This is a genomic window from Endozoicomonas sp. ISHI1 (assembly GCF_024606225.1).
Lineage (GTDB): Bacteria > Pseudomonadota > Gammaproteobacteria > Pseudomonadales > Endozoicomonadaceae > Endozoicomonas_A.
In genome coordinates this window covers 172434-230104 of record NZ_JAGRPU010000002.1, presented here as the reverse complement: position 1 = coordinate 230104, position 57671 = coordinate 172434, and the positions used below count along the sequence as shown (strand labels likewise).

47 protein-coding genes and 1 pseudogene (2 of these 48 cut by a window edge) are annotated in these 57671 nt (G+C 48.5%); 34 read left to right on the top strand and 14 right to left on the bottom strand.

Features of this window, described 5'->3' with window-relative positions; genetic code table 11:
- The 12 genes and pseudogenes from KBW69_RS03090 to KBW69_RS03035 form a co-directional block, all read left to right on the top strand.
- Window positions 1-360: the final stretch of a beta-ketoacyl-ACP synthase III gene (locus KBW69_RS03090; protein ID WP_257279872.1), read on the top strand. Its footprint begins 765 nt before the window's first position; the window shows 360 of its 1125 coding nt (coding positions 766-1125); its start codon lies beyond the left edge, outside the window; its stop codon occupies window positions 358-360.
- Window positions 361-541: 181 nt separating this feature from the next.
- Complete coding sequence (gene ubiE / locus KBW69_RS03085) at window positions 542-1303, top strand: bifunctional demethylmenaquinone methyltransferase/2-methoxy-6-polyprenyl-1,4-benzoquinol methylase UbiE (RefSeq protein WP_257279871.1); 762 nt, start codon at window positions 542-544, stop codon at window positions 1301-1303.
- A gap of 5 nt (window positions 1304-1308) precedes the next feature.
- Window positions 1309-1896: an SCP2 domain-containing protein gene (locus KBW69_RS03080; protein ID WP_257279870.1), complete on the top strand. Its 588-nt coding sequence runs from the start codon at window positions 1309-1311 to the stop codon at window positions 1894-1896.
- A gap of 96 nt (window positions 1897-1992) precedes the next feature.
- Complete coding sequence (ubiB, locus tag KBW69_RS03075) at window positions 1993-3594, top strand: ubiquinone biosynthesis regulatory protein kinase UbiB (protein ID WP_257279869.1); 1602 nt, start codon at window positions 1993-1995, stop codon at window positions 3592-3594.
- Window positions 3595-3611: 17 nt separating this feature from the next.
- Entirely contained in the window at window positions 3612-4025 is a 414-nt protein-coding gene (gene hisI, locus KBW69_RS03070; RefSeq protein ID WP_306671209.1) for a phosphoribosyl-AMP cyclohydrolase, read from the top strand.
- Entirely contained in the window at window positions 4018-4347 is a 330-nt protein-coding gene (locus KBW69_RS03065) for a phosphoribosyl-ATP diphosphatase (protein ID WP_257279868.1), read from the top strand. The genes hisI and KBW69_RS03065 overlap by 8 nt, the downstream gene beginning before the upstream one ends.
- A 137-nt stretch (window positions 4348-4484) precedes the next feature.
- Window positions 4485-4703, top strand: a complete 219-nt coding sequence (gene tatA, locus KBW69_RS03060) for a twin-arginine translocase TatA/TatE family subunit (RefSeq protein ID WP_257279867.1) — start codon at window positions 4485-4487, stop codon at window positions 4701-4703.
- Between the two features lie 146 nt (window positions 4704-4849).
- The gene (gene tatB, locus KBW69_RS03055) at window positions 4850-5233 is read left to right on the top strand and encodes a Sec-independent protein translocase protein TatB (protein ID WP_257279866.1); all 384 of its coding nucleotides are present in this window, start codon (window positions 4850-4852) and stop codon (window positions 5231-5233) included.
- Window positions 5234-5324: 91 nt separating this feature from the next.
- A pseudogene (locus KBW69_RS03050) lies at window positions 5325-5645 on the top strand (twin-arginine translocase subunit TatC); the annotation flags it as partial.
- Between the two features lie 410 nt (window positions 5646-6055).
- Entirely contained in the window at window positions 6056-8521 is a 2466-nt protein-coding gene (locus KBW69_RS03045; protein ID WP_257279865.1) for a hypothetical protein, read from the top strand.
- Between the two features lie 149 nt (window positions 8522-8670).
- Window positions 8671-9381 carry a 16S rRNA (uracil(1498)-N(3))-methyltransferase gene (locus KBW69_RS03040; protein WP_257279864.1) on the top strand — a complete coding sequence of 237 codons (711 nt, stop codon included), beginning with the start codon at window positions 8671-8673 and terminating at the stop codon, window positions 9379-9381.
- A gap of 70 nt (window positions 9382-9451) precedes the next feature.
- The gene (locus tag KBW69_RS03035; protein WP_257279863.1) at window positions 9452-10246 is read left to right on the top strand and encodes a DUF2059 domain-containing protein; all 795 of its coding nucleotides are present in this window, start codon (window positions 9452-9454) and stop codon (window positions 10244-10246) included.
- On the opposite strand, the gene KBW69_RS03030 is transcribed toward KBW69_RS03035, so the two are convergent.
- The gene (locus tag KBW69_RS03030) at window positions 10243-12462 is read right to left on the bottom strand and encodes a primosomal protein N' (RefSeq protein WP_257279862.1); all 2220 of its coding nucleotides are present in this window, start codon (window positions 12460-12462) and stop codon (window positions 10243-10245) included. The two genes, KBW69_RS03035 and KBW69_RS03030, sit on opposite strands and share 4 nt — an antisense overlap.
- Before the next feature lie 320 nt (window positions 12463-12782).
- Here KBW69_RS03030 and rpmE point away from each other — a divergent pair, with 320 nt between their 5' ends.
- The 3 genes from rpmE to KBW69_RS03015 all read left to right on the top strand — a co-directional run bounded on the left by rpmE (window position 12783) and on the right by KBW69_RS03015 (window position 15440).
- Entirely contained in the window at window positions 12783-12998 is a 216-nt protein-coding gene (gene rpmE, locus KBW69_RS03025) for a 50S ribosomal protein L31 (RefSeq protein ID WP_257279891.1), read from the top strand.
- 128 nt (window positions 12999-13126) lie between these two features.
- Complete coding sequence (locus KBW69_RS03020; protein ID WP_257279861.1) at window positions 13127-13945, top strand: thermonuclease family protein; 819 nt, start codon at window positions 13127-13129, stop codon at window positions 13943-13945.
- A gap of 244 nt (window positions 13946-14189) precedes the next feature.
- Complete coding sequence (locus KBW69_RS03015) at window positions 14190-15440, top strand: malic enzyme-like NAD(P)-binding protein (protein ID WP_257279860.1); 1251 nt, start codon at window positions 14190-14192, stop codon at window positions 15438-15440.
- Between the two features lie 122 nt (window positions 15441-15562).
- Here the strand turns inward: KBW69_RS03015 and KBW69_RS03010 are convergent, their stop codons facing one another.
- Window positions 15563-18043, bottom strand: coding sequence for a penicillin-binding protein 1A (locus tag KBW69_RS03010; protein ID WP_257279859.1), 2481 nt, complete (start codon window positions 18041-18043; stop codon window positions 15563-15565).
- Window positions 18044-18674: 631 nt separating this feature from the next.
- Between KBW69_RS03010 and KBW69_RS03005 the strand changes: the two genes are divergently transcribed.
- The 12 genes from KBW69_RS03005 to hemE all read left to right on the top strand — a co-directional run bounded on the left by KBW69_RS03005 (window position 18675) and on the right by hemE (window position 34451).
- Window positions 18675-19787 (top strand): pilus assembly protein PilM, encoded by a 1113-nt coding sequence (locus KBW69_RS03005; protein WP_257279858.1) that lies wholly within the window; start codon window positions 18675-18677, stop codon window positions 19785-19787.
- Window positions 19787-20353: a PilN domain-containing protein gene (locus KBW69_RS03000; RefSeq protein ID WP_257279857.1), complete on the top strand. Its 567-nt coding sequence runs from the start codon at window positions 19787-19789 to the stop codon at window positions 20351-20353. Before KBW69_RS03005 ends, KBW69_RS03000 begins: the two co-directional genes overlap by 1 nt.
- Complete coding sequence (locus tag KBW69_RS02995; protein ID WP_257279856.1) at window positions 20350-20964, top strand: type 4a pilus biogenesis protein PilO; 615 nt, start codon at window positions 20350-20352, stop codon at window positions 20962-20964. Before KBW69_RS03000 ends, KBW69_RS02995 begins: the two co-directional genes overlap by 4 nt.
- Window positions 20964-21491 (top strand): pilus assembly protein PilP, encoded by a 528-nt coding sequence (locus tag KBW69_RS02990; protein WP_257275715.1) that lies wholly within the window; start codon window positions 20964-20966, stop codon window positions 21489-21491. Before KBW69_RS02995 ends, KBW69_RS02990 begins: the two co-directional genes overlap by 1 nt.
- 267 nt (window positions 21492-21758) lie before the next feature.
- Window positions 21759-23840, top strand: a complete 2082-nt coding sequence (locus KBW69_RS02985) for a type IV pilus secretin PilQ (protein WP_257275716.1) — start codon at window positions 21759-21761, stop codon at window positions 23838-23840.
- 89 nt (window positions 23841-23929) lie between these two features.
- Window positions 23930-24427, top strand: coding sequence for a DUF29 domain-containing protein (locus KBW69_RS02980; protein WP_257275717.1), 498 nt, complete (start codon window positions 23930-23932; stop codon window positions 24425-24427).
- Window positions 24428-24451: 24 nt separating this feature from the next.
- A complete protein-coding gene (locus tag KBW69_RS02975; protein ID WP_257279855.1) occupies window positions 24452-24943 on the top strand; it encodes a DUF29 domain-containing protein in 492 nt (163 codons plus the stop codon).
- A gap of 135 nt (window positions 24944-25078) precedes the next feature.
- Window positions 25079-25597, top strand: a complete 519-nt coding sequence (gene aroK, locus KBW69_RS02970; protein WP_257275719.1) for a shikimate kinase AroK — start codon at window positions 25079-25081, stop codon at window positions 25595-25597.
- Between the two features lie 77 nt (window positions 25598-25674).
- Entirely contained in the window at window positions 25675-26766 is a 1092-nt protein-coding gene (gene aroB, locus KBW69_RS02965; protein WP_257279890.1) for a 3-dehydroquinate synthase, read from the top strand.
- A gap of 417 nt (window positions 26767-27183) precedes the next feature.
- Window positions 27184-31641, top strand: coding sequence for a glutamate synthase large subunit (gene gltB, locus KBW69_RS02960; RefSeq protein ID WP_257279854.1), 4458 nt, complete (start codon window positions 27184-27186; stop codon window positions 31639-31641).
- A 131-nt stretch (window positions 31642-31772) separates the two neighbouring features.
- Window positions 31773-33200: an FAD-dependent oxidoreductase gene (locus KBW69_RS02955; protein WP_257275722.1), complete on the top strand. Its 1428-nt coding sequence runs from the start codon at window positions 31773-31775 to the stop codon at window positions 33198-33200.
- A 183-nt stretch (window positions 33201-33383) separates the two neighbouring features.
- Complete coding sequence (gene hemE / locus KBW69_RS02950) at window positions 33384-34451, top strand: uroporphyrinogen decarboxylase (protein WP_257279853.1); 1068 nt, start codon at window positions 33384-33386, stop codon at window positions 34449-34451.
- Between the two features lie 34 nt (window positions 34452-34485).
- On the opposite strand, the gene KBW69_RS02945 is transcribed toward hemE, so the two are convergent.
- The 12 genes from KBW69_RS02945 to ppa form a co-directional block, all read right to left on the bottom strand.
- Complete coding sequence (locus KBW69_RS02945; RefSeq protein ID WP_257279852.1) at window positions 34486-36870, bottom strand: response regulator; 2385 nt, start codon at window positions 36868-36870, stop codon at window positions 34486-34488.
- Window positions 36871-37172: 302 nt separating this feature from the next.
- Complete coding sequence (purD, locus tag KBW69_RS02940) at window positions 37173-38456, bottom strand: phosphoribosylamine--glycine ligase (protein ID WP_257279851.1); 1284 nt, start codon at window positions 38454-38456, stop codon at window positions 37173-37175.
- 106 nt (window positions 38457-38562) lie between these two features.
- The gene (gene purH, locus KBW69_RS02935) at window positions 38563-40152 is read right to left on the bottom strand and encodes a bifunctional phosphoribosylaminoimidazolecarboxamide formyltransferase/IMP cyclohydrolase (RefSeq protein WP_257279850.1); all 1590 of its coding nucleotides are present in this window, start codon (window positions 40150-40152) and stop codon (window positions 38563-38565) included.
- 259 nt (window positions 40153-40411) lie between these two features.
- On the bottom strand, window positions 40412-40714 hold the full coding sequence (fis, locus tag KBW69_RS02930) for a DNA-binding transcriptional regulator Fis (protein WP_257275726.1): 303 nt from the start codon (window positions 40712-40714) through the stop codon (window positions 40412-40414).
- The gene (gene dusB, locus KBW69_RS02925; protein WP_373690665.1) at window positions 40711-41652 is read right to left on the bottom strand and encodes a tRNA dihydrouridine synthase DusB; all 942 of its coding nucleotides are present in this window, start codon (window positions 41650-41652) and stop codon (window positions 40711-40713) included. Before dusB ends, fis begins: the two co-directional genes overlap by 4 nt.
- Window positions 41653-42202: 550 nt before the next feature.
- Window positions 42203-43054, bottom strand: coding sequence for a DUF3426 domain-containing protein (locus KBW69_RS02920; RefSeq protein WP_257275728.1), 852 nt, complete (start codon window positions 43052-43054; stop codon window positions 42203-42205).
- Window positions 43055-43202: 148 nt separating this feature from the next.
- Window positions 43203-44087 (bottom strand): 50S ribosomal protein L11 methyltransferase, encoded by an 885-nt coding sequence (prmA, locus tag KBW69_RS02915; RefSeq protein ID WP_257275729.1) that lies wholly within the window; start codon window positions 44085-44087, stop codon window positions 43203-43205.
- A 154-nt stretch (window positions 44088-44241) separates the two neighbouring features.
- Window positions 44242-45585 (bottom strand): acetyl-CoA carboxylase biotin carboxylase subunit, encoded by a 1344-nt coding sequence (gene accC, locus KBW69_RS02910; RefSeq protein WP_257275730.1) that lies wholly within the window; start codon window positions 45583-45585, stop codon window positions 44242-44244.
- Between the two features lie 10 nt (window positions 45586-45595).
- On the bottom strand, window positions 45596-46063 hold the full coding sequence (gene accB, locus KBW69_RS02905) for an acetyl-CoA carboxylase biotin carboxyl carrier protein (protein ID WP_257275731.1): 468 nt from the start codon (window positions 46061-46063) through the stop codon (window positions 45596-45598).
- Between the two features lie 218 nt (window positions 46064-46281).
- Window positions 46282-46728, bottom strand: coding sequence for a type II 3-dehydroquinate dehydratase (gene aroQ / locus KBW69_RS02900; RefSeq protein WP_257279849.1), 447 nt, complete (start codon window positions 46726-46728; stop codon window positions 46282-46284).
- Between the two features lie 120 nt (window positions 46729-46848).
- Window positions 46849-48672, bottom strand: coding sequence for a protein-disulfide reductase DsbD (gene dsbD, locus KBW69_RS02895; protein WP_257279848.1), 1824 nt, complete (start codon window positions 48670-48672; stop codon window positions 46849-46851).
- A gap of 158 nt (window positions 48673-48830) precedes the next feature.
- Entirely contained in the window at window positions 48831-49358 is a 528-nt protein-coding gene (gene ppa, locus KBW69_RS02890; RefSeq protein ID WP_257279847.1) for an inorganic diphosphatase, read from the bottom strand.
- Window positions 49359-49562: 204 nt separating this feature from the next.
- On the opposite strand from ppa, the gene KBW69_RS02885 reads away from it, so the two are divergent.
- The 7 genes from KBW69_RS02885 to KBW69_RS02855 all read left to right on the top strand — a co-directional run.
- The gene (locus KBW69_RS02885; protein WP_257279846.1) at window positions 49563-49982 is read left to right on the top strand and encodes a CBS domain-containing protein; all 420 of its coding nucleotides are present in this window, start codon (window positions 49563-49565) and stop codon (window positions 49980-49982) included.
- Between the two features lie 197 nt (window positions 49983-50179).
- On the top strand, window positions 50180-51961 hold the full coding sequence (locus KBW69_RS02880) for a hypothetical protein (protein WP_257276062.1): 1782 nt from the start codon (window positions 50180-50182) through the stop codon (window positions 51959-51961).
- A gap of 94 nt (window positions 51962-52055) precedes the next feature.
- Window positions 52056-52892, top strand: coding sequence for a hypothetical protein (locus KBW69_RS02875; RefSeq protein ID WP_257276063.1), 837 nt, complete (start codon window positions 52056-52058; stop codon window positions 52890-52892).
- Between the two features lie 3 nt (window positions 52893-52895).
- Entirely contained in the window at window positions 52896-53387 is a 492-nt protein-coding gene (locus tag KBW69_RS02870) for a SycD/LcrH family type III secretion system chaperone (protein WP_257279845.1), read from the top strand.
- 16 nt (window positions 53388-53403) lie between these two features.
- Window positions 53404-54957: a type III secretion system translocon subunit SctE gene (gene sctE / locus KBW69_RS02865; RefSeq protein WP_257279844.1), complete on the top strand. Its 1554-nt coding sequence runs from the start codon at window positions 53404-53406 to the stop codon at window positions 54955-54957.
- 18 nt (window positions 54958-54975) lie between these two features.
- Window positions 54976-56469: a hypothetical protein gene (locus KBW69_RS02860; protein ID WP_257279843.1), complete on the top strand. Its 1494-nt coding sequence runs from the start codon at window positions 54976-54978 to the stop codon at window positions 56467-56469.
- A gap of 61 nt (window positions 56470-56530) precedes the next feature.
- On the top strand, window positions 56531-57671 hold the 5' portion of the coding sequence (locus tag KBW69_RS02855) for a TyeA family type III secretion system gatekeeper subunit (RefSeq protein WP_257279842.1). It continues 134 nt past the right edge of the window; 1141 of the gene's 1275 nt are visible here — the first part of the coding sequence; its start codon is at window positions 56531-56533; its stop codon lies off the right edge, out of view.

Here is a 57671-nt window from a genome sequence, read left to right as displayed (position 1 = left end):
CCCGATAAGCTTTTTGTGCAGAATGGCCGCAAGGTTTTCAAGGAAGTCTGTCCCAAAGTGGCAGAGATCATTTCAAGTCATCTGGATGAGCTAAGGCTAGCGTCTGAAGAACTCTCTCGCCTCTGGCTGCATCAGGCGAACCTGAGCATGAACCAGCTGATTTCACGAAAAATACTGGGTCGTGAAGCGACTTCTGAAGAGGCGCCGGTTATTCTGGATGAGTACGCCAATACCAGTTCTGCCGGATCAATCATTGCTTTCCATAAACACTCAGCAGATCTGGAAACTGGCAGCTTTGGTGTTATCTGTTCTTTTGGAGCGGGCTACTCGATTGGCAGTGTTGTCGTCAGAAAACGCTGAAAGTCTTGTGATGAAAATGCAACTGGTTGAGATCGCTGCGGAACAGTGCGGTATGCGGGCAAATTTACCTATTTGTCATTACCCATTACAATAGCCTGCAATTTTTCCCGAATACTTGCCAGTGCCCGGAAATCGAAACACAGGGTTCCAACTCTTTTCTGGTGCTGGGGTGGAGATCTGGATGACTGAGAAGGTAAGAGATCAGGACAAGACGCACTTTGGTTACAAAGATGTCAATCCTGACGATAAAGAGAAGCTGGTGGCGGGTGTTTTTCACTCAGTGGCTGACAGCTATGACATGATGAATGACCTGATGTCGATGGGTGTTCACCGGATCTGGAAGCGTTTTACGGTAGAGCTTTCTGCGGTCCGTAAAGGTCATCATGTTCTGGATATTGCTGGTGGTACCGGCGACCTCACAAAACAGTTTTCCCGTCTGGTGGGTGATACGGGGAGAGTGGTTCTTGCTGATATCAATGAGTCCATGCTCAGAGTTGGGCGTGATCGCCTGATTGATCAGGGCATTGTTGGGAATGTTGAGTATGTTCAGGCCAATGCTGAATGCCTGCCCTTCCCGGAAAACACGTTCGACTGCATAACCATCGCCTTTGGCCTGCGAAATGTGACCGATAAGGACGAAGCACTGCGTTCTATGTGCCGGGTCCTGAAGCCAGGCGGGCGTCTCCTGGTTCTGGAGTTCTCAAAGACCAACAACCCTCTGCTGACCAAAGCCTATGACGCCTATTCTTTCTCCCTGTTGCCGTTCATGGGCAAGCTGGTGGCGGGCGACTCAGAGAGTTATCGTTATCTGGCCGAGAGTATTCGCAAGCACCCGGATCAGGAAACGCTGAAAGCGATGATGAAAGAAGCCGGTTTTGTGAATAACACCTACCACAACATGACCGGAGGCATTGTTGCCCTGCATAAAGGCATCAAACCCTGATTATCATGAAGACGGCATTTTTGGCGCTTCTGGAGACCCGGATTAATCAGCTGTTGAAGCTGGATCCAGTCACAGCCGAGGCCCTGAAGTCTCTGGATGGCAGAGTTGTTCGTTTCATTTGTCTTCAGCCTGATTTTAACTGCTATGTTTTTCTGGACGCCTTTGGAGTTCGGTGTGCTGGCTGGCATGAGGGATCTGTAGATGCCACTCTGCAGGGGCCGTTGAGCAGTTTTATAACGCTTGCAGTTGATCGAGGCTCTTCATGGCAAGGGGTCAGGGAGCTAAACGTCTCTGGTGAGCAGAATGTTTTGGAAAAATTGGAATCCACTCATCGAAAGATGGAGCTCGACTGGGAAAGCCTGATATGTGAGCGACTGGGCCCGGTAGCAGGACATTCACTGGCTGAGGGACTGCGTTTCATCACCTCGACGTTTGCGGGTTTTGGCGAAAGGCTTCCTGATCATGGGGCAACTTATCTTCAGGATGAGCTGGAGCTGGTGCCCTCAGAGCCCGAAATCAGCGCTTTCAGTCATGAGGTGACTGTTCTCAGTGAAGCCGTTGAAGACTTGGGCAGGCGTTTGAACAAATCTTGATGGGTAAGCTGGTAAGCAGCCATGAGTGAAAGACAGCCCTGAGCAAGTTGAGCAAACAAGCGGGTTGAGCAAACAAAAGTATCGCGGGAGAATAGGGTGCTGCAGTTAACCCGTTTAATAAAAATTGTTGGGGCTATTGCCCGTTACAGGCTGGATGATCTGATCGAGATCGACCGTCTGCCTTTTCCCGCCAGAGTGCTGATGCGCCTCTTTCCCTGGCGGTATTTCATCAAAAATAATGAACCCAGAGCCATCCGATTGAGAAAAGGGCTTGAATCCCTCGGGCCTATCTTCATCAAGTTCGGCCAGATTTTATCCACCCGCCGCGATCTTTTGCCAGACGATATCAGTGATGAATTGGCCCGATTGCAGGATCAAGTGGCGCCTTTTCCTGCGACAGATGCCGTTGCCATCATTAAGAAAAGCCTAAATGCCCCGGTTTCAAAACAGTTTAACCGCTTTGATCATGAACCCATGGCGTCTGCTTCCATAGCCCAGGTGCACACTGCACGACTGCACACTGGAGAAGAGGTGGTAGTAAAAGTGATACGGCCCGGCATAGAGAAGGTGATCCGCAAGGATATCCGGCTTATGTACGGCTTTAGTCGTCTGTTGGTCATTCTTGTAAGAGAGGCCAGAAGGCTCAGGCCAATAGAAGTGGTCAGGGATTACGAGAAAACCATTCTTGATGAGCTGGACCTGTTGCGGGAAGCAGCCAACAGCTCCCTTTTGCGCAGAAATTTTATTGATTCACCGTTGCTGTTTATTCCTCAGGTTTACTGGGATTATTGCAAGCCTTCGGTTATGGTAATGGAGAGAATTTATGGTGTGCCCGTTGCTGATACGGAAACCCTGAAGGCCAGTGGCACCGATATGAAAAAACTGGCGGAAAGAGGCGTCGAGATCTTCTTTACTCAGGTTTTCCGCGACCGGTTTTTCCATGCCGACATGCATCCGGGTAATATTTTTGTCGATATATCTAACCCATCTGAGCCCAAATACATCGGCATTGACTGTGGTATCGTCGGTACCCTGGAACCGGAAGATCAGTATTATCTGGCCTGTAACCTGCTGGCTTTTTTCAAACGGGATTATCGTAAGGTCGCCCAACTGCACGTGGATTCAGGCTGGGTTCCTTCCCATACCGTAGTCGGCGAACTTGAAGCCTCTATTCGTACGGTCTGTGAGCCTATATTTGAACGACCCTTGAAAGATATTTCTTTTGGGCATCTCTTGGTCAGATTGTTTCAGGTGGCACGAAGGTTTGAAATGGAAGTTCAGCCCCAGCTGGTTCTGTTGGAAAAAACGCTGCTCAACGTCGAAGGGCTGGGACGGCAACTATATCCGGAGCTTGATCTGTGGAATACCGCACAGCCTTTCCTTGAGAAGTGGATGAAAGATCAGGTCAGTCCATGCGAAATCGGCCGTTCAGTGCGTGATAATGCTCCCGACTGGCTGCTGAGTGCGCCTAATATGGCCAGAAATGCTTTGCACAGTGTCAAACAAATTTCAGAGCATCAGCAAAAGCTGATGGACATGCATAGCCGGGCAGGTCAGCAATCCAGCAAAATGAAGTGGCTGGGTAGGGTATTGGTTGCAGGAGCTGCTGCTGTTCTGGTGTTCCCTGAATGGTCTGCGCAGATCCCCTGGCAGGGAGTGTTAATGGGAGGAGTCGGAGTATGGCTCCTGACTCGATAGGAGTGGAGATGAGTAGCATGAGTTGGTTGGATGACGTTCGCTGGAACAGTGATGGTCTGGTGGCAGCGACAGCCCAGGATCATCAAACTGGCAGGGTACTGATGCAGGCCTGGATGAATCGGGAAGCACTGGCTCTGACCGCTGAAGAGCAGCAGGCGATATACTGGTCACGTTCCCGTGGCAAACTCTGGCGTAAAGGTGAGTCATCCGGCCATGTGCAGAAACTGCATGAATTAAGGCTGGATTGTGATGGCGACTCTGTTCTGCTAGTGGTAGAGCAGCTTGGCGGAATAGCCTGCCACACAGGTCGGGAATCCTGCTTTTATCGTAGGTTGAGCGAAGGCGGTCAATGGTTAACTACGGATGAAGTCCTGAAAAGCCCTGGTGCCATCTACGGTGAAGACAAGAGTGGAAACAGCGATAATGGATAGCATCTTGGAGAAGCTGGAAGCTGTGCTGGAAGAACGCCGTCGGGCCAGCCCGGACAGCTCCTATGTAGCCAGTTTGCATGATGCGGGTATGGACAAGATCCTGAAAAAAGTCGGTGAAGAGTCGGCAGAAACCCTGATCGCAGCGAAAGCAGCAGAGTTGGGTGGCAGTCTTGATGATGTGGTTTATGAAACAGCAGACCTCTGGTTTCATACTATGGTCATGCTGTCTCATCTGGGGCTGAGCCACAAAGAAGTTCTCAAAGAGCTGGAGCGACGCTTTGGTTTGTCAGGCATCGAAGAAAAGGCCTCTCGAGACGCTTGAGTGAAGGGAAGCGGGATATCCGGTAGAATATATCAATCGTACAGCCGCATTCATGAGAGTGCAGCGGTTAATGCTTCCGGGGTAGCGTTGGCATTGGGGGCTGACTTTCCCTGGTTAGTCTGAAAGGAAGGTGGATTATGGGATTTGGTGGAATCAGTATCTGGCAGTTGCTCATCATCCTGCTGATTGTGGTGATGCTGTTTGGTACTAAGAAACTGAAAGGCCTGGGTGGTGATCTGGGCAGTGCTGTCAAGGGATTCAAAAAAGCTATCTCTTCTGATGAAGAGCAGAAGTCCCAACCGTCCGGGAGCCATCATCAGAACAAAGAGCCCGAAGAGAGTCAGCGTAAATCCTGAGGCAGGTTGCAGTACAGTTTTCTTCTCCCGTGTATCGGGAGTCAGGGTAAACAGCTTTACGTTCAGGCAGTCGTGAGCTGAAAAAACAGCCGTGAGCTGAAAACAGCCGTGAGCTGAAAATGTTTTGAGATATCTCTGGAGATAAAGTGTTCGACATCGGTTTCACAGAGCTGCTTCTTATTGCTGTGATCGCTCTGGTCGTATTGGGGCCTGAGAGGCTGCCCGGTGCCATTCGAACCACGGCCTACTGGATCAGCAAGATAAAACGCAGCTTTCAGTCTGCCAAGGACGAACTGGAGAGAGAGCTGGATGTCGATGGCATCAAAAGGCAAATTCATAACGAACAGGTTATGAAAGAGTTGGAAAAGACACGCTCTCAAATGACTGAGTCGATCAAGGAGCCATTAGAGACATTAAACAAGTCCTTTGATCTTGGTGAGAAAGATAAAGATCCTGGTGAAAAAAATCCTGATGGCACTACAGACAAAGCAAAAGAAGAAACTGAAGAGAAAACAAACAAGGGTGCATGAGCAAAAATGGAGTCTTCAAGGAACAGCCTCTGGTTCAGTATCTTGTTGAGCTAAGGTGTCGTTTGCTTCGCAGTTTCGTAGCTGTGCTAGTGTTTCAGGGACTCTTCTATTTTTCAAGGATATTTATCCGGGGCTGGCCTTTGCTTATTATGTAGTCTTCCCGATTAGCTTCTCTTTCTTAAGTACCGTCGGACTCGAATCGGTGACGGTGATGACGGATATCAATCGATACCTCCAATTTATAGTGAAATTGTTCTTTGCCTTCGGCGTGGCTTTTGAAGTTCCATTAGCGATTGTAGTGTTGGTGTGGAGTGGTATTTCAACGGTAGAAAGCCTCTCGAAAAAACGTCCCAATGTCATTGCTGGCTGTCTTGTTATAGTCATGTTGCTGACTCCCGCTGACGTTGTTTCCTAGCAGCCTGTCGGACTTAAGGCTGTCCTACTGCGGTTGCAATAAATTGGTCTAAAAATTCCTGCTTCTTCGTCAAATAGCTCGCTATTCTCCTCAGAAGCAGAAATTTTTATCCTCAATTTCTTGCAATCCTCGCTACGGACGCTTAAGGCCGACAGGCTGCTAGTCTCTTCTGGCTATTCCGGTGCGGTTGCTGTTTGAGCCGGTATATTCATCTCCAGATTTATCAGGCGTTCAGTGCCAGATTAAAGTTGAGATTTCTCTTGCTGTCAGGTTATGAGTGAACCCTGTCACTTAAATGACTCGCCCAGCTTTGACTAAGTTGAATAGAGGAATGAAATTATTGCAGGACGCACATGGCTAATGTTAACAAGACTTCGCAGGACGACAGTATCCTGTATCACCTCAGGATGGCTGCCATCAGTATTAGAAAGGCAACCTCTCTGGTTTTTGGTAAAGCCAGAGCTTTCTGCCGAAGTGTCGGTGCTGTCCTGATTCCTACCCGTCTTAAAAAAAGCCAGGATTCCTTTAAACCGCCTGCGTCATCTCTGAACCAACGTTCCATAACACCTATGGGACCCCAAAGGCTATCAGCAGTACTAAAAGGCTATTCGTTTGCTGAAATAGATGCATTCAAGGGCGATTTCAAACTCCGGATTAAAGAAGTTATGGATGATATCGTCGCTATTGAAGGCGAGAAAGAACCGGAGCTATACAAGAAAATACAGATCAGCCTTCTTCACAGAATTGATGATTGCCCCTCCCTAAATGAGATGCTGGTGTTGTTGAATGATGTGGTGCCAGAGCCCTATCAGAAGAGGCTCTGTATGAGCTTCCTAAAGATCGGGCGGGACACCGGGGCCAATTTGGGGTTGTCAGAACAGGGCCGTTTATGGCTGGAATCCACAATTCGAAATGAATCGTTTGAAGAGTTAAAGGAAAATCTGTTTCAGCGATTCAAATCCGAACTGGGTCAATCCACTGAATGGCTGGCTGAAGGTTTTAAAGAATACACAGCGAAAGAACGCAGTTTTTTGCATTCGCTTCAGATGGCTGAAGATATACCCGCAATGGTTTCATGTTTCGATAACCACTTTGAGCATTGCGAACAATATGGCTACCTTCTGAAAATGAAAAAACTTGTGGAGCAGGCTGGATATCGCCTGAAAGCTCTTAAGGTAAAGGTTCCGCTGCTGGCTTATGCCGATGAATTGAGTGCGTTCAAAGAGAAAATTTTCCCTCTCCTGGAACTGATTCATAAGAATGAAGAGGAGCAGATAGACAGTCGATCCGGCCTCAGAAAAGATCAAATCAGTGCACTGGCCCTGAGTTTGATGAAGGCCAGCGATATCAATGACGCCTTTGCTGTGATCAAACAGGAAGCACCTTCAAAATACGCGAAAAACCTGCTGACTGCCTTCAAAGAAATCTGTGTGGAAACCGGCGATGAGGCGCGGTTGGATCCATCCATAAGGCAGTATCTGGAAGATCGTGAAAACTGGGCTGAAGACACCTCCTTAGACTTACCCTGGAGTCATGTGTCTGAAGACATGGAGATGGTAGTCCGTCTGCAGAAAGAGCTGCTGGTTGATATTGACAATGTGATCCAGGGAATTTCGGAAGCATGTCATGCGAAGGCTGATGTAGAAGAAAGGGTTGAGGAGGAAGAGTCTGATCCGCCTGGAATAAAATACGTCGTCGTTCCTTATGCCGAGGTCAGACCGGAAGAGCTGCCAGAAGTTAAAGCGCTGAAAGCCCTTGAGACAAGGGTAGAACGCTGTGTTTCTTATGAAGACATGGTCAAAGAGGTGATCGAGCGTGCGCCCGAAAAATACACCAGACATCTGTTGGGTGGATTGAAAGAAAATTATCAAAACCTGAAAGACGCTAATAAGGAACCCTCTGGTTCGCGGGAGGTTTTACAAGTTTCCGATGTTGCGTCGGTTGATATTGACGAATTAAGAGATTTCGAGGTGTCTTTAGATGAGGCTCTAGCCTTAAATAACGCTCGTGATCCTGAAAAAAAATATAATCTGAATCGAATGTATGTGGGGGATGAATTAAAAATAACAATGCTAAAGACATCTGATGATTCTCAAGGAGAAAAAACATCAGATGATCAGCAAGATTTTTTGTGTGACCTTGTATCTCAAGGCGGTACAAAAAAAGTTTTTAAAATTAATATAAAAGGTAAAGGTTTTGCCATTGCAGTGCCGGCGGAAAGTTATCAAGTGGAGCGCTGGGATACCGCGTTAAAGGAAACACAGTCAACAGAACAACTCAGGCAGCTAGGTTTTAACACGCTCTCTTATCATAAAAACGTTCTTGTCGAGATAGACGGTGTGACTGTTCCCGCAATCGTTATGCCTTTATTTGACGATCTTGATGGACACATTGCTGATGATAAAAGCGCATATAATCTCGATTCGTTTATAGATGACATGGTTGTTAAAGATCAGATTACTGGAAAGGAGTTACAGGTTAAAGAAATTCCTGATGAAGAGGTATTTTTTGGCGTACTCCAGCATGCTATTCGAGAAGTGGCTGCATTGGTAAAAAATAAGATATATCTGGAACCTGACTCAATTAACTATCAGATATCGGAGTCTGGTGATGTTGAGTTGTTTTTGTTTGATTTACCAAAAGAGATAATCAAAACAGACTTCACACAAGATGCTCTATGCAGAGCTTATGCTTCTAGCTTGATAGATTGTTTTGTTGACTGTATGAAGGATAGGTATTGCATAGGATTTGATACAAGTCATAAAAACTTAAAATTCAGGAAAAAATTAGCTGACATGATTAATCAAGCTGCAATACCTGATGGATTCCGTAGATCTCGCAGGGGAAAAAAGCAAAAGAACAAACACTCCTGATTATTTTCTACGGTTGATGCTCAGGCTCATCGATTACAGGAGCCAAGTTCTCCCCACTGTATCAGGTCTTCGATAAAATTAGCCTTTCGTTAAGGAGGCTTTATCTGGAAAATGCATGTTTTGTTTTCTGACTGTTGATGCGTCCCGATATGAACTTGCTGTTATTGACTCCTACCGATTTTATTTCTGAAAGCCGCGTCAGGCTGATAGGCAGACCCCTTCAGCACGTCCTGAACGTTCATCGCTCTCAAGCCGGTGACAGGATCAGAGTAGGGCTGCTGAATGGAGAAATGGGTGAAGGCGTCATTGTTTCTCTGACGGATCAGGCAATGGAGTTGGATGTATGTCTGAACAAAAAGCCTCCTGAGCCTCTACCTATGACCATTCTGCTGGCGTTACCCCGTCCGAAAATGCTGAAAAGGATTTTGCAGCATTTGTCGTCTATTGGAGTTAAAAAAATCATCCTTATGAACAGCTACCGGGTTGAGAAAAGCTTTTGGCAGTCGCCCTGGTTGTCAGAAGAAAAAGTGCGTGAGCAGCTTATTCTCGGGCTGGAGCAGGCAAGGGATACGCTGTTGCCAGAAATTATTCTTGAGAAACGCTTCAAGCCTTTTGTTGAGGATCGCTTGCCAGCCATTATGGAAGGCAAACGTTGTTTTGTAGCCCATCCTGTCGGCGGAGTCCCTTGCCCTCATCAGGTAGACGATGAGGTGGTTCTGGCGATTGGGCCTGAAGGTGGGTTTATCCCCTATGAAGTGGAAAAGCTGGAGGAGGCAGGGTTTGATCGGGTTCATCTGGGCTCAAGAATTCTTCGGGTTGAAACCGCTGTCACCGCGCTGACCAGTAAATTGTATGACTGAATCCCATTTTACACGCTCTTGCGGTTTAGGTATGTTGTAAGCACAGCCTTCCTGTTCGCAGGGTGAGTGTATGGATACACAATGCAACTTTACGTTGCCCACATTGAGCCATTTTTCAAAAACTCTGGCGTTCATTCTTCTGTTTCTCTTGAACGGAAAACTTATAGCCGCTGACAAAGGTGTGTTGCTGGATGAACTCTATGATAACGCTCAGCTGGAACAACAGCTTGGTTGGGTATTGTCCAGCATGACCATTGACCAGAAGCAATACACACTGCCACCAGAAGTGGTGAATACGGTTAATCAGGTCGTCAAGGTTCGCTACAGTCCGGGTCTTTTTAAATCTTCCATGGAAGCCACTCTAGATGAAGCGTTGAGTGTCGGTGAATTACTGAAACTTCTGGACTGGTATAACTCATCACTAGGGCAAAAAATTCTGCGTTTGGAAATGGAGGCTAACGATCCTCGCAATGCACTTCGTATGCAGGCTTACATTGAAGACAAATTATCCCGAGAGTTACCTCGAACCAGTCGCATACGTCTGATTGAAGAATTGATGGAAACGCTGGATGCGGTTGAACTCGGTACGGAACTAGCTGCCAGTGCGTCGGTGGGAGCCAAGCGCATACTTCATGAAGTGATGCCGATCAATGATGGGCGTCCTTTAAGGCCGCCTGAGGTGCTTAAAGCCAGGGAAAAACCGGTCATTCGTAAAGGGATGAATGACCATATGAGGTACGTTTATCTCTATACCTATCGAAGCTTGCCTGACAATGAGATTCGCGCTTACCTGAATTTTGCCAGAAGCACCGCCATGCAGAATTTCCAGCGTGGTCAGATTCAGGCTATAGCCCGAATTCTTTAGCTCATCTCCTGGGGGTCAACGTCCAATGTCCAGCGCAGGTTTTTTGGCAGTTTCATGGAATCCAAATGTTTGACGGCAATATCCAGTAGGCGATGCACAGAAACACGTTGGTCTCCCTGCAAAAACAGCTGGTAACGATAGCGCCCCTGCCTTTTTTCCATAGGAGCCGGGATGGGGCCCAATATCCTGGCAGGGCTTTCCTGGTGGTGGTTTAGTAAAACATTCCTGAGACTTTTTAGTAGATTCTCACCCGCTCCCGCCATAGACGACTCCGTTCTGAACAAAGCCAGATAGCCTTCAGGCGGCAGTTTGAGCTGTTTTCGTTCACTCATCAAACTGTCTGCAAAGCGACTATACGGTTGGCTGACCAGCATCTGCAAAGCAGGATGCTGAGGGTTATGAGTTTGAATGATGACATGTCCCGGTTTTTTTTCTCTACCAGCCCTGCCAGCAACCTGAAGGATCAACTGTCCGGTTTTTTCCAGTCCTCTGAAATCAGAACTGAACAGACCGGAATCGGCATTGACTATCGCTACCAGCGTGACATCGGGGAAATGATGGCCTTTGGCCAGCATTTGAGTACCCAATAGTATGCAGGGTTTGCCGGTGTGGATCGTATCCAGAATCTCTGAAAGCGCATTTTTTCGACGAGTCGAATCTCTGTCCACTCTGATCAGAGGGGTATTCGGGAACATTTGCTCCAAAATTTGTTCACACCGTTCGGTACCCTGACCCACAGGCTGGAGGTTTTTGCTGTGGCATTTTGGACATGACCAGGGGATAGCAGTTTGATAATCACAGTGGTGGCAATGCATATGAGGTGGCAGGCGATGCAGTGTCAGGTGGGCATCGCAGTGCGGACAATCGGTCACTTCACCGCAATCGTGACAGATCAGGGAGGGGGCGTAGCCTCTGCGGTTTAAAAAGACCATGACCTGTTCGCCCTTATCAAGGGTAGTCTGCATTCTTGTTATAAGGCTCTGGGCAAACCCTTCATGGAGTAACTGCTGACGGATATCGAGTAGTTCCAGAGTCGGTGGACGGGAATGCCCGGCCCGACTGCTGATCTCCATGTGACTGTAACGACCTTTTCTGGCGTTTATAAGGGTTTCCAGAGAGGGCGTGGCAGATCCCAGGACGACGGGGCAGTCTGCTATTTTTGCCCGGTATATAGCCATATCCCGGGCATTGTATCTGAGGGTATCCTGCTGTTTGTATGAGTTGTCATGCTCTTCATCAACAATAATTAATCCCAGCTTGGGTAAAGGCGTAAAAATGCCTGAGCGGGTAGCAATCAATACCCCGGCTATGGAGCGACTGGCAGCAAGCCAGCCCTGAAGACGTTCGCCATCACTCAATCCAGAATGAAGACAGACCACAGGGACAGAAAAACGGCTGCGAAATCGTCTGACGGTTTGAGGCGTCAGACCAATTTCAGGAACCAGAACAAGAACCTGTTTACCGGCTTTGAGCGTCGCTTCGATGGCCTGGAGGTAGACTTCTGTCTTACCGCTTCCGGTGACGCCATCCAGTAAAACAGGGTGAAAAGAGGGGGATGCCAGAATGCCTTTAAGAGCAAAAGCTTGTTCAGAGTTCAGTGTCAGGGGCTCTTGTTTTAATGGGTTTGTATGTTCAGTGAAATATCGGTCAACCCGCTCAACTTCTCGAACAACTACCCGTTGTTTCTTTTGCAATTGGGTGAGAATAGTTTTGCTAAAACCGACTTCCCGGAGCTCAGTCTCTGATAGACCTTCAGGGTATTTTTCCAGCCATTGCAGGGCCTTGAGCTGTTTGTGAGCTCTTTTCAGGGATTGGGTGATGGCTTCATCAAGCGGAGCAGCAAGGCTCCAGAGTGCTATTGTTTCCCGGGTTACAGGCTTTCCCTGTCGAAGAGCCTTGGGTAATGCCTGAAGCAAGGTTTCTCCAAGGCTGTAGTGATAGTAACTGGATGCCCAGCGGCAAAGTTGCATGATGTCTTCAGGAATCAAAGGGACCCGGTCAGGAACGGCAGAGACTTTTCTGAGCTTTTCCCTGGGGTGGTCAGATTCCTGTTTAATGGCTTCGATTATGCCAACCAGCTTTCGGGGTCCAAAAGGAACCTGAACTCTCATACCCGGTTGAAGGTTCGCCTTATTATCTGGCGGAAGATAGTCGAACATCTGCCTCAATGGGGTGGGTACGGCGACGCTGAGATAATTATCGTCACATGAGGTCATGAGGCTGCTGTTCAGTGGCTAATGGCGTTTCAATGATTAATGCTGTCAGAAGTCTTCCGACAGAAGTCCTCACCAGTTTAACCTGAGTTGCGGTTCGGTTGAAATGAACAGCCAGTGAAATACCGGTATTTGATTGACGGGGATACTTTGGTATGATTCCGCCTCAATTTTCCAGGGTCACTGACTGGCAGTCTCCGAGCAGTACTTTCGAGTCACTGCTCGGGTATGCCTGTATGTGACCATTTCGCGTGCGGTGCCTTGGCCGGGTTGCTATTAGCCAGAGACCGGGTGGCGGCACGCATTGTTTTGAGGTAGATCCCATGAAGCCGGAAATCCATCCGAATTACGAAGAAATCGAAGTTACCTGCTCCTGTGGTAACAAGATTAAGACTCGCTCTACTCTGTGCAAAGACCTGCACATTGAAGTTTGCTCCAAGTGCCATCCATTCTACACCGGCACTCAGAAAGTGATGGACACTGGCGGTCGTATCGAGCGCTTCACCAAGCGTTTCGGCAAGGTTGGTGCTCGCAAGTAAGGATTTCTGATGCTTGCATTTTAGGTGGCTCTCAAACAGCCATGAGTCAGAAGCGGTCATGAACTATAGACAGCATGGGTTGAAAATACCGCTATGCTTGTTCGAAGAATGATTCGAAAGGTAGCATAATGATTTCTTTTGACCTTCCTGGCTGTGCAAAAAAGGCGATTCACACTTTTGTGGGCGCCTTTTTTTATGTCTGGATATTTTTCTCGATCTCTCCTCTATACGCTACTACGTCCTGTACCCTGAAAGGCCCTTCAGAGACTGTAAAGTGGGACTACATCGCTGACGGCGATTCACTAACGCTGAAGGATGGCCGTAAAATTCGTTTCCCCTCTATCAACACGCCTGAAATAGCCCATGAAAATAAGTCGGCAGACCCCTTCGGTGATTTAGCCTCTCTGACCCTGAAACAGCTGTTATCAGGCACGCAGAAAATCAGGATTCAGGCTGTTGGAAAAGATCATCATGGTCGGGTGCTGGCCCATCCCTTTCTAATGGACGGTCGATCCATCGAGTCGCTGCTTATCGAGAAAGGTCTGGCTTACCAACTGTTTTCTGAAGAGCCTGATGCTTATCGACAATGTCTGAAGCGGCAGGAAGCAGAAGCCAGAAGAGAGAAAATAGGTGTTTGGTCAAAAAGTCCTGCTCTGGATATCAGGGCCGACAGGTTGAAGCCGGGTTTTGCAATACTCAGGGGCAAGGTCGTTGAGGTTGCTAATCCCAAAAAGAGTGATTTTCTTTGGGTGGAAATGGATGGCCCGGTGGTTATTCGTGTGCCCAAATCCTCTTTAGATGCAGCGTGGCTGAAAGGTCTGATAGGTCAGCGTATTGAGTTCAGAGGTTGGCTGGTTGATCGCAAGGAGAAAAATAAGGGAGAAGGTCGTTATAAGCGTTGGATGGTAGGTATTTACAGCCGCGATGGTATTCAAAGGTTAGAATAATGCCCTTGTAAGCCCGGTGGGTGGTCTGTCTTTTTGTATGGAAGACATTTGATTGCATTCGCGTAGTAAAGGTTGGCACAAAATGTTTTGCTTATGCTATAGGCATCTCGTTTTCGGCATTAATCCGGATGCCCGGTCTGTAGATATACTTTTCCGGCCGACTGAATCCTTGTTCGATAAACGGTGATCCTATATTCTCCACTCTTACGATCTCATATTTTCATCAGGATTAAAGTACAAGGATATGAAGCAAGCCGCTCTGGATTACCATGCCCAGCCAAAACCCGGAAAGATCTCGATTGAACTGACCAAGCCAGCCGAGACTGCCAAAGATCTGTCTCTGGCCTACAGTCCGGGTGTCGCAGAGCCAGTGCGTGAAATCGCTGCTGACCCTGAAAATGCCTACAAATACACCATGAAAGGTAACCTGGTCGCGGTGATCAGTAATGGTACAGCGATTCTTGGCCTGGGTAACCTTGGCGCACTTGCCAGTAAGCCTGTTATGGAAGGTAAGGCTCTGCTGTTCAAACGCTTCGCCGGAGTCGATTCCATTGATCTGGAAGTGGACTGCGAAAGCCCTCAGGATTTTATTGACACAGTTAAGCGGGTTGCCGGCAGCTTTGGTGGTATTAACCTTGAAGATATCAAGGCGCCAGAGTGCTTTGAAATCGAACGTCGTCTGATTGAAGAGTGTGATATTCCTGTATTCCACGATGATCAGCATGGTACGGCCATTGTCACTGCCGCAGGTATGTTGAACGCTCTTGAGATTGCCGGCAAGAAGATCGAAGAAGCTCGTCTGGTTTGTCTCGGTGCCGGTTCCGCAGCCATCTCTTGCGTCAAGTTGCTGATCAGCTGTGGCATGAATCCGGCCAATATTTTTATGCTGGACAGCAAAGGCGTTATTCACACAGAGCGTGATGACCTTAACCAGTACAAGGCCTTGTTTGCGGTTGAGACAGATTGCCGTAACCTGGACGACGCTATTAATGGGGCTGATGCTTTCCTGGGGTTGTCTGGCCCTGACCTGCTGTCTTCGGATCAGCTGGCAAGGATGGCTGAGAATCCTATTGTATTTGCCTGTGCCAACCCTGATCCTGAAATTCGTCCGGAGCTGGCCAAAAAAGTACGCTCTGATGTCATCATGGCAACAGGTCGGTCTGACTATCCAAATCAGGTGAATAACGTACTTGGCTTTCCGTTCATCTTCCGTGGTGCTCTGGATGTTCGTGCCAGTCGTATCAATGAAGAGATGAAGGTGGCTGCTGTTCACGCTATTCGTGAACTGGCTAAGGAAGCAGTCGTTCAGGAGGTCATTGATGCCTATGAGGGAGCCGAGCTGAGCTTTGGCCCGGAATACATCATTCCCAAACCGACTGATCCTCGTCTGCTGGGTTCTGTTGCTGCCGCAGTGGCAAAGGCTGCTGTAGATTCTGGGGTAGCCCGTCAGCCTTATCCTGCCCATTATCCTCTGCAGTCTCTGGACGATATATAAGCCTGAGATTCAGTTGTTAAAAAAGCCCGGCCTGGTTTTCAGGTGCGGGCTTTTTTGGGTTCCTGAAGCCTGGCCCGATCAGAACTGGCAAAAAAGTCAGAACCTCCGGGCGCGACGGAATCTTAGAACAAATCTTCCGGTTTGAGTGAGCCGCTATCTTCCGGGGAGGGACTCCTTCCCTCGCTCAGCCTCTTGGGTGTATTTTCTTTCCTGAACACTTCGAAAATGGCTTCAGGATCGCCTTGCTTTGCCAGCTGTCCTGTTCTTGGATCAATTCGAACCGTTTCTATGCCTGCTGGCTGAGGCAGGCGTCTTATCGGTTGATCTGCCAGAGCGGTTTTCATGTAACTGATCCAGATGGGAAGAGCGGCATTGGCTCCAAACTCCCAGCGACCCAGGGAGGAGAAGTTATCCATGCCGACCCAGACACTGGTAAGCACATCAGGGTTAAATCCGACAAACCAGGCGTCCTTACTGTCATTTGTGGTACCTGTCTTACCACCAATATCGTGACGTTCAAGGACTCTTGCTCTTTTACCGGTGCCTTTCCAGATAACATCGCGCATGATGTCGTTGAGGATATAATTGACCCGTCTGTCCATAACGGACTCAGCTTCATTGACAGCTTCAACAGAAGCCAGAGGTTTGTCCTCCGGCAGAGGTGCGGTTGAGGTTTCAGTCACCTGTTCTGAGACTAATCCTTCTTCAGCAGTCGGTTCCTTCCCGCAGTCCCGACAGACAGTCACCGGATTGGCCTCGAATACGGTGTCATCCAGAACATCGACTCTCTGAATCAAGTAGGGCATCACTTTGTATCCGCCGTTGGCAATCGTAGCGTAACCTGTGGTCAATTCCAGCGGTGTCATGGAAACGTTACCCAGAGCCAGAGAGAGGTTTCGGGTTAGAGTGTCCTCAGGCAATCCAAGCTTAGTCAGGAAGTTTACGGTGCGCCTGACACCAATTTGCCTGAGGATGCGAATCGAGATCAGGTTCCTTGAGCGATAGAGGCCTACCCTGAGTCGCGTTGGGCCGTTGAACTTCATATTGTCATTATTCGGGCGCCAGATGCCTTCAAGTCCCTGGTCAGTGAAAACAACAGGAGCATCGTTGATGATGGTAGCGGCGGTCAGCCCCTTGTTCAGAGCAGCCATGTAGATGAAAGGTTTGAAAGCCGAACCCGCTTGTCGGATAGCCTGTGTGGCACGATTATACATGCTGTCGTAGAAATTGAAGCCGCCTACCAGGGCAAGAATAGCTCCATTTTCCGGACTCATGGAAATCAGCGAAGATTGCGCCTGGGGTTCCTGGGTTAAACGAAAGCGACCGTCAGGCATCTTTCTCACCCAAATCAGGTCACCGGGCTTCAGGATGTCTGACGCCTGTCTGGGGTTGTAGCCATAAGCATTAACATTGATAAAAGGCTTTGCCCATTTGAGGTTGTCCCAGTCAATGTGATCGGTTTTGTCCTCTTTCATCAGGATTGTCACCGATTGATCTTCTACCGCGGTGACCACAGCAGGAATCAGGACAGCGGTAGAATGGGTCTCTTTCAGAGTCTGTTTCCAGATAGTCGCTGCATCTTTTTGCTGTTGAATGAAGGACTTACCTTCTTCGTCCTCATTCAGGTTGCTAACGGGTCCCCGATATCCATGCCTTTCTGTATAAGCGAAAAGACCATTGGCAACGGCTTCGTTAGCGGATGTTTGTAAGACACTGTCAACGGTAGTGTAAACCTTGAAGCCTTCCGTGTAGGTTTCCGGGCCAAACCTCTCAATCATTTCCTGACGAACCATCTCGGCAATGTAAGGGGCCTGCAGTTCAATTTTGGGGCCGTGGTAACTCGCTGTCACCGGAGCCTGAACAGCCTCTTCATAATCCGCATGGCTGATGTAACCCAAATCATACATTCTGCCAAGAATCCAGTTTCTGCGAACCTGTGAACGTTCGGGGTCATTGATTGGGTTATAACGGGAAGGGGCCTTGGGCAGTCCCGCGATCATGGCCCATTGAGCCAGATTGAGTTCATCGATGGATTTGCCGTAATAAACCTGTGCCGCAGCCTCGACTCCGTAGGCGCGGTTACCCAGATAAATTTTATTGAGATAGAGCTCAAAGATTTCGTCTTTGGTCAGTCCCTGTTCAATCTGTAGAGCCAGCAGAATCTCGTTGAACTTTCTGGAGAATACCCGTTCGTGACTCAGGAAGAAGTTTTTCGCCACTTGCATGGTGATCGTACTGCCCCCTGACTGGATGCGACCGGTTGAAGCAAGCTGAAGTGCAGCCCGCATCAGACCCATAATATCGACGCCATGGTGGTGGTAGAAGCGATCATCTTCGGCAGCCATGAACGCTTTTATCAAGGGTTTGGGGGCATCTGCGAAGTGGATTGGTGTTCGGCGCATTTCGCCAAACTCTGCGATCAGTTTTTCGTCCTTTGAAAAGACGCGCAGAGGCGTCTGCAGGTGAGTATCTCGCAGGGTATCAACTGAGGGTAGCGAAGGGCTCAGATAGAGATAGGCACTGGCTGCTATCAGGGTAATGCCACTGACGGCTGCCAGGCCACTCCAGAGTAGAAATTTTAAAATTTTTACCGATCGATTCATGCTTGGCTGATGTCCAGTTCTGGCTTGAGGAGGCTGACCGGGAATAGACAGTTTCCTGGCAGTTACAGGAGGGGCATTATAAAGGGAAATGTTCAATTTCCCTAGCAGCCTGTCGGACTTAAGCGTCCGTAGCGAGGATTGCAAGAAATTGAGGATAAAAATTTCTGCTTCTGAGGAGAATAGCGAGCTATTTGACGAAGAAGCAGGAATTTTTAGACCAATTTATTGCAACAGCAGTAGGACAGCCTTAAGTCCGACAGGCTGCTAGGATATGGATCGTTAGTTAATGTAATGTTCGGTTTTGCGTTGCGTTACTGTGAGAATGATTCTCTAACCCGGATGGGGTGAAGGGGTTTTGAGCTCAGGGCTGTGCCGGCTGGACGATGTATTTCTGTCATTGCTGATAAACATTTATCGAAACGATCATGGCGAAGTGGTTAAACCGTCAGGCTCTGTTTTTGGGTGTGTTGAGCGAAAAGTAGCCGCGGGAAGGCGCTTAGCGTGATCTGCTCAAAATAAAGTGAATTCGAAAGGTTGCTTTCGTTGCGCAATTGAACGGACTGTTATTAAATAAAAAAATAGGGAATTTTTATAACTAAAGCCGCCATGAGCGACAAGCGCCGAGGTGTTGATGTTGATCGAACCGGCGCTCCATGGTGAAAAAGCAGGAATCGCATCTGTGTTTGGGCTGTTTAATAATAAAACAAGTGCTGTCCTTGGAGTGGACATCAGTTCAACCTCAGTGAAGGTTCTCGAACTGGGTCGTGGCAGCAAGGGATACCGAATCGAAGCCTACGGTGAAGAGCCTTTGCCGCCTGGAACTGTGATAGAAAATGTTATTCAGGAGCCAGAGGCTGTTGGGGAGGCTATCAGGCGCGCTGTTTCTCGCAGTCGCAGCAGTGTGAGAAACGCCGCAGTGGCTGTTTCCGGTTCGGCTGTCATCACCAAGACCATCGAGATGGATTCTTCCCTGAGTGATGACGAGATGGAAACACAAATTACCGTAGAAGCCGATCAGTACATTCCGTACGCATTAGACGAAGTGGCTATTGATTTTGAAGTCCTTGGTTTGAAGGAAAATAATCCTGAGCGGGCTGAGGTGCTCCTTGCCGCCTGCCGTCGTGATAATGTCGAAATGCGTGAAGAAGCTCTTGGGCTTGGTGGTCTGAAAGCCAAAGTGGTGGATGTCGAGGCATTCGCCATGGAAAGAGTCTTCGAGCTGGTCAGTGATATGCTGGAGCTGCCGGAGGAAGATCCGGTGGTTGCCATTGTTGACATTGGTGCCAGCAGTACTTCCATCAGTGTCTTGAGCAATGGGCAGACTATTTACACCAGAGAACAATTGTTTGGCGGTCGACAGCTCACTGATGAGATTCAGCGACGCTATGGTCTCAGCCCTGAAGAAGCAGAGAAATCCAAACGTGAAGGGGGGCTTCCGGACGATTTTGAACCTGAAGTGCTGGAGCCTTTCAAAGAGGCAGTTGTGCAACAGGTTTCCCGGTCCCTGCAGTTTTTCTATTCCTCCAGTCAATACAATGATGTTGATGCCATTCTGATGGCCGGTGGAACATCTTCTATTCCGGGTCTTGCTGCTCTGATTCAGGACAAGCTTGGAACGCAGGCGTTATTGGCCAATCCGTTTGCCAAAATGGCGCTATCTTCAAAAGTGGATGTCAGTAAATTAACTGGCAGTGCTCCGGCTTTGATGATCGCCTGTGGGTTAGCCATGAGGAGTTTTGACTGATGGCAAGGATTAACCTTCTCCCCTGGCGTGAGCAACTTCGTGAAGAGCGCAAAAAACGCTTTGTGGTAGCCTGGATGATGACTATTCTGGCAGGTGGTGCCATGATCTTCATGGCTGATCTCTATACCGCTAATGCCATCGGCCATCAGCAAAGCAGGAATCAGTTCCTTCAGAATAAAATTGTTGAACTCGACAAGAGTATTGCTGAGATCAAAGGCCTCAGAGAGAAGCGAGTCCAGCTTCTGGAGCGAATGGAGGTCATACAGAATCTGCAGGGTAACCGACCCATCATTGTTCAGGTATTTGATCAGCTGGCTCGATTGATTCCTGATGGGGTTCACTTCAAGAGCCTTCAGTTTCAGGGAGATACTCTGAAGCTGGTGGGCGTCGCCGAGTCGAATAATCGTATTTCCAGCCTGATGCGTAATTTTGATGCCTCCGAATGGTTTGCTGACCCTAATCTGACCGCCGTACGAAAAGTGACACTCGGCGGAGACCGGATGAATGAATTTGATCTGACCGTGATTCGAACATCACCCGGGAAAGAAGGGGGTGACGAATCATGAGCTTCGCAGACTCTCTTAAAAAACTGAATGAACTGGATCTGGCTGAACTGGATTTTGAAAATGTAGGTGCCTGGCCATTGCCGGTCAGGATTGTTGCCTGTGTGTTGACTTTGGGACTGGTATTTTTTCTGGGTTATCAATTGCACTTGAGTGATCTCCAGAAAACTTACGACACTGTTATTGCAAAAGAGAAAGAGCTGAAGGATCAATTCAGGGTTAAGGCTTTTCAGGCTGCGAATCTGGATGCTTACCGGGCCCAGATGAGAGAGATGGAGGCTTCATTTGGTGCGCTGGTAAAACAGTTACCGAGTGATACCGAGGTGCCCGGTTTACTGGAAGATATTACTTTTACCGGACGTGGTGCGGGTCTGACCTTTGATACCATCAAGTTGCAGCCGGAAAAAGCTACGGAGTTTTATATTGAGCTTCCTATCAGTATTTCGGTGAGTGGTAACTATCACGATATTGGCAATTTTGTCAGTGGTGTGGCTAGTTTGTCACGAATTGTGACGCTTCATGACTTTTCTATCACACCGGAAAAAAATGGGCAGATTCTTAAAATGGAGATTCTGGCCAGAACTTATCGCTACAACGACAAGGAGTCTGAGTAATGAAGTATTTACAAAGACTTATGATTGCTTCTGTCGGTGTTGCGTTGGTGGGTTGTTCCGGTAACAGTGGCTTCAATGATCTTGACCAGTTCATGGCCGAGATGAAGTCCAAGCCTACCGGAAGAATTGATCCGCTGCCCACTTTTACTCCCTACGAAGCATTTACTTATAGTGCTTCTGGTTTAAGAAGTCCCTTTGAGCCGCCAATTAAGTTGAAGGCCTCTGACCTGGCGCTCAGCAGTAATGTCAAACCGGACAATAGTCGGACCAGACAATATCTGGAACAGTTCGATATCGAAACCTTTGCCCTGGTGGGCTCTATCAGTAACGACGCTGGCCTTTGGGGGCTGATTCGTGGTGACGATGGTATTCACCGGGTCAGGGTGGGTGATTATCTGGGTAAAAACCACGGTCGAATCACTTACATTGATGACAGTGAACTGAGAATTGTCGAGATTGTGCCTGCGGGCTCTGACGTCTGGATTGAAAGACCCAGAAGCCTGAGGCTGGATCTTGGTCAACCCTGATCGTTAGACATGTATTTGCAAGGATAGTCCGATCAGTTTCGAAATGGATTTCCCGCTTTGCCATACATACCTCACAAGTTACGTCTCTTTTTGATGGCGGGCATACAAGGTATGGCTCTCATTATGGTGTTCGTTGAAATGCTCACTCTAATAAAGAGTTTCTATGGCTGTTATAACAAGGTAGGCGACATCGCCGCAGAAAACTGGATTTTTCTGATGTCATGCCGATTAGAACAACAATTCTAAAATGCTAAGTGGGTCAAGTAGATGAATAATAAGCCCGTTTTGAAAGCGAGCGCAGTACGAATGTTACTGTATGTGGTGTTGGCGTGGTTGCCGCTTTCTGTCTGGGGTGTAACACTCAAGAAAATGGACGCAGGTACCCTGCCAGGGGATATCGTAGAGCTGCGTCTGATGTTTGATGGTCCAGCACCTGAGGCCAAGGGCTACACAATAGAGCAGCCCCCCAGAATTTCTTTGGATCTGCCATTCACTCGCAGTGATCTGCCCAAGTATAACGAAGTTGGATTTCAGAACACAGAGAGTGTCACAGTGCTTGAAGCCGGGGGCAGAACCCGGCTCGTTGTTAATTTGAAAACAGCTGCTGGCTTTTCCACTAAAGCAGACGGCAACGTGCTTTATGTTTATGTAGGAGCAGAAGATTCCAATACCCGTTCTGCTCTTCCAACGGTGGCCAGTTCTGGTGCACCTCTGGCTGACCCTGCCAGTCATGGCATTACCCATATTGATTTCCAGAGGGGTGAAGAAGGTGAGGGTAATGTTGTCATTACGCTCGCAGATCCTAACATTCCTATGGATATGAATGAGCTGGGTGGTCGCATTCGTCTGGAGTTTCAGGGGAATGTACTGCCAGGCCGCTTACGCAACCGTCTGGACGTCATTGATTTCGCTACTCCCGTTAAATTCATTGATGCCAAGGTCGAAGACGGGAATGCGGTGATTGTGATTGAGCCCAAGGGGGATTACAGCTACCTTGCTTATCAGGCTGATAACACACTGACAGTGAGTGTTAAGCCGGTATCCAGTAAAGATTATGGTCGTGACCGTAAAGGTCTGGCCTATAAGGGTGACAAGTTGTCCCTGAATTTTCAGGATATCGAAGTGCGTGCTGTTCTTCAGTTGATTGCTGATTTTACTGATCTGAACCTGGTGGCTTCAGATACGGTCAGTGGTAATGTGACACTGCGTCTTCAGAATGTGCCCTGGGATCAGGCTCTGGACATCGTTCTTAAATCAAAAGGTCTGGACAAACGGCTTGAAGGTAATGTTCTGACCGTCGCTCCGGCCGAAGAGATTGCAGCCAGAGAGCGTCAGCAACTGGAGAATGACAAACAGATTCGCGAGCTGGCGCCTGTCTACACCGATCTTATTCAGATCAATTACGCTGATGCTTCAGAGATAGCAGAGGTTCTGGCGGGTGAAGGGGAAGAGACCAGTCTACTGACTGAGCGTGGCTCGGTTCAGGTAGTGGCCCGCACCAACAGTCTTCTGGTTAAAGATACTCAGGAAAAGCTGGATGAGCTGCGTGCCCTGATTCAGCGTCTTGATATTCCCGTCAGACAGGTGATGATTGAGGCTCGTATTGTCAATATGAACTCTGATTTTACCCGCGATCTGGGTGTAAAGTGGAGTGGAGCAACAGATCTGACATCGAATGACTCGAATCGGGCTATTGGTATTGGTGGCAGTGGCACTAACGCAGGAAATGACGGGGGCACACCTTCAGCCGGTGTGGGTAGCAACCCATTTATGGACTTTGGTGTAGGCGGAGCTAATGCCGCTACTCTGGCCATTGGCTTTGCAACCAATAGCACTATTTTGAACCTTGAGTTATCTGCCATCTTGTCTGATGGTGGAGGAGAAACGGTTTCTCAGCCAAAAGTGATAACCGCAGACAAGACTAAAGCAGTGATCAAATCGGGTAAGGAAATTCCTTACGAAGAGAAAACATCCAGCGGTGCAACTTCTGTAGCCTTCAAGGATGCGGTGCTTTCCCTTGAGGTCACACCGCAGATCACTCCTGAGGGCAGTATTATTATGGATGTGACGGTCACCAATGACTCTCAGGGTACTGATGCGCCAAATGGAGTACCTACCATCAATAAAAATGAAGTGAGTACTCAGGTGCTGGTCAGAGATGGTGAAACGGTTGTTCTGGGTGGGGTCTTCACTCAGGAGAAGAAAAATGGGACGGTTAAAGTACCTGTGTTGGGTGATATTCCTTATGTAGGACGACTATTCAGAAAAGATACCAGCTCAGATGAAAAAGCCGAGCTGATGATTTTTATCACGCCTCGAGTGATCAGCGACAATTTTACCCTCCGTTAATTCTCCCATCCCGGAAGGCTAAGACCTTCCGGGATCACTTCCAAAAAAATGCCCTATAATGGACTCCGCACTGATAGAGGAATCTTGTTATGGATGGCCGCTCCAATCAACTGTTCGACTCTGATTATTACCAGTGGGTGCAGCAACAGAAAAAACTTCTGGAAAACCGTCAGTTTGATCAGCTTGACCTGGATAATCTCATTGAGGAAGTTGGGGAAATGGGTAAAAGTGAGCGAAACAGCTTTGAGTCCCATCTGATTATCCTGTTGCTCCATCTGCTCAAATACGATTATCAGCTCAGGGTTCTGCAAGACCCCTGGGTGCAGGACAAAGTCATTCATACCTGGCTGCCCAGCATCACTAACCCAAGGATTGAGATTAAGACGTTGCTCAGAAAAAGTCCTTATTTGAACAAGATCAAGGATGAAGCACTGGCTGAAGCGTATTTCTATGCAAGAAAAGATGCTGTGCAAGAGCTGAACAAGTACATTCGCTCAGAAGGCAAAAGGTTGGACAAGAACAGCTTTCCAAAAGAGTGTCCCTGGTCTTTTGATCAGGTGATGGAGATAAACTGGTTGCCAGAATAAACGGCGCATTTGGAGGAAAAGGATATGGTTAACGCTTCCGGTAATCAGTACGACACAGATTACTTTGGCTGGGTTCAGCAACAGAAAAAACTTCTGGAAAACCGTCAGTTTGATGAGCTTGACCTGGATAATCTCATTGAGGAAGTTGAGGGTATGGGTAAGAGTGAGCCAAGGTCGCTGGAGTCTCATCTGGTGGTTTTGTTGCAACACTTACTGAAGTATCAGTATCAGACCTATATCCTGAACCCTCATATGCCCGAGCCCAAAGTGTTCCGATCCTGGTTTGGGCGTATTCGCAATGCCAGGGACGATGCTGGCAAAGTATTGCTTGCTAATCCATCACTAAAGTCTCGATTGGATGAGCTGTATGTCTCGGCCTACAGAGAAGGCAAGAAGCGTGCAATAAGAGAGATGAATGACTATCTGCCAAAACAAAACTGGCTGACTGATGATAGTTATCCGGAGAGTTGCCCTTGGTCATTTGAAGAGATCATGACAGAAAAGTGGCTGCCTTGAATTGTCTATGAATTGAGCCATGCGTTCATTTGACAAAAAACGGGGGTGAAAGCTCCCGTTTTTTGTTGTCAGCATGACTCAGGATGCGCTAGGCTCAGCCTCACACGCAGGCAGGAAGTCGGGCTAACAAAGACAATGCCATTGAGAAATATATATCTGGTAGGCCCTATGGGGGCCGGTAAAAGTACGATCGGGCGAATGTTGGCCAAAGAGCTGGGGCTGCCTTTTTTTGATTCAGATCATGAGGTTGAGGCGCGCAGTGGTGCTGAAATTCCCTGGATTTTTGATGTCGAGGGCGAAGAGGGCTTTCGGCAGCGTGAAATACAGGTAATACAGGATCTTTGTTCCAGGCAGGGTATTGTTCTTGCGACGGGGGGTGGAGCTGTGACCCGACTGGAAAATCGCCAGCAGTTGGGTACCAATGGGGTGGTTGTTTTTCTCAAGGCATCAGTAGCAGCACAATTGGTCAGAACTGAGAAAGACAAGAAAAGACCCTTGTTGCAGAGATCTGATCGTGAGGAAGTGCTGACGCAGCTGTTGAATGAGAGAGCGCCACTCTATTCCAGTATTGCCGATGTCGAGCTGGATACAGAGTTACTATCACCTAAAGCACTGATCAACGAAATCATCCGAACCGTTGGCAAATTGCCGTAAGCAAAGAAAAAGCCTTTGGATTAGTTAATCAATAAAGGTTTTCAGAAAGAGAGAGACGTTTGATGCAGGAGTCGGACATCCTTGAACTGAATGTGGATCTGGGTGAGAGAAGCTACCCCATCTATATTGGTTCAGGCCTTTATGCGGGTGCAGCCAGACCCGGGTTGCTCAAGCCCTATATCAAGGGGCAGCAAGTGGCTATTGTCACTAACGAAACCATTGCTCCTCTCTATTTGGACAAGGTGCGTAGCCTGCTGGAGGGCTTTGACCTGTTGGAAGTCACGCTACCTGATGGAGAAGCGTTTAAGAATCTGAGCACACTTGAAAAAGTGTTTGACGGCTTGCTTAAAGCTCGTCATACCCGTAAAACCACATTGATCGCTCTGGGTGGTGGTGTGGTGGGTGATATGACAGGCTTTGCAGCAGCAGCCTATCAGCGTGGCGTTGATTTTATTCAGATTCCAACCACTCTGCTGTCCCAGGTAGATTCTTCTGTTGGCGGGAAAACCGGCGTTAATCATCCGTTGGGCAAAAATATGATTGGTGCTTTCCATCAACCCAATGTTGTCCTCATCGATACAGACTCTTTGAATACACTCCCTGACCGGGAGTTTTCCGCTGGCGTTGCCGAAGTGATCAAATACGGCCTGATATGTGATGAATCGTTCTATCAGTGGCTGCAAGCAAATATTGAGCGAATCATGGCGAGGGATCAGAAGGCGCTGACTTATGCGATTCATCGTTCGTGCTCTGACAAAGCCTGGGTGGTGGCAGAAGATGAAAAAGAGTCTGGGCTCAGAGCGATTTTAAATCTGGGCCACACCTTCGGACATGCTATTGAAACGCACACGGGTTATGGCGAATGGCTGCATGGTGAGGCGGTTGCTGTCGGTATGGTGATGGCTGCTGAACTCTCCTGCCGACTGGGTCAGATTACCAGAGAAGAACTACAGGGGGTCGTGGCTATGCTCAAAGCCGCACATCTGCCGGTAGAGCCTCCTGAGGGCATGTCACCCGGTCGCTTTATTGAACTGATGTCCGTCGACAAAAAAGTGCTGGATGGAAAATTGAGGCTAGTGCTTTTAGAGCAGATCGGTAAAGCGGTTGTGACAGACCAGTTTGACCGGGTTGTGCTTAATAAGATGCTGAATGAGGTGTGCAGAATATAGAGCTTATTGCTTATTGTTCTTTTTGTGTATTTGTGATCGAGGGGTTGGCCGTGTAAAATGGTCAGCCCCTCGTCTTTTGTGGCGAGATTGAATGTCTGCAACTTCGACCTGTTTTTCATGAAGTAGTAGTAGGGAGTACACTCTTTTTTTGTACTCTTTTTTGAATTAAAATCCATAAAAACGAATAAATATTCTTTGGTTGTGGTTGTCCTGCAAGACAACCGCTACAACCTGAGCCATAAATGCAGCCAGCATCACAGTGTCAAGACAGCAGCGGGATGTGGGAGAGCTGCATTTTTACAGAATAAAGTGCCTTGGACAAAATGAGAACAACGATCGTCCGGGAGTCTGAGCGAGCAGGTTTCCAGAGTGACAGAAGTTTCAAGGTTTATAATAACTGACGATGAGAGAGTGCTTATGAAACCAGGTCTGTATAATCCTGAGGAGTTCAGGGATAACTGTGGTTTCGGGCTGATTGCCCACATGGAAGGAGAGAAGAGTCATAATCTCCTGACAACCGCGATTGAAGCACTTACCTGCATGACGCACCGTGGTGGTATTGCTGCAGATGGTAAAACAGGCGACGGTTGTGGCTTGTTGATTCAGACACCTGATACCTTCTTCCGCACTGTCGTTAAAGAGCAACTGGGTAAAGATCTTCCAGCCCGTTACGCTGTGGGGATGCTATTCCTGAGTCAGGATGAATCCGTCGCCGATCATGCCAGAAAAAAACTCGAAGCTGAACTGGAAAAGAAAAACCTGGTAGTGCTTGGCTGGCGAAAGGTGCCGGTCAATAGTGAGTGTCTTGGCCCTATTGCTTTGGATCAGCTACCCGTTATTGAACAGGTGTTTGTAGGTCATCAGGGCGAGTTGGAGGAAGCCGAGTTTTCAGCCCGTCTTTATATGGCCCGTCGCTTCACCAATATGGCGCTTGAGCAGGATCAGGACTTTTATATCTGTTCCCTGTCTACTCAGGTCGTGACCTACAAAGGTCTGATGATGCCTGTAGATCTGGCTAACTTTTATCAAGATCTGGGTGACCCCCGGTTTGAAACCGCAATCTGTGTATTCCATCAGCGTTTCTCTACAAACACCATGCCACGCTGGAAGTTGGCTCAGCCTTTCCGTCTCTTGGCTCATAATGGTGAAATTAACACCATCACCGGTAACAGAAACTGGTCACAGGCTCGTCGAAACAAATTCAAATCTGAGCTTCTGCCCGATCTGGATCAGATCTCTCCTCTGGTCAACCGAACCGGGTCCGATTCATCCAGCCTCGACAACATGCTTGAAATTCTGGTAACCGGTGGTGTTGATCTGTACCGGGCTATCCGAATGCTGGTTCCGCCTGCCTGGCAGAATGTTGATACCATGGATCCCGGTCTCAGGGCATTTTATGAATTCAACTCCATGCACATGGAGCCCTGGGATGGTCCTGCTGGTCTGGTGCTTACCGACGGTCGTCGTGCTGTTTGTGCACTGGATCGCAATGGTCTGCGCCCTTCCCGCTGGGTTATTACTAAAAACGGCTATCTGACCGTTGCTTCTGAAGTGGGTGTTTATGATTATCAGCCTGAAGATGTGGTGGCCAAAGGTCGTGTTGGTCCGGGTGAAGTTCTGGCCATTGATGTTGAGTCAGGCGAATTGCTTCAGGCCCATGATATTGATGAGCAGCTGAAGACTCGACAGCCTTATAAGAAGTGGTTGAAACAGAATGCTTATCGTATCCGTTCCCGATTCAGGGATGAAGATCACAAAATTGAGCATCTGGATTCAGAACTACTGAAGGTTCATCAGAAGATGTTCTCAGTGACTTTTGAAGAGCGTGATCAGGTGATCCGTCCTCTGGCTGAGAGCGGACAGGAAGCGGTAGGCTCAATGGGCGACGATACGCCAATGGCGGTATTGTCAGGTCGTGTGCGTTCCGTGTATGACTACTTCAGGCAGCAGTTTGCCCAAGTCACGAATCCACCTATCGATCCTCTGCGTGAAGCGATCGTTATGTCCCTGGAAACCTGTCTGGGACGTGAGAAAAATATATTTGAAGAGACCCCTGAACATGCTGGTCGTGTGGTACTCAAATCGCCAGTGCTGTCGACGACCAAATTCCTGAATCTGATCAATGCTCATCATCAGCATGATGACCTTGATGTGGCTTACATCGACATCAATTACAAGCCTGAAGAAGGTTTAAGGTCGGCTATAGAGCGCATTTGTGCTCAGGCAGAGCAGGCTGTAAGAGACGGCAAGGCACTGATTCATCTGAGTGATCGGGATATCAATGATGAAAAGCTGCCTGTGCATGCGGCTATGGCTACAGGCGCAGTTCATCACAGACTGATTGATACGGGCCTGCGATCCGATGCCAATATACTGGTAGAAACAGCCACCGCCAGAGATTCTCATCAGTTCGCGGTATTGCTGGGCTTCGGTGCTACGGCTATTTATCCCTACCTGTCTTACGAAATTATTCATGACCAGATTCGCTCCGGAGAGGTTCTGGCGGATCCTCTGGATGCCTACAAAGCTTATCGCAAGGGCATCGATAAAGGGCTGTTGAAGATTCTCTCCAAGATGGGGATCTCTACCATTGCTTCCTATCGTGCTGCGCAGCTGTTCGAAGCCATTGGTCTCTCTTCTGAAGTCGTTGACCTGTGTTTCAAGGGTGTTCAGAGTCGTATTGAAGGAGCTGGTTTTGATGCGATTCAGCAAGATCAGCAGTTACTCTCTGAAACCGCCTGGAAGAAGAGGAAGCCCATTCAGCAGGGTGGCCTTCTTAAATATGTGCACGACAGTGAGTATCACGCATTCAATCCTGACGTCGTTCAGCAGCTTCAGAAAGCAGTGTCCACAGGTGATTATGAAGAGTTTCGTCGTTACTCCAAACTGGTAAACGAAAGGCCGGTTGCTACCTTGCGTGATCTGATGGGCCTCAAAAAGGCCGATAAAGCTCTGGCTATCGATGAAGTTGAACCTGCTACCCATATTCTCAAACGATTCGACTCTGCAGCTATGAGTCTTGGCGCCCTGTCTCCGGAAGCCCATGAAGCTCTGGCTGAAGCGATGAACCGTCTGGGCGGTCGTTCCAACTCAGGTGAAGGGGGTGAGGACGAAGCACGCTTTGGCACTAACCGGGTTTCTAAAATAAAGCAGATTGCCTCTGGTCGTTTTGGTGTGACGCCCCACTACCTGGTCAATGCGGATGTTCTGCAAATTAAAGTGGCACAGGGTGCCAAGCCAGGTGAAGGGGGGCAGCTGCCGGGTGGCAAGGTGAACAAGCTGATTGCCCGATTGCGTTATTCGGTACCTGGTGTGACACTGATTTCACCGCCACCGCACCATGATATCTATTCGATTGAAGATCTGGCTCAGCTGATTTTCGACTTAAAACAGGTGAACCCTGATGCGCTGGTCTCCGTAAAACTGGTATCAGAGCCCGGTGTCGGCACCATCGCTGCGGGTGTTGCCAAGGCATATGCTGATCTCATTACCATCTCTGGTTACGACGGAGGCACTGCTGCCAGTCCCTTGACGTCTATCAGATATGCAGGTTCTCCTTGGGAGCTGGGTCTGACAGAGGCTCATCAGGCACTGAGAGCGAACGATTTGCGCGGAAAGGTTCGTCTTCAGACCGATGGTGGCATCAAAACAGGCCTTGATGTCGTAAAAGCCGCCATTCTGGGTGCTGAAAGTTATGGTTTTGGTACCACACCGATGGTTGCTATGGGATGTAAGTACCTCAGAATCTGCCACCTGAACAACTGTGCAACCGGCGTCGCAACTCAGGACCAGCATCTGAGAGAAAATCACTTCATCGGCACGGTTGAGATGATCATGAACTTCTTCACTTTTGTGGCTGAAGAGGTTCGTGAGTGGTTGTCCGTGTTGGGAGCTAAAAGTCTTGGAGACGTCATTGGCCGAACAGAGTTGCTGGAGCTGCTTCCTGGTGATACAGACAAGCAAAAAGGCCTCGATTTGACACCCATTGTCCACAACGATCTGATTCCCGAAGACAAGCCTCATACCTGTCAGGTTGAGCGTAACCCTTCCTATGACAAGGGTGAGTTAGCAGAGGTAATGGTTGAAGCCTGTCTACCCGCTATCGAAAGTGGCGAGGGAGGCGAGTTTGAGTTCACGGTGGGCAACTGTGACCGTTCAATTGGTGCCAGATTGTCGGGTGAGATTGCCAAACGTCATGGTAATCAGGGGATGGCAGAGAGTCCGGTTAAGCTCAACCTGAAAGGTACTGCCGGACAGAGCTTTGGTGTCTGGAATGCGGGCGGTCTGGATATGCGTCTGGAAGGGGATGCTAATGACTACGTGGGTAAAGGCATGACAGGCGGCAACCTGATTATCCGTCCGCCCCGGGGGAGTGCTTTCAATTCTAACGAAACCTCTATCATCGGTAACACCTCTCTTTATGGCGCTACCGGTGGACGCCTTCTGGCCGCTGGCCGTGCCGGTGAGCGTCTTGGTGTTCGGAACTCCGGGGCTACTGCCATTGTCGAAGGTGCAGGGGACCACTGTTGTGAGTACATGACAGGTGGTCTGGTGGTGGTACTGGGCGAAACAGGACACAACTTTGGTGCCGGTATGACCGGTGGCTTTGCCTACGTGCTAGATCTGAAACGTAACTTTGTTGATCGTTATAATCACGAACTGGTAGATATTCACCGAATTGATACCGAATCCATGGAGGACTATCAGTCTCACCTGATGGGTCTTCTGGATGAGTATGTAAAAGAGACAGGCAGTGAATGGGGGCGTGAACTTCAGGAGGAGTTTTACGACTATCGGGGTCGTTTCTGGCTGGTGAAGCCAAAGGCGGCCAGTTTGGACTCATTGCTGGCGAGTACACGTGGGCGTCCCGAGTAGGGTGCTTGCAACCGCTTGCAAGAAAAGTCTTTAGAACAGCCATGTGCGCTGCAGCCAAGAGATGGTAATAAGCAGCATATGCAGCAGCGGCATGAGCGTTATAAAAACAATCAGCGAATGAGGTCAAATTCATGTCACAGTTTAACAACCGACTTAACAATCATTTTCAATTTGTCGAAGTAGGAAGAGAAGATCCGGAAAAAAAGGCCCTACAGGTTCGCAAGAATGATTTTGTAGAGATCTATGAGTCCTACAGTGAAAAACAGGCTAAGCAGCAATCTCATCGCTGCCTTGCCTGCGGTAACCCTTATTGTGAATGGAAGTGCCCTGTGCACAACTACATTCCGGACTGGTTGAAGCTGGTTTCAGAGGGTAATTTATTTGAGGCCGCTGAGCTTTCTCATCAGACCAATAGTCTGCCAGAGGTCTGTGGTCGTGTATGTCCACAGGACCGACTCTGTGAGGGTGCCTGCACCCTGAATGACGGGTTTGGTGCTGTAACCATTGGCGCTACTGAAAAATATATTACCGATACGGCGCTGGCCCTGGGTTGGCGACCGGATATGTCCAAGGTGGTGTGGACAGATAAAAAAGTAGCCGTGATCGGTGCTGGTCCTGCGGGTCTGGGCTGTGCAGACGTGCTGGTCAGAAACGGTGTAAAACCTGTTGTATTTGATAAAAACCCGGAAATTGGTGGTCTGCTGACGTTTGGTATCCCTGAGTTCAAGCTTGAGAAATCAGTGATGTCCCGTCGTCGTGAAGTGTTCACGGAAATGGGTGTTGAATTCAGGCTGAATACTGAAATCGGTAAAGATGTCCTGATGGAAGATCTGATGGCAGAATACGATGCCGTATTTATGGGCATGGGAACCTACACCTACATGAAAGGGGGGTTCCCGGGTGAAGACCTTCCTGGCGTTCATGATGCTCTGCCATTCCTGATTTCCAGCGTGAATCGCAACCTGGGTTTTGAAAAAAAAGCGTCTGATTTCATCGGCATGAAAGGAAAACGTGTCGTGGTTCTCGGTGGCGGTGACACGGCCATGGACTGTAACCGTACTTCCATCCGTCAGGGGGCTGAGTCGGTCGCTTGTGCCTATCGCCGTGATGAAGAGAATATGCCGGGCTCGCGACGTGAAGTCGCTAATGCCAGACAGGAAGGTGTCAAGTTCCTGTTCAATCGTCAGCCTGTTGAGATTGTCGGTAACGGTAAGGTAGAAGGTGTCAAAGTTATCACCACCAAGCTGGGTGAGCCTGATGAGCAAGGGCGTCGTCGTCCTGAGCCGGTTCCGGGCAGTGAGGAAATATTAGAAGCCGACGCGGTATTGATTGCTTTTGGATTTCGTCCAAGTCCTGCTGACTGGTTCGGGTCCCATGATATTCAACTGAATGAGTGGGGTGGAGTCGTTGCGCCTGAGCAGGCCAGGTATAAGTTTCAGACTTCCAATCCTAAAGTTTTCGCCGGTGGGGATATGGTTCGTGGTTCTGATCTGGTGGTTACAGCGATTTGGGAAGGTCGTCAGGCGGCTGAGGGCATTATGGACTATCTGGATGTTTGATCCTGCAGAGAGCTTATCAGGATGAATGTTCTCGAGCAGTGGAAGATTGTCATTAGGGGGGGGAATGAGTATTCTCCCCCTTTTATTTTCTAACATCGTAGCTTTTTCGGTTTGGGCAGACTCTAAGCGCTTGCCCGGATCTTCTTACGGCTTATTGCATTGTTCCTGAATTCTGGAAACCCCATGACCGAGCTGAAAAATGATCGCTTACTGAGGGCTCTGCTGAGAGAGCCTGTTGATGTCACCCCCGTATGGATGATGCGTCAGGCTGGACGTTATTTGCCTGAATATCGGGAGCTTAGGAGCAAAGCGGGTGATTTTATGTCGCTTTGTATGAATCCTGAGCTGGCTTGTGAAGTAACCATTCAGCCACTGGTGCGTTTTGACCTGGATGCGGCCATTCTTTTTTCAGATATCCTCACCATCCCGGATGCAATGGGCTTGGGGTTGTATTTTGAGACGGGAGAAGGCCCGAGGTTTAAAAAGCCCATTCGAACAGCGAGCGATGTTGAAGCACTGTCTGTTCCGGATCCCGAAAAGGATCTGGGCTATGTCATGGATGCGTTACGCACTATCCGCTCCGAGCTCAATGGTCGTGTGCCTCTGATTGGTTTTTCCGGCAGTCCGTGGACTCTGGCTACCTACATGGTTGAGGGGGGGAGCAGTAAAGATTTTCGTCGTATAAAAGCGATGATGTTTGATCAGCCCCAGATGTTGTCTCAATTGCTGGATGTATTGGCAGACTCTGTGACACATTATCTGAATGCCCAGATTAAAGCAGGAGCTCAGGCCGTCCAGATCTTTGATACCTGGGGTGGGGCGCTTTCTCCTGAGTGCTATAGAGCATTTTCCTTAAAGTACATGGAGAAGATTGTTTCAGGTTTGATCAGAGAACATCAGGGTAGAAAGGTGCCCGTCATTCTTTTCACCAAAAATGGTGGTCAGTGGCTCGAATCTATGGCCGCAACCGGTGCGGATGCTCTGGGCCTGGATTGGACGACCGATATTTCTGATGCACGTCGTCGTGTAGGGGATAAGGTCGCGTTGCAGGGAAATATGGACCCATCGGTTCTCTATGCATCATCAGAGCGCATAAGAGAAGAAGTGGCTAAAATTCTCAGAGGTTTCGGACCGGGTGAGGGTCACGTCTTCAATCTGGGGCACGGCATTCATCAGTTTGTCGAACCTGATCGTGCAAGAGCCTTTGTCGATGCGGTCCACGAACTGTCAGTCCGATACCATGCACAATAATTGACCGTATTCGTCAGCCTGATGTCTTCTGGCATCAGGCTGTCTCATTCTTATCCTGATGGGGTTCTCCCAGAACCTGTGAAATTGTCTTCTTGAGCGTTTTGGATTCAGTGGGTTTGGTCAGGAATTGACTGATCCTCAATCTATCCGCATGTTGTTTTCCTGGTGGGTTTGTAGCACCGGTGAGCATGATGATTTTTGGGATCTCCATCTGACTCTCTTCCTGGAGTCTTTCAGCCATTTGGATGCCATTCATACCCGGCATATGGTGGTCAAGTATGATCACGTCGAAGGCTCTTCCCAGGTAGGCTTCGTTGCGAATCATAGCCAGCGCTTCCCGACCGTCTTCAGCATCCAGTGTATTGATGCCCATCAGTGCACATTGTTGGGCCAGAACCTGTCTACAGGTTTTATTGTCATCAACAATCAGTGCCTTGATATTTTTGTGATAGAAAAGCGGTTGTTCATCCCGACGAATGGCGTTTGTTGTTTGTTGTTTATGTGGAATGGCAAACCAGATATGCGTGTTGCCCTGATTCATGATGCCAAAGTGCCCGGACATGGCTTCAATTAATTGGATGGTAATGTAAAGATGTATGCTGATGTTGGCCTGTTTTTTCGCTTCAGAGTAACTGAGTCCACTGATGTTACCCGGAAGGTTCAGAGCTTGTTTCCCCTGACTGTAACTGATCTGATAAAGAATGTAGCCGTCTTTACTTTCATTCTGCCTGTTCGGTTCTGAGTCTGGCAGCTGGGCGTTCTGACTGACGGAAATCATTATTTCACTGTTTTTTGTTTGGCGAAAGATATGAATCAGGGCGCCTTCTAAAATGAGTGATAGCTGACGTGTATCTGTTTCACTGATATCCGGGACATCAGGGTGCACAAAGCTGATCAGTTCAGTATTCAGTTGCTCTGCCCGTAACCGGAATTTAATGAGGCAGTCGTTCAGAAACTCATTGATATCGTAGGGTTTGATCTCAAGGCTGGCTTCGTTTTGCTCAAGTTTCCAGGCTTCAGAAAGCAGGTTGATCAGATTGCTGAGCTCGTTGCCTGCATATCTCAGGGTTTCAACATAGTTTTCCTGTTTGGGGGTCAGCTGTGTGCTTCGGAGTAGTTCAGACATCCCCAGTACGCCATTTAAAGGTGTTCTGAGTTCATGGCCCAAAGCGTTAAATAGACTCTTATCTTTTGTCATTTGGGTTTTGGATGCCGGGCTGAGTGGTGGTTCCTGTGCGAGCTTTGCTCCCTTTGGCAGACGTCTCTGGTAACCAAAATAAAAGCTGGAGGCAAGAATGGTTAACGAAGTTGCTTGAAGCAGCATCCAAGTGGCGGCAGTGGGGTTATAATCGAAAACGCCCAGAATAGCCAGTGAGGCTAACAGGTGGACAAGGGCATAAGGGGTGGTAATCCAGGCAGGAATCTTCAGTGCACCGGGTACTCTGACGAACAGGCTGCAATACCAGATGATCTGAGTCGTCAGCAGGTTGAGTATCAGACTGTGCTCCAGGGATGCAGAGGTGCCTGTCAAAGTAAGTATCAGTAATGATGTCGAGATGATGGAGAGCGTGTTAAAACAGTAGATGAGTTTAACGCTCTTTCCCGTCAAACTGGCGCGAGCTAATTGACTGAGCAGAATGGTTCCAACGATCAGTGAAACGTTCATCATCAAGTTTTGCAGCCATCCTGACTCGAACTTGCTGATATGAAATAATCCCTGCCAGCTTATCAAAAATATCGTGCCCATAAAGCAGAAGCCGGCCAGATAGATATGAGCCTTCTGATGAAATTTAAACCCGTTAATGGCATTCATAATCATCATGACGAAAAACAGAGCCAGCAGCCAACCGCTTTGCCAGTGAGTGAATGCCAGATCGCTGAGAACTGCACTGGGAGACTTCAGAGAGGCGTGTAGGTTGCCTGAGGCGCTTGCGGGTATCTCAATAAATAAATCCAGTGTTTTATCCACAAAGGGCATCAGATTATAAAGATAAACATTGCTGCCGGGCTGTCGTCTATCTGGAAGTTGCCTGTAATGTTTTGGGCCTGAAATATACGCAGTTAGCGATACGCCGGGTGGTGGTTGAAGCCAGAGAATGGGTATAGGCTTAACGTTGATGTCTTTGGGCAGTGAGATCTTGATCCAGGCTGTGCCTTTCTGGCTGGTGAAGTAAAGGCTTTTCCTCTGCCAGGGAGCAAAACGAAACAAGTAATCCAGATCATTGATCTGATCTAAATCGAGTGAACTTTCCGGATCAATGAAAATTCTGGAGAAAGGCTCAAGATTGATGGAAACTTTTTGAGGCTGCTGATGAGTGATCTGATCAAGGCTGAATACTTTCGCACTGTAGGTGGTAGCCAGAACCATTAGTAATACTGCTCTTATCCACAACCCAACCTTGATACGAAGGCGCGACATCGACTCTGTGCCTGAGGAGGGGTGGGGGGCAATCGATAACAGGCGGTTGAATACAGCGCACATAATATTTATTGAAAATTCCATTTTTCGATTGGTAGTGAGTATACCCTAAGCTGGCTTGCGGAAAAGTGGAATCGTTGCAATTTTATATAACTTTACTTTGAAGGTTTTTGTGCTCTGGAGATAGAAGCTTTATGAGTTTTTTATTCTATTGTTCGGTGGACGCTAGTTTAGATGGGGTGAAGTGTGATCAGCTGATGGAGCGGGTAGGCTGTTCGCTCCATCTGAAAAGCATCAAATACTTAATGTTCTCTGGCTATAGCGCGATAGCCAATGTCTGTCCTGAAGTAAGCATTATCCCACTGAATTTTTGAGGAGGCCTGATAGGCTTTGTCCTGCGCTTCGCTGACGCTGCTGCCCAGAGCCGTGACACAGAGTACGCGACCGCCATAGGTCACTACTTGTTCTCCCCTTAACTGAGTGCCGGCGTGAAACACTTTGCAGTCTGTTGAGTTGGCTTTCTCAATACCAGTGATGATGTCGCCTTTGTGGTACTTTTCCGGGTAGCCACCTGCGGCCATAACAACGCCAAGTGCGGTTCTTTCATCCCACTGGGCCTGGATTTGATCCAGCTTTCCTGTTGCGCCAGCCAGACAAAGTTCAGTCAGACTGGATTGCAGACGCATCATAATGGGCTGGGTTTCAGGGTCACCGAAACGACAGTTGAATTCCAGTACTTTTGGTGTGCCTTTGTCGTCAATCATCAGGCCTGCGTAAAGAAAACCCTTGTAGGTGTTACCTTCGGCAGCCATACCTTTCACGGTGGGAATGATCACTTCCTCCATTGCGCGCTCATGAATGCTCTGAGTCACTACCGGTGCCGGCGAGTATGCACCCATACCACCCGTGTTAGGGCCTTTGTCACCGTTATCCCTGGCTTTATGATCCTGGCTGGTCACCAGAGGTAGAATGTTTTTGCCATCCACCATAACAATAAAGCTGGCTTCTTCTCCTTGAAGGAATTCTTCGATAACCACCCGGTGTCCTGCTTCACCAAAGGCGTTGCCAGCCAGCATGTCATCAATGGCAGCAAGTGCCTGTTCTTCTGTGTCAGCAAGAATGACGCCTTTGCCAGCCGCCAGTCCGTCCGCTTTTACGACAACAGGGGTGCCTTTCTCACGGACATAGGCTTTGGCCTGATCAATGTCAGTGAAGGTTTGATAGTCGGCAGTAGGGATTTTGTGGCGAGCCAGGAAGTCTTTGGTGAAAGCCTTCGAGCCTTCCAGTTGTGCAGCACCTTGAGTGGGGCCGAAAATAGTGAGGTTGGCTGCTTCAAAGCGGTCAACAATACCGGCCACCAGAGGGGCTTCAGGGCCAACAATGGTAAGGTCGATGTTTTCTTCGCTGGCGAATTCAACCAGTTTATCGAGTTCAAGAACATCAATGCTGATGTTGGTTATGCCTTGCTCAAGAGCTGTTCCTGCGTTTCCAGGTGCCACAAAAACCTGTCCTACCTTGTCGTCTTGAGTTGCTTTCCAGGCGAGCGCATGTTCGCGTCCGCCACTGCCGATGATAAGTACTTTCATAGGTTTGCCTGTCCCCGGGGAGTCTGTTTGTGGTGGATAGCCAGTGTTTGTTATTGGTCGTAGATCGAGTGAAAAAAGAGACACATTCTGTGTCTCTTGTCAGCGATCAGTGACGAAAATGTCTGACGCCTGTGAATACCATGGCAATGCCGACCTCGTTGGCGGCATCAATCACTTCTTGATCTCGCATGGAGCCGCCTGGCTGGATGACAGCGGTAATTCCGGCACTGGCGGCTGCATCAATGCCATCCCTGAATGGGAAGAAGGCGTCTGATGCCATTACAGATCCGCGGACTTCCAGATTTTCGTCGGCTGCCTTGATGCCGGCAATTCGAGCACTGTAAACCCGGCTCATCTGACCTGCACCTATACCGATGGTTTGATGATCCCTGGCGTAGACGATCGCATTCGACTTGACAAACTTACCCACTTTCCAGGCGAAAAGCAGATCGTCCAGTTCTGCTTCAGTGGGTGTTCTCTCTGTAACTGATTTCAGTTCCAGGGTGCTGGTTACCTTGATGTCGCTGTCTTGAACCAGCAGTCCGCCATTGACTCGTTTGAAATCCAGAAAATGTTCTGTTGTCTCTGGTAGTGTGCCGCAACACAGTAGCCGGATATTCTTTTTGTTCTGAAGAATGATTTCTGCTTCGCTGTCGACTTCCGGAGCAATGATGACTTCTACAAACTGACGATCAATGATGGCGTTGGCAGTGACTGCATCGAGTTTTCTGTTAAACGCTATGATGCCACCAAAGGCGGATGTGGGGTCGGTTGTGTAGGCTCTGTTATAAGCCTCAAAGATGTCAGCGCCGATGGCTACACCACATGGGTTGGCATGTTTGACGATGACACAGGCAGCAGATTCAAAAGATTTGACACATTCCAGAGCCGCATCGGTGTCAGCAATATTATTGAAAGAGAGTGCCTTGCCCTGAATCTTCTGAGCACTGGAAACAGTGCCCGAAGGAGCAGGATCTTCTACATAGAAAGCGGCTTTCTGATGGGGGTTCTCGCCATAACGCATGTCCTGTACTTTTTTGTACTGACGGTTAAAAGTTCGAGGAAAGGCTTCTGGTTCTTCGTTATCGCCCGTCAATGTTCCGAGATAGTTGGCAATAGCACCATCATACTGAGCAGTATGCTCAAAGGCCTTTACTGCAAGATCAAAACGAGTCGCTGCAGAAACAGAGCCGTTGTTCTCACCAAGCTCGGAGAGCACCCGGGTGTAGTCTTTTGCATCGACGACAATCGTGGTGTCCCTGTGGTTTTTGGCAGCAGCACGAACCATGGTGGGGCCACCAATGTCAATGTTCTCGATCGCCATCTCCAGTGTGCAGTCCTCACGGGTCACTGTCTGCTCGAAGGGGTAGAGGTTGACGACGACCAGATCGATTGGCTTGATACCGTGCTCTGTCATGACGGCTTCGTCCTGACCGGAGCGACCCAGAATGCCTCCGTGAACTTTGGGGTGCAGGGTTTTGACTCTGCCGTCCATCATTTCCGGAAAGCCAGTGTAACTGGAGATTTCCACAGCGGGAATATCGTGCTCAACCAGCAGATTGTACGTGCCGCCCGTGGAGAGGATTTCTACTGAGCGCTGATGCAGTGCACGTGCAAATTCCACTATCCCGGTTTTATCTGAGACACTGATCAGGGCTCTTCGAAGGGGAGGCTGTTCGAAATCGTTTGCCATCATTCCTTTACTCACTGAAAAATCGTTGCCTGAAAAGCTGACTGATTCTAGCCGGATTTGAGCTTCTTCGCAGCATCCGATTCTCGGAAATAGTGGGAAATACAAAAATAATGTTGCTACCTCGAACTGAAGTACAGGTTATTACAAAGCTATTGATCTTCAAAAAGATCTGGGTTTTGTTTTTATATGGGTTGTAAAGACGGGAGGTAGATAAAGTCGTATTCATGTCACAGATCATAATACGACTTTAGAGGCAGGGAGGTTACAAAAGGTCGTATTGCTTGAGTTTCTTTCTTAGTGTGCCACGGTTCAAACCAAGCAGGACTGAAGCTCTGGTCTGGTTACCCTTGACGTACGTCATAACGGTTTCCAGAAGGGGGGCTTCTACTTCAGAAAGGACCATCTGGTATACATCGGTTACTTCCTGACCATCCAGATGGCTGAAGTAGTTGTTCATTGCTTTCTCAACACTGTCGCGGAGTGTCTGCGTTTCACTCTCGATAGGGCTGGTTAGTGTCTGTCCATGGACAGAGGGTTTATCAGTAATAATATGAGGTGCCGTCATGCTGCAATATCCTTGTGATGACTTAAGGTTTGAAAGTACTCCAGTATGCAGTTTTCTTGTTCTTCTGCAGACTCTAGATTGTTGAATTGTTTGCGAAGTCTTGATCCGGATGGGCTGGCCTGCAGGTACCAGCCAACGTGTTTTCTGGCTATGCGCACGCCTTGGGTTTCACCATAAAACTCGTGAAGTGCAGCAAGGTGACCCAGTAGAATGGACTGGATCTCTTTGTGTTCCGGCGCTGGCAGCTGTTTACCCTGTTCAAGGTAGTGGTTAATCTCCCTGAATATCCAGGGTCTTCCCTGGGCTGCACGTCCCACCATGACGGCGTCTGCGCCTGTGATGTCCAATACCGCTTTTGCTTTCTCGGGAGAAGTAATATCGCCATTGGCTATCACTGGAATCTCCATGGATTCACAAATTCGGGCAATGGTCTCGTATTCAGCCTCACCCTTATACATACACTGGCGGGTTCTACCATGAACGGCCAGAGCGGATATACCAAAGTCCTGTGCCATCAAGGCAATGTCGAGGCCGTTTTTGTTTTCAGGACACCAGCCGGTCCGTGTCTTTAGAGTGACCGGGATATCAACCGCCTGAACCACTGACTTCAATATTTGCTTTACCAGTTCAGGTTCTCTCATCAGAGCGGAGCCAGCCGCTTTGTTGCAGACTTTTTTTGCAGGGCAGCCCATGTTGATATCAATGATTTGGGCGCCCCGTTCCTGGTTTAGACGAGCCGCAACAGCCATTTGTTCCGGGTCACTGCCTGCAATCTGAACAGAGCGAGGTTGAAACTCTTCGGCGTGATGATCCATTCTCAGTCGAGACTTTCGTGTGTTCCAGAGTTTTGGGTTGCTGGTCACCATTTCTGAGACGGCCATACCCGCTCCCATTCTCAGACACAGTTGCCTGAATGGGCGATCTGTTACTCCGGCCATGGGGGCCAGGATAACCGGACTTTGAATAGTGTATGGACCTATCTTTAACAAAGTGGTTTGCCTCAATCCAGCGTTGCTACTGTCCAGAGCGTGATAAAAATCCTCTAAGGTGATTTAAATGACTGCTCGGGATCATGAAAAAAGCAAGAGGTCGATCTTGCGGGGTTTTCAAAGATTTATACGACTTTCAGTGTCTCTTTGTGGGAGATCAGGCAGGCGTAATCGCATATAATACTCTGTACAATTTTTAGACGAAAGGGTGTTTTATTGTGGGCTCTGACTGGAACAGCACTCATCTTCACGAGCAGTTATTACCACGTACCGGTGTCCTGTTGCGAAATATGACCTTTCAAAGACGGTGTATAGTGACTTTTGTGAAAAGTACCGCAAGTAATAATTTAGGTGATCTAAGTGATTTTTGATCTCGATTAAATACCTATAGATTTGCGATATCTACTTATTGCAATTGCTCGGTTACGGTTTGTGGATGCACTTGCCGGTAAAACACCATAGAGACTCGATTTATAGGGCTTTCGCTTCTGCCAGTCTTTTAATTGGCAGGTAAAAAATACAGCTGATAGTTGGTAGCTCCATTGCCGGGATCAACGATTTCCATACTGAGCCTTATGGGGTGTCCGCTGGGTATCTCTCTGGATCCAGCCAGTGCACCGCCCAGATACTCCTTCGGGCGAAACCGTCTACTGGCTTCGGGTTGGCCATTAATGTCAGTAAATGTTAACTCAAGCAGGGGCCAGGGTTGCGGAAACGTGGCTTCATTGATGATCACTGAGTCTACTACCAGACCTTCGCTTCGCTCGGGGTGGCTACGGATGTGCAGTTGCAGGCTTTTGATGGCGTTAACATCTACCAATGCCGGAAGGGAGCAGTTCAGATATTGACAGCTTAAAGTGTATGCTGGTCTCAAACGTGGGTCGAGTGAAAGCTGATCTCTGTTAAACCATGCGTACTGTCCAGCAAGCGATACAGAAAAAATCAGGATCAGAGTGACCCAGCCCATTACTCTCAGGGAACTTCTTCCTGATTCTTCATCAACCTCAACGTGCTCCTTATTCAAAGTATCCAGAAAAGAATGGAATGGGGGCTCTTCTTCAGGCGTCGTTTCGACGGCTCTTAAAGTGCTTTCTTCAGGCTTGCTATCCTGAGTCGTGTTTTTCTCTGCTACTTTGTCATGTCGGGTCGATTGTTTTTCAGCCGGTTTGTCTTTCGGCTTCTTCTGGAGCGGTTTTTCCGGAGCAGCTTTATTGGGCATGTTTGATAGGGCATCAAACACCTCAAGACAGGAACCGCATCGAACCGAACCACTGGCGGCTCGTAATTGCGCCTGGGTCACCTTAAAGGAGGTCTGGCATTTTGGGCAGCGGGTGATTCGAGAGCCTTTCATGAAGCCTGTATGCGTTACTGTCTTGATTGAGTGTGGATTATTAGATCAAAGAGCTACAAAGGATGTCCACAGCCCGAAAGATAAAATCTTCCGGGATCTTGTCTGAGATCAGTCTGATATCAAAAAATATTGCATCTTTTTATGGTTATTACTTCCGGGTTCCGGTCACCAGGATCCAGTCTTCGTTCTGTACAACTGGTCCCAGGTCAAACCATTCAGAGTAGGTGCTGACGATACTGCTTTTCTGTTCTGAGAGAATGCCGGATAAAGTGATTTTTCCGCCACCTTTGAGATAGCTCGCCAATGTGGGGGCGAGTTCTACCAGTGGGCCTGCGAGTATGTTGGCTATGACGACGTCTGCTTTATTTTTCGGGACTTGTTCGGGCAGATATACTTTCAGTTTTTCCGGGGCGATCCCGTTCCTCTCAGCATTATCGATAGTAGCTTCCAGTGCCTGAGGATCAAGATCCACACCTGTGACTGTTTTGGCACCCAGCAATAGTGCTGCAATCGCCAGAATGCCGGACCCACATCCGTAGTCGATAACCGATTGGTTTTCGAAATTTTCCTGCTTTTCCAGCCATTCAAGGCACAGGGCTGTGGTTGGGTGAGTGCCTGTTCCAAAAGCCAGACCGGGGTCGAGCATCAGGTTTATAGCATCAGGTTCTGGAATCTCTTTCCAACTGGGGCAAACCCAGAGTTTTGTGCCAAATCGCATGGGCACAAAATGGGTCATCCACTCTCTTTCCCAATCCTTGTCTTCCACAATTTCAATCTTGTGGCCCGGAAATGGGTTTTGTTGGTATTGAGACTGTAAGTGCTCTACTACAGCGTCCATATCTGTATGGGCATCGAAGAGGCCAATGACAAGGGTGTGTTGCCACAGCGGTGTGCTGCCTGGCTCAGGTTCGAACAATGGCTGATCTTTACCATCCTGAAGGGTTACAGCACTGGCTCCAGCTTCCAAAAGCAGGTCTTCCAGTTCTTCAGCATGGTCGGAAGAGGTGTCTAGTTTGATTTGTATCCAGGGCATGGGTATGGACTTACTGATTAGGGGAGGGAGGCAGGATAAGTATCCGCCGGATCGGACACATTCTAGCTGATTGAAGGACTGGGACAAGAGGTATTATGAAAGAAGAGGGGGTAAGCTCTCCGAAAGCAGCTTTCAGAGAGCTTTGGAAGCAGAATCAGTCCTCTTCAAGCTTCTTTTCCAGATAATGGATGCTGACGCCTCCTTTCTGGAAGTTTTTGTCCTTCACCAGATCCTGATGCAGTGGAATATTCGTACGAATACCATCCACAACGGCTTCATCCAATGCGTTTCTCATTCTAAAAAGAGCGGTTTCACGATCTGGGCCATAGGTGATTATCTTGGCTATCAGAGAGTCATAGTAAGGTGGAATGCTGTAGCCACTGTAGAGATGCGAATCTACCCGAACACCATTACCACCGGGTGAATGGAACTGGTTGACCAAACCCGGGGAAGGCATAAAGGTTTTGGGGTCTTCTGCATTGATACGGCATTCAAAAGCATGTCCCTGAAGTTCAACTTCTTCCTGAGTAATGCTCAAAGGCAGGCCACTGGCGATGCGAATCTGCTCTCTGACGATATCTATGCCAGAAATCATTTCTGTTACAGGGTGTTCAACCTGCACACGGGTGTTCATCTCGATGAAGTAGAACCGGCCATCTTCATACAGGAATTCGAAGGTACCTGCCCCGGTATAGCCAATTTCAATACAGGCCTTGGTACAGGCCGCTGCTACGGTAGCTCTGGCATCTTCATCAATGCCGGGTGCAGGCGCTTCTTCAATGACTTTCTGGTGACGGCGCTGCAAAGAACAGTCACGATCCCCCAGATGTATAGCATTGCCGTGGCTGTCCGATAGTACCTGGAATTCAACATGACGAGGATTTTCAAGGAATTTCTCCAGGTAGACTACGTCATTGTTGAAGGCTGCCTTAGCTTCAGACTGGGTCAAGTTGATGGCATCCAGAAGATCAGACTCGCTGTGAACGACTCGCATACCGCGACCACCGCCACCACCTGATGCTTTGATAATCACCGGGTAACCAATGCAGCGAGCAATGTTTAGTGTGCGTTCGTCATCGTCTGTGATGGGACCATCAGAGCCAGGAACGGTTGGCACACCGGCTTCTTTCATGGCGGCAATTGCGGATACTTTGTCACCCATCAGGCGAATAACGTCAGGCGCAGGGCCTATAAAGGTGAATCCGCTGCGTTCTACCTGCTCGGCAAAATCGGCATTTTCTGATAGAAAGCCGTAGCCAGGGTGAATACCGTTAGCGTCAGTCACTTCCGCAGCACTGATAATAGCAGGGATATTCAGGTAGCTTTCAGTAGGGCTGTTGGGACCAATGCAGACTGACTCGTCAGCCAGACGCACGTGCATCAGGCTTGCATCAGCCTTGGAGTGCACAGCTACGGTTTTAATGCCGAGTTCTTTACAGGCCCGCAACACCCTCAGAGCTATTTCGCCCCGGTTGGCGATTACGATTTTATCCAGCATGACATCTGTCTCAGGCAATGGTAAACAGGGGCTGGTCGTATTCAACGGGCTGCCCGTTTTCAACCAGAATAGCTTCGATGGTACCTGATTTGTCGGCCTTGATCTGGTTCATCATCTTCATGGCTTCGACAATGCAGAGAACATCACCTTCCTTAACCTGTTGTCCCAGTTCAACAAAAACCGGTGAGCTGGGTGAGGATGCTGTGTAGAAAGTACCGACCATTGGAGATTTTACATAGTGACCGGACAGTTGGGGCTTGGTTTCTGACGTCGGGGCTGTTGCCGGGGTTTCAGAGGCCGCTGCCACAGGCACTGGAGTCGTTGCAGGAATAAACTGTGGAGCAGCGACTGAGGCTACTGGAGCATTCTGGGAATAACGGCTGATGCGAACAGATTCTTCACCTTCGTGAATTTCCAGCTCATCAATTCCAGACTCTTCCAGAAGCTCAATGAGCTTTTTTACTTTTCGGATGTCCATCGTCACTCTCAAATGCTGTTGGACAGGGAGAAACTGTCCCGTGGTTAATTGGATGTATTCATTGGCGCACTCAATCATGCAGCCTTGATTGTTTTTACTGTGAAAATCATTTTATTCCCTAAACAGAAGAAGTGATTTTCTGTAGTCGGCCTTAAAGCTTTCAGTCATGTTGGCTTTTCAGAAGAGCGCCCTGCTGATGGAGCCTGTCAAGATCAGCCTCAAGACTTCTGACTGAGCAGGTCAATAGCATAGGCCAGACCAAACTCATAGCCCTTTGGTCCGACTCCAGCGATCACGCCTTCCGCCACATCACTGAAATAGGAGTGATGCCGGAAAGCTTCCCGTCGATGGATATTGGACAAGTGGACTTCAATAAAGGGAATGGCAACACCCAGCAGGGCATCTCTGATAGCAACGCTGGTATGAGTGTAAGCAGCAGGGTTGATAATGATGAAATCAACCTCTTCTTCAGAGGCTTTATGAATCCGTTCTATGAGTTCATGTTCAGCGTTGCTTTGGGAGCAGCTGAGCTGGTGACCAGCCATTTGAGCCTGTTGGATCAGAATCTGGTCGATTTGTTTCAGTGTCGTGGCACCATATACGCTGGGCTCTCTGGTTCCCAGCAGGTTTAGATTGGGGCCATTAAGAACAAGTATTTTTGCCATTAGTATCCTCTCATATTGGCGTTCATTGTGCCGCAACGAAATGAATGGGTCTAGTTCGTGCGTGTTACTGAACGTTAAGGCCAGTTACGAAGCATTTCAACGCCATGTTTAAGGAATGTCTTATGGATAAAACGTCTGGTTCAGCTTTTTCCGGAGTTGTGAGGAGGCTACCTCTCCCTGAGAGCGCATTTCACTTCGCTCCTGACCATTGGGATCGAAAAACAGCAGGGAAGGAGGGCCAAACAATTGATAATTGTCCAGCCAGTTCAGTTGTTCGGAGGTATTCGCGGTTATATCAAACTTGATGAAATGCCAATTGCCTGTGTCAATTTTGGCAAAAGCTTCAGGAAAAACGTCTCTTTCCATAGCCCTGCAGGAAACACACCAGTCCGCATAAACATCAATCATGGCTGCTCTGCCAAGCTTTTTAGCCGTTTCCAGCTGAGCTGAGAGTGCTTCAACTGTTGTAACTGTGCGGAAAGAGTCCCTTGTTGAAAGGTTTTCACCGGGCTGGCTGATTCTGCCAAGAGGCTGCAGTGGGTGGTTGTGACCTTGAGCTGCTCCGATGATCAGAAGAACACCATAGATCAGGAAAACGAGGCCAACTGCCTGAAAAAATAGAGCGGATCCAACTTTCTTGCTGAAGTCCAGAGCGCCAAGACAAACAGCAGCACCAATGGCCAGGGTGCCCCAGAGAAAGAGTGTGAGTGGTGCGGGTATAACACGCTCCAGCATCCAGACGGCAACGCCAAGCAGAAGGAAACCAAAGAAGTGTTTCACATTCTCCATCCAGCCGCCAGCTCCAGGCAGCAGGCTCTTGCCACCCAGGCCGATCAATAGGAGTGGCAGTCCCATTCCCAGGCCCAGAGCCAGCAACGAGAGTCCACCAATGAGTGCGTCACCTGTTGAACTGATGTAAATCAATGCGCCTGCCAGAGGTGCTGAGACGCATGGCGATACTACCAGAGCCGATAAAATCCCCATAATGGCTGCAGCAGAATGACTTCCTGATTTCTGAGGCTGTCTGTTGAGACGGTCTCTGAGTTTTTCCGGGAGCTGAAGCTCATAAAGACCAAACATGCTCAAAGCAAGAATGACGAAGAGAGCAGCAAAAGGGATCAGTAGCCAGGGCGATTGCAGTTTTGCCTGCAAGTTCAGGCTCGCCCCGAAAAGCCCCGTCAAGGTGCCAGCCAGAGCGAAGGTGATCGACATGCTGAGTACATAAATGATGGAAAGAGAGAGCGTTCTTTTTCGACTGGCTCCCTTTGATGCAGCGCCTACCAGCAGACTGGAGAGAATGGGAATCATCGGAAGTACACAGGGGGTGAAAGACAGCCCCAGACCTGCCAGTAAAAATAGTAAAAGAGTCACAAGGAGGTCTCTGTCTCCAAAGGATTCTGAGAAACTCAGAGCCTTGCCGTCTTCCGATGTTGTTTCAGAAGACTCAATCAGGCCAGCACTGGTGACATTGGGGTTCCGGGCAGAAATATTTAGTGTCTGTGGCGGATAGCAAAGACCTGCATCAGCACAGCCCTGAAACCTTATCTGGAATTGAGGCTCGGACTCAGTACTCTTGACAGGAATTCTGACAGTGACATTTTCTGGAAAGACCTCCATGTTCTGTTCAAAGTTAATGTCGTACTTTTGCTTGCCTTTTGGGAATAAAGGCTCTCCAAGCAGTGTAGAGCTTTCATGATTGGAAAAGCTGAATCGATCTTTGTAGAGATAATGCCCTGGCGTTACGAGAAAGTGCAGCAGCAGTGTGTTGTTTACAATCTCTGCTTCCAGCTGAAAGGCTTCTTCGACAGGCAAAAATTGTTGGGTGTCAGATCCCAATAGTGCATTCACATTAGCAGAAGAAACACCGGCAAGAGCCCAGGTAAAGAGAGTAAGGAAAAACGTTGTGAGGTAAGATTTTTGATTGCTTCGAAATAGCTGAACCATGTAAAACCAACTGTTCTTGTTTATGGTCCTTTAATTGTGAAGTGAATCCGCCGGGATGCAAGCTCCAGAGTTGGCAAATGGTGCGGGAGAGAATATCTCCAACACCATTAAGGGATTAATAATCCATTTACAAAAAATGGTTTATTGCGTTAATCCCTTCAGCCTTTGTAGTTGGCAGCAGACTTTTTGATGACTTCAAAGGCCGCTTCTTTTCCTTCCCAGCCTTCGATCTTGACCCACTTGCCCGGTTCCAGATCCTTATAGTTCTCGAAGAAGTGTTCGATTTGCTTCAGCAGCAGTTCTGGCAGATCAGAGTACTCCTGTACATTGTTGTACAGTGCAGACAGCTTCTCATGGGGAACTGCAATCAGTTTCTCGTCCTGACCACTCTCGTCGGACATGTTCAGCATACCGACCGCACGGCAGCGAATGACGGAACCCGGGACAACAGGGTAAGGCGTCACTACCAGAACGTCCAGAGGGTCACCATCGTCTGCCAGAGTCTGAGGAATGTAACCATAGTTGGCAGGGTAGAACATGGGGGTAGCCATGAAACGGTCTACCATCAGAGCATCAATATCCTTGTCGATTTCGTACTTGATAGGTGACGCATTGGCCGGAATTTCGATGGCAACATAGATATCTTCAGGCAAACTTTTACCTGCCGGGATATTCGCATAGCTCATGTGTATACCTTTGCCTTATTTCGATTACAGAGGTAAATGGATGGGAAGGTAGCCATTATAGAGTCCCCGAAGAGACTTGTCTTCGTTCTCTACAAGACTTTATGAACTAAGTTTCTCCCTGCAATTGGACATTGTTCGGAAAAGAGTAGAATACTTTAAGGTGTCAGTATTGCTTCTGATGCTCTGAACAACCGGAGAGGTTTTATGAGATCAATCAAAGTTAAAGACTGCATGACTCCTCAAGTGATCACCATTCCACCAACTATGGAAGTGGTTGAGGCTATACGAATACTGCTCCATAACGACATCACAGCTGTTCCGGTAGTCGATGAGAATGAGGGATTGGTAGGTCTCCTTTCAGAAACCGACTGTCTTCAGGGAACGTTGATGGGTGGGTATTTTTCTCAGGAAGGCAGCCTTGTGGGTGAAAGTATGACCCGGGAAGTCCTTTGCGTATCGCCCTATGACGATATCATCACTGCTTATGAACACTTCATGAAAGCCCATGCTTTCAGAGTGCCCGTAGTCGATGATGGTGCACTGGTGGGGGTGCTAAGCCCTAAAGATGTCATGTCTGCGGTGTTGGAGTTTTATGAAACACCTACTACACAAAAAGCGGTGTAAGGGGCGTTGAAACAAGCCTGAGGCTCTTACAGACGAGTTCAGGTGAATATATTGAGTGACTGTCGGATAGAAATGCCAATAAATTGGCTAGATAATAAAGTTTCACTTATTCTCTTTGAGTATTAAATCTACCTGCCGAAGCGATACTTCATCTAAGCTTTACTGAAGAACATGCTGCATTTTTCGGAAGAAGGTTTATGCCAGGGAGAACGTCGGGCGTTGATGCTCAAACTACACCACCCGTTGATTCAGTGCATCCAAAGCACGAGGTCAATAAATCGGGTCGGTTGGGTGCCAGAAATGTCACCGGAACACAGGGGCAGAGTCTGGTTGGCAGACGTGACAGTGAGGGCTCGGGCCCTGCACCCGAGAGTATTCACTCACGTTCTGCTTCTGTAACCTATTATGATCAGGAAGATTTGCCAGAACCTAAAGAAGAAGAGCTGGAATATTCACTGAGCAGCGGTGAAGCGTCTGAAATGCTCCGTTCGCTGGAAGCTTCGAGAAAGTCTCCCACAACCAGTCCTTCAGAATCTTATGGGCTTCACGGGGCACATTCAACACTTGATCCGGACGAAGACGAAGGTGCTCCGCTCCAGTCAGAACCTCGGCAACCATCTCCGGGTGAGGAAGTTGACGTTCATGCTCCGGGGACGGAAGATGGGCTAAATACATCAACAGCTTCTTCTCACTCTTCAAAAGCAAGGGTATCTGTCAGCTCATCCGCTGATCCTGATGCGCAAAGCAGAAAAGAAGCGTTCAAAAATGAGCTTCAGCCCAAGCTTGGCTTTCTCGATAAGCACAAAAAAGAGGCAACGGTCACCACAGTTGGAGGTATTCTGGTAGGTGTGGGCGCGGTTGCAACTATTGCTTTCCCCCCGTTAGGGATTTGTTTGTACGCTTGCGGAATAATGATGTTAAGTATGGGTCTCACAGAGATAATGGCCCCCTCAGGTGATGTCCAGCAGAACCTGCCTCAACCAAAACCCGATAAGCCTGAGCCCAAACCCGATGAGTCTAAATCCAAATCGGATGAAAGCAATGTGGATGATGGCAAGTTCATGGCTGTTCGCAAACCTGTACTGGAAGCTCTCACCCAGGGAGATGGCGTAATTTCTGTCCGGGAAGAGAGTTCTCTGGATGAAGACGAAGCCAAAGAAAGGCTTAAGAGGTTCGCACAAGAGGACAAGCTTATTGCAGGCCCCGAAGCGCTTTTGGAGCAAATGTCTAGTGGAATACAAACAGGCATGCCTCTCTCAGAGGTGGTTTCAGAGGCTATTGCCGGTGTCCTGAGTAGAGATAAGAGTTTTGACCCCCATGATGCTGAATTCAAAGCGGTCACAAACGCTATTTTGAGTGCGGCAGAAGCCATGATGAATGCCACATCGGCCAGTGAGAGAGAACAAGCTCTGGCTGCATTTCTAACGAAACTGAAAGAGATGCTGCCGAGAATGAGCGATGCATCCCTGGATCAGCTGATTGCTATGACCAGAGGAGCCATGGCCAGTCCTGGTACAGAAGAGGCAAGGGAAATATTGAGTAGTGTGTTGAAGTTGCTCGAAGCAGAAAAAGCAGAGCGATTGTTAAAGCACCAGTACCCAGTCGCATTTGGGGATTCTGCTGAGGTCTCTGACTTGGTGCCTGGACCACCAGTAGCCCTAAAATCTGGAAAATCACCGAGAACACCTCCACAGTCCTCTACTAGTGAAACAGGTGTTTCAGAGGCGGTTGATCCATCTATTTCAAAAAATCTGGTTCACTTCCGAGTGCTTTCTTTTGAGCTGAGCACTTTAGACAAGGCTGATCGTCTTGATGGCAGCGACAAGAATGACTTTCTGAAGGCCGCCAAGGAAGTGCTCGAAAGGCCCAGAGGGAAAAAGATCACGGGGGCACAGTTTTTAGACGAGCTTGAAAGGTATACACGCGATAAGTTCGCTAATGTGATTGAGAAGATGAGAAAGAAGGATTATTTCAAATAGCGCATAATTTACGTTTTTAATGAAATTTTCGCATGAAAACCATGTACTAAATTAATTCTAATGTGGTTTGCTCAGAGCGGCAGGGAGCCAATTTATGACTGATTCCACACCATCGGTGGATAACAAGGGAGGAGTAACACTCTCTGGCACGCGAGGGTCAGTTCATCTTACTGACGCTAAAAGGGACTCACTCAGGGCGGCGGGTTTCAGTGATGCTCAGATAGATGCTTTGCTCTCACTGGCCGACCCTGATGATCAGGGAAATTCCCTGACACCTACTCATTTTTATACTGTTGATAAGTCGACACTCAATTCTCTTCAATACGCTGGCAAGCTCACGGATGCGGCAAAACAGCTGGTTTATGTCCAGACGCCGGTCTCACTGATGAATCAGGTCAGTGATCCGAGCAACTGGCAGGGAGACAATTACATTGGCCCGGGGGCCGCCTCTGTGAATGCCTATTTGAATGGAGAGCCTGTCGATTTTTCCAAACCCAGTCTGGATGCCCTGGTGATGTCAGTTCTTACGGCCAGGGCGGAAATCATAGAGGTTCAACTCAGAGAGCAGATTGAATCGATTCAGGACAAGAATGCCCAGTTGGAAGTGGCAAACGACTGGTTAGCTAAAGCTAAAGCTAAAAAAGCAGACGCCGGTACATCGGGCACAACAACCTTTAGTCCGGAGTTCAAGGAGTTTTGGGACAGTCTCGGTGCCAAGTACCAGGGTGGTACTGATCACAATTCAGCAGACTGGGAGGTCAATATCGAAGGTTTAAAGACCAAAATTGAGGCATTGACCAGTCAATCCCAGCTGGAAACAACTAAACTACAGCAGACTATAAATAAATATAATCAAAGCTTTGAAATGCTTTCTAACTTCGTCAACAAATACTATCAGTCACTGAGTACAATTATTCAGAACCTACGGTGAATCATGGAGGATCACGCTGTGAATGAAGAAGCCAGAATGAACGAAACTGAAGAACTCGATGATATGCTTCTTGAGTTCTTTGGTAAGGGGGGAACCTTCAAAGATCTGAAGAATATGAGCGATGATGCCATGGAAGCTATATATAGCGTCGCTTATAACCTTTATCAGGGGGGGAAGTACGAAGAGGCACAAAAGGTCTTTCAGTTCCTCTGCTTCTATGATCACTTCAATCGAAAATACTTCATGGGTCTCGGCGCCTGTCAGCAAATGATGAAGCAGTATGAAAATGCTATTGAGATCTTCACTTTTGCCACGGTACTGGATGCCGACGATCCCAGACCCATGATCTACATCGCTGACTGTCATCTGGCGATGGGTGACAACGAAAAAGCAAAAATGTCTTACGAGACGGCCATTGAATGGGCTGGAAATACGGCTGCTTACGAGGAAGAGAAACAGAGAGCCGAAAGCATGCTGGATAACCTGAGCAGTTAAGGGAAGAGGTGAAAGGATGTCTTCAATCAGTCAGGGACCTGTTACCACAGAGCAAACCGGAAACATTCATCAGGCTTCTTTTGATGCCGTTGATAGTGAAGAAAATCCGGTTCAACGAGGCTTTAGTCACCAGAACAGTTACTCCAGAACGGAAGGTGGTGAAGCCCCAAAAGCTCATATCAATGCGCCGGTTCTGGATGCTCCATCGGCTGATGCTGAGTCTGACAAGGCTACCGCAGAAGTATTGAAGCATCAGGAAGGGCAGGCCATGGAAAAGTCGGCAAACCGACCCAAGACGCCCGGTGAGGTGGTTCAGGAACAGAAAAATCTCCCCATCAGAAAGCAGACAAACCAGCTTCAGGCTAAGCGTACTGAGCTTGAAAGTATGGGCTTTAGTAAATCCCAAATTGACGGGATGCTGGCCGTGGCTGATCCCAATGATCCCAAAAACGCTCTTGCTCCGATGCACTCTTCTTCTGCCAGATTCAAAGATATGGAAGCCCGGGGTGGCGATCCCAAACTGAATACATTGTTCAATACTTTCGAAGATGTCATGGTCCGTTTCTCTGCCATCAGAGAAATTCCGGATGATCTGAAAGCTGAGCTGACTAAAGATCTCAATGCGTTTACCAAAGCGGCTTTCAACGCTGAAAAGCCTCTGGATATTGATAGCGCTACCACGATGCTGGTTCAGATTCAGTCAAAGTTACAGAACGAGCGACTCCGGTTTGATCAGGAGAGTATCAAGATAGGTCAGGTTGCTGCTGAGCAACGCAGTAGCAATATCATATCTAAAATCCGCGAATCCATTGCAAAAGTCGAAGAATCGAAAAAATCTCAAATGGTAGGGAAGATTTTCAGTTATATCGCGCTGGTATTCTTGGCGATTGCAACCGTCGCTGTGGCTGCTGCGGGAGTTCTTACCGGTGGTGCTTTAAGTATTGTTGCCGCAAGTCTGATGGTTGCAGCGACGGGTCTTATGATCACTATGACGGTTTCATCAGAAACCAGTAACTTTATGATGAAAATTTTTGACGGTCTTGCCAGTGACGAAGACGGTGAGAGAGATGCCAAAATTGGTGCCACGGTCTTTTGGGCCGTCATTATGATCGCACTTTCTGCGGGTGCAGCTTTCGCAGGCGGAGCTGCCGGTGCTGGTGGCGCCGCTGCCAGTACAGCCTCGGGAACAGCAACAGGGTCTTCAACCGCTGCATCGGTGACGGCGACAGGCGCCAACACGGCTGCAACCACATCAGCTGCTGTTGCAAAAAATGTTGCGATCCTGTCCAGGATAGGACAGACAGCCCAGTGGATAGGGGGGGCTGGTCAGATGGCTTCGGGTGGTGCTGATATCGGAACCTCTGTTTACAAATACGAAGCAGACATATTCAGGGCGGAAGCGCTTGAAGAAAAAGCCGAAATGGTCAGGATCCAGAAGGCCATCGATGATGCTATGGAAGGTTTGGAAAAGGCTATCCAAGAACTCCAGAATGGCTACTCCACAGCTGCCAGCATCATTAAAGCGAATCACGAAACCAAGACTACACTTGCGCGCAACCTGCGTGCCTGAGTCTCAAGGAGGTAGATTATGTCACAGGTAGGACAGACAGGCGCGTCACAGAATACGCCGGTGGACTATGGTTCTCAGGCATCAGCACTGGCTGGCTCAGCCCCTCTGGACGAAGTCGGTCGTGGAGATCTCGATGGTGAAAACCTTCGATATTCCCGTGAAGCCAAAAATACCGAAGTATTGAAAGGTCAGCAGAAGAGGGCGCCAGAGCTTGATAAACCCGGTGATGTCAAGCCCACCCATCTTGAAACAGCCAATTCTGACGTCAACGATATCAGTAAGCTGACTCAGTCATCTCTTGAAAAGACTCAGAAGCTGGCGGAAAGTTTACGCAGTGGCAACCTCAATCCGCAACAGCAACAGCAACTGCAAAGAAACGCCGATCTTTTGAAAGGAAGTGCCGGTCTTTTAAGCAGTCTTCATGGTCATAATCTCGGAACTGCTGAGGGCAAGAGAAGTGTTCTTGCCGGAATGGGCTTCAGTCAGAGCCAGCTCGATGCCCTGATGTCACTGGCTGATCCCGATGATGCGGGTAACTCTCTGGCGTCGATGCACGGAGGTCAGTCAGCCTTGCAGGGTAAAAAAGACGCTCTGAAATCCATGGGTTTTAGTGAAAGTCAAGTGGATGCCCTGCTGTCACTGGCTGATCCGGATGATGAAGGTAATTCGCTGACGTCTACTCACCAGACCGGGTCCGGAAAAAATAAATCGGCACTGACCTCTCAGGGGTTCAGCAATACTCAGGCAGAACGTTTGACGGCACTGTTGAATGGCCAAACATTTGGCACTGAACAACAGAAAGATCTACTGAAACAAATGGGTTTCAGTGATCCAGAAGCCGATGTGCTACTGGCAACGGCCGATCCACAATCTTTGAAAACTCTAGATAAGCTGGCTCGATCAACGGATGCTAATCAGCTGGCTCATCTGCAAGAGATGGCAAAGGCCGCCAACGTACTATCAACGGGCAGCCCGATCGGGGACAGGGTTCTACAACAGCTGGTGGACATTTTTACTGTGTTTGAACTCCTTCACGAGATGAGTGTTCAGGGTCGAAGAACCGCCAGGGAAACCAGAGCCATTGAGTATGATGCGGCCAAGCAGGAAGTTCTGCACCAGGCCGGAGAAATGAGAAAAGCCGCCATCTTTTCTCTGGCAGCCGGAATGGCCAGTGGTGTCATGAAAATAGGGGCTGGTGCGGTGGCCATTCGCGGGGCATCGGGTGGTGGTTCCGCTGCTGATAGGAATATCAAGATGCAGTTGGCTACCCAGAAGGCTCAAATGGTAACGGGGGTGGGTGACATTATTTCTGCGGGTTTCAACTATCAGTCGTCTGAACACCAGGCACGACAGAAAGAGCATGAAGCCTTCCAGAAAACCCACGAAAACGCCGCCCAGAGTTCATCTGAATGGATGCAAATGCACCAGGACATGGTTAAGACGGTTCAAAGCAAAATGGACGAAATTATACGAACCTGGTTCGAAACGCTGAAAACTACCACTAGAGGCTAGACAGATAAGCTCAGGTTCGCGGGTGTAGGAATTCCCGTCTACGACATGCAGGAGGCATGACATGACTATTCCACTCGACAGGGCCGGTGGTGCCTCAGCGCCATCGTTTCTGGAGAGTAACCAGAACGTTGCAGGCAACCAGGGGGCCAAAGGCAAGGTTGCCGGACAGACGGTTCAAGTCCGGTCTGATGCTACTTCTGCACTGCTTGACAGTGCAGAAGAGCTTTCCATGGTCGCCGACCGCTTCAAGCAAACCAAACTCAAAGACAGAAAACTCTCTTCCGGTTCAGAACTCTCTGACAAGCTTCTTGAGCGCATCCGGAAAATACAGGCAATTCAGGAAACCCAGGCGTTTAAGGACCTGGCTAATAATTTCAGTAATCAAGCCAATCTCAACCCCAATCAGGTTCTTAAGCAAGCACAGGAATTTTCGGATGATGTGCTCGAGCAATTTGCAGCACTTGATTTTGCCGCAGACTATTTCGAAGAGCTGGGAGACCAAGAGAAAGCCAGTCAAATTCGAAAGGCTCAACAAAGCATCAGGGAAAAGAATCCGACACTGATCCAGGCTGGTCTCAATATCTCTGAGTCGGCAGCCCAGATGATTGAAGAAATGGGCTTTGATGTTGATGTTCGCACGGTCCGTGAAAGCTATGCTGATCTTATTGATTCAGCGAAGATGGATCACGTTCGAGATGATGGTTCACTCAAAAAAACTTACCGCTATCTGGTAGAAACTTATGGAGCAGAAAATCTCGAAGGGGCTATTCAGGGACAACTTGATCTCCTTGCAACGGACCTGAACTGTACGACTCATTCTACTTCACCGGTCAGATTGAAAGTCATTATTGATGATATGAAAGGGTTGAAGATTCAGTCAGGCGTTCATGATGCCTGCTGTGAAGCGGAAGAGAGGCTGGAAAGAACATTCCCTGAAGAAAACGTCGTTCGTCTTGTGCTGATGGGAGAGATGCTGGATCTCGTCGATAAACAGTGGGTCACAGAGTCTGACTTTGAAAAGTTACCGTTAAAAATGAATCTGGAAAAACTGGAAGCTCATATTTTTGCTCTGACTTCCATCGTCGATATTGTGAGGTCCATTCCTGAAGAAGTGTTTACCAATGATGAGACCAAGCTGAATATGTTGTCAGCAGCAACGGACAGTCTGGATAACAAAATTGAAGAGGAAGAGTCAGAGGCGA

Coding starts and splice junctions, on each gene's coding strand:
- ubiE (WP_257279871.1), top strand. CDS start 542: ATGACTGAGAAGGTAAGAGATCAGGACAAGACGCACTTTGGTTACAAA.
- KBW69_RS03080 (WP_257279870.1), top strand. CDS start 1,309: ATGAAGACGGCATTTTTGGCGCTTCTGGAGACCCGGATTAATCAGCTG.
- hisI (WP_306671209.1), top strand. CDS start 3,612: ATGAGTTGGTTGGATGACGTTCGCTGGAACAGTGATGGTCTGGTGGCA.
- KBW69_RS03065 (WP_257279868.1), top strand. CDS start 4,018: ATGGATAGCATCTTGGAGAAGCTGGAAGCTGTGCTGGAAGAACGCCGT.
- tatA (WP_257279867.1), top strand. CDS start 4,485: ATGGGATTTGGTGGAATCAGTATCTGGCAGTTGCTCATCATCCTGCTG.
- KBW69_RS03045 (WP_257279865.1), top strand. CDS start 6,056: ATGGCTGCCATCAGTATTAGAAAGGCAACCTCTCTGGTTTTTGGTAAA.
- KBW69_RS03040 (WP_257279864.1), top strand. CDS start 8,671: ATGAACTTGCTGTTATTGACTCCTACCGATTTTATTTCTGAAAGCCGC.
- KBW69_RS03035 (WP_257279863.1), top strand. CDS start 9,452: ATGGATACACAATGCAACTTTACGTTGCCCACATTGAGCCATTTTTCA.
- KBW69_RS03030 (WP_257279862.1), bottom strand. CDS start 12,462: ATGACCTCATGTGACGATAATTATCTCAGCGTCGCCGTACCCACCCCA.
- rpmE (WP_257279891.1), top strand. CDS start 12,783: ATGAAGCCGGAAATCCATCCGAATTACGAAGAAATCGAAGTTACCTGC.
- KBW69_RS03020 (WP_257279861.1), top strand. CDS start 13,127: ATGATTTCTTTTGACCTTCCTGGCTGTGCAAAAAAGGCGATTCACACT.
- KBW69_RS03015 (WP_257279860.1), top strand. CDS start 14,190: ATGAAGCAAGCCGCTCTGGATTACCATGCCCAGCCAAAACCCGGAAAG.
- KBW69_RS03010 (WP_257279859.1), bottom strand. CDS start 18,043: ATGAATCGATCGGTAAAAATTTTAAAATTTCTACTCTGGAGTGGCCTG.
- KBW69_RS03005 (WP_257279858.1), top strand. CDS start 18,675: ATGTTGATCGAACCGGCGCTCCATGGTGAAAAAGCAGGAATCGCATCT.
- KBW69_RS03000 (WP_257279857.1), top strand. CDS start 19,787: ATGGCAAGGATTAACCTTCTCCCCTGGCGTGAGCAACTTCGTGAAGAG.
- KBW69_RS02995 (WP_257279856.1), top strand. CDS start 20,350: ATGAGCTTCGCAGACTCTCTTAAAAAACTGAATGAACTGGATCTGGCT.
- KBW69_RS02990 (WP_257275715.1), top strand. CDS start 20,964: ATGAAGTATTTACAAAGACTTATGATTGCTTCTGTCGGTGTTGCGTTG.
- KBW69_RS02985 (WP_257275716.1), top strand. CDS start 21,759: ATGAATAATAAGCCCGTTTTGAAAGCGAGCGCAGTACGAATGTTACTG.
- KBW69_RS02980 (WP_257275717.1), top strand. CDS start 23,930: ATGGATGGCCGCTCCAATCAACTGTTCGACTCTGATTATTACCAGTGG.
- KBW69_RS02975 (WP_257279855.1), top strand. CDS start 24,452: ATGGTTAACGCTTCCGGTAATCAGTACGACACAGATTACTTTGGCTGG.
- aroK (WP_257275719.1), top strand. CDS start 25,079: ATGCCATTGAGAAATATATATCTGGTAGGCCCTATGGGGGCCGGTAAA.
- gltB (WP_257279854.1), top strand. CDS start 27,184: ATGAAACCAGGTCTGTATAATCCTGAGGAGTTCAGGGATAACTGTGGT.
- KBW69_RS02955 (WP_257275722.1), top strand. CDS start 31,773: ATGTCACAGTTTAACAACCGACTTAACAATCATTTTCAATTTGTCGAA.
- hemE (WP_257279853.1), top strand. CDS start 33,384: ATGACCGAGCTGAAAAATGATCGCTTACTGAGGGCTCTGCTGAGAGAG.
- KBW69_RS02945 (WP_257279852.1), bottom strand. CDS start 36,870: ATGTCGCGCCTTCGTATCAAGGTTGGGTTGTGGATAAGAGCAGTATTA.
- purD (WP_257279851.1), bottom strand. CDS start 38,456: ATGAAAGTACTTATCATCGGCAGTGGCGGACGCGAACATGCGCTCGCC.
- purH (WP_257279850.1), bottom strand. CDS start 40,152: ATGATGGCAAACGATTTCGAACAGCCTCCCCTTCGAAGAGCCCTGATC.
- fis (WP_257275726.1), bottom strand. CDS start 40,714: ATGACGGCACCTCATATTATTACTGATAAACCCTCTGTCCATGGACAG.
- dusB (WP_373690665.1), bottom strand. CDS start 41,652: ATGGCCGGAGTAACAGATCGCCCATTCAGGCAACTGTGTCTGAGAATG.
- KBW69_RS02920 (WP_257275728.1), bottom strand. CDS start 43,054: ATGAAAGGCTCTCGAATCACCCGCTGCCCAAAATGCCAGACCTCCTTT.
- prmA (WP_257275729.1), bottom strand. CDS start 44,087: ATGCCCTGGATACAAATCAAACTAGACACCTCTTCCGACCATGCTGAA.
- accC (WP_257275730.1), bottom strand. CDS start 45,585: ATGCTGGATAAAATCGTAATCGCCAACCGGGGCGAAATAGCTCTGAGG.
- accB (WP_257275731.1), bottom strand. CDS start 46,063: ATGGACATCCGAAAAGTAAAAAAGCTCATTGAGCTTCTGGAAGAGTCT.
- aroQ (WP_257279849.1), bottom strand. CDS start 46,728: ATGGCAAAAATACTTGTTCTTAATGGCCCCAATCTAAACCTGCTGGGA.
- dsbD (WP_257279848.1), bottom strand. CDS start 48,672: ATGGTTCAGCTATTTCGAAGCAATCAAAAATCTTACCTCACAACGTTT.
- ppa (WP_257279847.1), bottom strand. CDS start 49,358: ATGAGCTATGCGAATATCCCGGCAGGTAAAAGTTTGCCTGAAGATATC.
- KBW69_RS02885 (WP_257279846.1), top strand. CDS start 49,563: ATGAGATCAATCAAAGTTAAAGACTGCATGACTCCTCAAGTGATCACC.
- KBW69_RS02880 (WP_257276062.1), top strand. CDS start 50,180: ATGCCAGGGAGAACGTCGGGCGTTGATGCTCAAACTACACCACCCGTT.
- KBW69_RS02875 (WP_257276063.1), top strand. CDS start 52,056: ATGACTGATTCCACACCATCGGTGGATAACAAGGGAGGAGTAACACTC.
- KBW69_RS02870 (WP_257279845.1), top strand. CDS start 52,896: ATGGAGGATCACGCTGTGAATGAAGAAGCCAGAATGAACGAAACTGAA.
- sctE (WP_257279844.1), top strand. CDS start 53,404: ATGTCTTCAATCAGTCAGGGACCTGTTACCACAGAGCAAACCGGAAAC.
- KBW69_RS02860 (WP_257279843.1), top strand. CDS start 54,976: ATGTCACAGGTAGGACAGACAGGCGCGTCACAGAATACGCCGGTGGAC.